The 55,865-nt window shown below is 46.2% G+C and carries 64 protein-coding genes and 1 pseudogene (2 of these 65 cut by a window edge); 56 read left to right on the top strand and 9 right to left on the bottom strand.

The annotated features are described in order from the left end of the window. The 4 genes from rsgA to spoVM form a co-directional block, all read left to right on the top strand. On the top strand, positions 1-905 hold the 3' portion of the coding sequence (gene rsgA, locus HQN88_RS01180) for a ribosome small subunit-dependent GTPase A (RefSeq protein ID WP_173108443.1). Its footprint begins 28 nt before the window's first position; 905 of the gene's 933 nt are visible here — the last part of the coding sequence; its start codon lies beyond the left edge, outside the window; its stop codon occupies positions 903-905. Positions 906-910: 5 nt separating this feature from the next. Then, complete coding sequence (gene rpe / locus HQN88_RS01175) at positions 911-1,561, top strand: ribulose-phosphate 3-epimerase (RefSeq protein WP_056612343.1); 651 nt, start codon at positions 911-913, stop codon at positions 1,559-1,561. A gap of 16 nt (positions 1,562-1,577) precedes the next feature. Further along, positions 1,578-1,823 (top strand): hypothetical protein, encoded by a 246-nt coding sequence (locus tag HQN88_RS01170; RefSeq protein WP_173108442.1) that lies wholly within the window; start codon positions 1,578-1,580, stop codon positions 1,821-1,823. Between the two features lie 294 nt (positions 1,824-2,117). After that, on the top strand, positions 2,118-2,198 hold the full coding sequence (spoVM, locus tag HQN88_RS01165) for a stage V sporulation protein SpoVM (RefSeq protein WP_036634233.1): 81 nt from the start codon (positions 2,118-2,120) through the stop codon (positions 2,196-2,198). A gap of 104 nt (positions 2,199-2,302) precedes the next feature. Here the strand turns inward: spoVM and rpmB are convergent, their stop codons facing one another. Beyond that, positions 2,303-2,491: a 50S ribosomal protein L28 gene (gene rpmB, locus HQN88_RS01160; protein WP_029197753.1), complete on the bottom strand. Its 189-nt coding sequence runs from the start codon at positions 2,489-2,491 to the stop codon at positions 2,303-2,305. Between the two features lie 249 nt (positions 2,492-2,740). Between rpmB and HQN88_RS01155 the strand changes: the two genes are divergently transcribed. From HQN88_RS01155 to HQN88_RS01125, 7 genes are all read left to right on the top strand, one after another. After that, entirely contained in the window at positions 2,741-3,100 is a 360-nt protein-coding gene (locus HQN88_RS01155; RefSeq protein ID WP_057313255.1) for an Asp23/Gls24 family envelope stress response protein, read from the top strand. A 29-nt stretch (positions 3,101-3,129) separates the two neighbouring features. Then, a complete protein-coding gene (locus HQN88_RS01150) occupies positions 3,130-4,872 on the top strand; it encodes a DAK2 domain-containing protein (protein WP_173108441.1) in 1,743 nt (580 codons plus the stop codon). A 45-nt stretch (positions 4,873-4,917) separates the two neighbouring features. Then, the gene (locus tag HQN88_RS01145) at positions 4,918-5,778 is read left to right on the top strand and encodes a DegV family protein (RefSeq protein ID WP_173108440.1); all 861 of its coding nucleotides are present in this window, start codon (positions 4,918-4,920) and stop codon (positions 5,776-5,778) included. Positions 5,779-5,780: 2 nt separating this feature from the next. After that, positions 5,781-7,826 carry an ATP-dependent DNA helicase RecG gene (gene recG, locus HQN88_RS01140; protein ID WP_173108439.1) on the top strand — a complete coding sequence of 682 codons (2,046 nt, stop codon included), beginning with the start codon at positions 5,781-5,783 and terminating at the stop codon, positions 7,824-7,826. Positions 7,827-7,919: 93 nt separating this feature from the next. Further along, entirely contained in the window at positions 7,920-8,186 is a 267-nt protein-coding gene (locus tag HQN88_RS01135; protein ID WP_274320055.1) for a DUF1294 domain-containing protein, read from the top strand. 569 nt (positions 8,187-8,755) lie between these two features. Then, on the top strand, positions 8,756-9,043 hold the full coding sequence (locus HQN88_RS01130) for a stage VI sporulation protein F (protein WP_171635563.1): 288 nt from the start codon (positions 8,756-8,758) through the stop codon (positions 9,041-9,043). A gap of 363 nt (positions 9,044-9,406) precedes the next feature. Beyond that, positions 9,407-10,684: a collagen-like protein gene (locus HQN88_RS01125; protein ID WP_216855626.1), complete on the top strand. Its 1,278-nt coding sequence runs from the start codon at positions 9,407-9,409 to the stop codon at positions 10,682-10,684. An 817-nt stretch (positions 10,685-11,501) separates the two neighbouring features. On the opposite strand, the gene HQN88_RS01120 is transcribed toward HQN88_RS01125, so the two are convergent. Both HQN88_RS01120 and HQN88_RS01115 read right to left on the bottom strand, forming a co-directional pair. Beyond that, a complete protein-coding gene (locus HQN88_RS01120; protein ID WP_173108438.1) occupies positions 11,502-11,840 on the bottom strand; it encodes a DUF3992 domain-containing protein in 339 nt (112 codons plus the stop codon). A gap of 30 nt (positions 11,841-11,870) precedes the next feature. After that, positions 11,871-12,245 (bottom strand): DUF3992 domain-containing protein, encoded by a 375-nt coding sequence (locus tag HQN88_RS01115; RefSeq protein ID WP_173108437.1) that lies wholly within the window; start codon positions 12,243-12,245, stop codon positions 11,871-11,873. 240 nt (positions 12,246-12,485) lie between these two features. On the opposite strand from HQN88_RS01115, the gene HQN88_RS01110 reads away from it, so the two are divergent. The 8 genes from HQN88_RS01110 to HQN88_RS01075 all read left to right on the top strand — a co-directional run bounded on the left by HQN88_RS01110 (position 12,486) and on the right by HQN88_RS01075 (position 18,868). After that, entirely contained in the window at positions 12,486-12,857 is a 372-nt protein-coding gene (locus tag HQN88_RS01110; protein ID WP_063795520.1) for a YhjD family protein, read from the top strand. Beyond that, a complete protein-coding gene (locus HQN88_RS01105) occupies positions 12,854-14,131 on the top strand; it encodes a DNA polymerase IV (RefSeq protein WP_173108436.1) in 1,278 nt (425 codons plus the stop codon). Before HQN88_RS01110 ends, HQN88_RS01105 begins: the two co-directional genes overlap by 4 nt. Continuing rightward, a complete protein-coding gene (locus tag HQN88_RS01100; protein ID WP_216855589.1) occupies positions 14,128-14,652 on the top strand; it encodes a YhjD family protein in 525 nt (174 codons plus the stop codon). The genes HQN88_RS01105 and HQN88_RS01100 overlap by 4 nt, the downstream gene beginning before the upstream one ends. Before the next feature lie 146 nt (positions 14,653-14,798). After that, on the top strand, positions 14,799-15,479 hold the full coding sequence (locus HQN88_RS01095) for an SOS response-associated peptidase (RefSeq protein ID WP_173108435.1): 681 nt from the start codon (positions 14,799-14,801) through the stop codon (positions 15,477-15,479). A 38-nt stretch (positions 15,480-15,517) separates the two neighbouring features. Beyond that, entirely contained in the window at positions 15,518-16,681 is a 1,164-nt protein-coding gene (locus tag HQN88_RS01090) for a metallophosphoesterase (protein WP_173108434.1), read from the top strand. 5 nt (positions 16,682-16,686) lie between these two features. Further along, a complete protein-coding gene (locus HQN88_RS01085; protein ID WP_173108433.1) occupies positions 16,687-17,229 on the top strand; it encodes a hypothetical protein in 543 nt (180 codons plus the stop codon). Positions 17,230-17,269: 40 nt separating this feature from the next. After that, positions 17,270-18,271, top strand: coding sequence for a CobW family GTP-binding protein (locus tag HQN88_RS01080; protein ID WP_173108432.1), 1,002 nt, complete (start codon positions 17,270-17,272; stop codon positions 18,269-18,271). Between the two features lie 138 nt (positions 18,272-18,409). After that, the gene (locus HQN88_RS01075) at positions 18,410-18,868 is read left to right on the top strand and encodes a Fur family transcriptional regulator (protein WP_173108431.1); all 459 of its coding nucleotides are present in this window, start codon (positions 18,410-18,412) and stop codon (positions 18,866-18,868) included. 74 nt (positions 18,869-18,942) lie between these two features. On the opposite strand, the gene HQN88_RS01070 is transcribed toward HQN88_RS01075, so the two are convergent. Further along, the gene (locus HQN88_RS01070; protein ID WP_173108430.1) at positions 18,943-19,992 is read right to left on the bottom strand and encodes a polysaccharide deacetylase family protein; all 1,050 of its coding nucleotides are present in this window, start codon (positions 19,990-19,992) and stop codon (positions 18,943-18,945) included. Between the two features lie 114 nt (positions 19,993-20,106). Then, positions 20,107-20,604, bottom strand: a complete 498-nt coding sequence (locus HQN88_RS01065) for a GNAT family N-acetyltransferase (RefSeq protein WP_173108429.1) — start codon at positions 20,602-20,604, stop codon at positions 20,107-20,109. 153 nt (positions 20,605-20,757) lie between these two features. Here HQN88_RS01065 and HQN88_RS01060 point away from each other — a divergent pair, with 153 nt between their 5' ends. Further along, entirely contained in the window at positions 20,758-21,042 is a 285-nt protein-coding gene (locus HQN88_RS01060; protein ID WP_173108428.1) for a hypothetical protein, read from the top strand. 82 nt (positions 21,043-21,124) lie between these two features. Here the strand turns inward: HQN88_RS01060 and HQN88_RS01055 are convergent, their stop codons facing one another. Then, the gene (locus HQN88_RS01055) at positions 21,125-21,295 is read right to left on the bottom strand and encodes a hypothetical protein (RefSeq protein ID WP_157257142.1); all 171 of its coding nucleotides are present in this window, start codon (positions 21,293-21,295) and stop codon (positions 21,125-21,127) included. A 170-nt stretch (positions 21,296-21,465) separates the two neighbouring features. Here HQN88_RS01055 and HQN88_RS01050 point away from each other — a divergent pair, with 170 nt between their 5' ends. Together HQN88_RS01050 and HQN88_RS01045 are read left to right on the top strand one after the other, a co-directional pair. Next, entirely contained in the window at positions 21,466-22,215 is a 750-nt protein-coding gene (locus HQN88_RS01050) for a hypothetical protein (protein ID WP_173108427.1), read from the top strand. 18 nt (positions 22,216-22,233) lie between these two features. Beyond that, entirely contained in the window at positions 22,234-23,715 is a 1,482-nt protein-coding gene (locus tag HQN88_RS01045) for a copper amine oxidase N-terminal domain-containing protein (RefSeq protein ID WP_173108426.1), read from the top strand. A gap of 256 nt (positions 23,716-23,971) precedes the next feature. Here HQN88_RS01045 and HQN88_RS01040 read toward each other — a convergent pair whose 3' ends face one another. Continuing rightward, entirely contained in the window at positions 23,972-24,145 is a 174-nt protein-coding gene (locus tag HQN88_RS01040) for a hypothetical protein (RefSeq protein ID WP_173108425.1), read from the bottom strand. Positions 24,146-24,263: 118 nt separating this feature from the next. On the opposite strand from HQN88_RS01040, the gene HQN88_RS38565 reads away from it, so the two are divergent. The 5 genes and pseudogenes from HQN88_RS38565 (at position 24,264) to coaD (ending at position 27,194) form a co-directional block, all read left to right on the top strand. Continuing rightward, positions 24,264-24,389 carry a phage terminase small subunit-related protein gene (locus HQN88_RS38565; protein WP_420794195.1) on the top strand — a complete coding sequence of 42 codons (126 nt, stop codon included), beginning with the start codon at positions 24,264-24,266 and terminating at the stop codon, positions 24,387-24,389. Between the two features lie 20 nt (positions 24,390-24,409). Continuing rightward, positions 24,410-24,571, top strand: coding sequence for a hypothetical protein (locus tag HQN88_RS01035; protein WP_173108424.1), 162 nt, complete (start codon positions 24,410-24,412; stop codon positions 24,569-24,571). 463 nt (positions 24,572-25,034) lie between these two features. Further along, on the top strand, positions 25,035-25,226 hold the full coding sequence (locus HQN88_RS01030; protein ID WP_173108423.1) for a hypothetical protein: 192 nt from the start codon (positions 25,035-25,037) through the stop codon (positions 25,224-25,226). A gap of 865 nt (positions 25,227-26,091) precedes the next feature. Next, a pseudogene (rsmD, locus tag HQN88_RS01025) lies at positions 26,092-26,676 on the top strand (16S rRNA (guanine(966)-N(2))-methyltransferase RsmD); the annotation flags it as partial. A 5-nt stretch (positions 26,677-26,681) separates the two neighbouring features. Then, entirely contained in the window at positions 26,682-27,194 is a 513-nt protein-coding gene (coaD, locus tag HQN88_RS01020) for a pantetheine-phosphate adenylyltransferase (protein ID WP_376769541.1), read from the top strand. 36 nt (positions 27,195-27,230) lie between these two features. Here coaD and HQN88_RS01015 read toward each other — a convergent pair whose 3' ends face one another. Then, complete coding sequence (locus tag HQN88_RS01015; protein ID WP_173108421.1) at positions 27,231-28,502, bottom strand: nucleoside recognition domain-containing protein; 1,272 nt, start codon at positions 28,500-28,502, stop codon at positions 27,231-27,233. 123 nt (positions 28,503-28,625) lie between these two features. Between HQN88_RS01015 and HQN88_RS01010 the strand changes: the two genes are divergently transcribed. The 26 genes from HQN88_RS01010 to HQN88_RS00885 all read left to right on the top strand — a co-directional run bounded on the left by HQN88_RS01010 (position 28,626) and on the right by HQN88_RS00885 (position 51,356). After that, a complete protein-coding gene (locus HQN88_RS01010) occupies positions 28,626-29,747 on the top strand; it encodes a SepM family pheromone-processing serine protease (protein WP_173108420.1) in 1,122 nt (373 codons plus the stop codon). 88 nt (positions 29,748-29,835) lie between these two features. Next, positions 29,836-30,345 (top strand): YceD family protein, encoded by a 510-nt coding sequence (locus tag HQN88_RS01005; RefSeq protein WP_173108419.1) that lies wholly within the window; start codon positions 29,836-29,838, stop codon positions 30,343-30,345. A 37-nt stretch (positions 30,346-30,382) separates the two neighbouring features. Continuing rightward, complete coding sequence (gene rpmF / locus HQN88_RS01000) at positions 30,383-30,556, top strand: 50S ribosomal protein L32 (RefSeq protein WP_056624823.1); 174 nt, start codon at positions 30,383-30,385, stop codon at positions 30,554-30,556. Positions 30,557-30,677: 121 nt separating this feature from the next. Continuing rightward, positions 30,678-31,289, top strand: coding sequence for a transcription factor FapR (fapR, locus tag HQN88_RS00995; RefSeq protein WP_057315735.1), 612 nt, complete (start codon positions 30,678-30,680; stop codon positions 31,287-31,289). Then, a complete protein-coding gene (plsX, locus tag HQN88_RS00990; protein ID WP_173108418.1) occupies positions 31,273-32,277 on the top strand; it encodes a phosphate acyltransferase PlsX in 1,005 nt (334 codons plus the stop codon). The genes fapR and plsX overlap by 17 nt, the downstream gene beginning before the upstream one ends. Then, a complete protein-coding gene (locus HQN88_RS00985; protein WP_216855588.1) occupies positions 32,274-33,260 on the top strand; it encodes a beta-ketoacyl-ACP synthase III in 987 nt (328 codons plus the stop codon). The genes plsX and HQN88_RS00985 overlap by 4 nt, the downstream gene beginning before the upstream one ends. A gap of 70 nt (positions 33,261-33,330) precedes the next feature. Continuing rightward, positions 33,331-34,281, top strand: coding sequence for an ACP S-malonyltransferase (gene fabD, locus HQN88_RS00980; protein WP_173108417.1), 951 nt, complete (start codon positions 33,331-33,333; stop codon positions 34,279-34,281). Beyond that, complete coding sequence (gene fabG / locus HQN88_RS00975) at positions 34,268-35,008, top strand: 3-oxoacyl-[acyl-carrier-protein] reductase (protein WP_056625525.1); 741 nt, start codon at positions 34,268-34,270, stop codon at positions 35,006-35,008. Before fabD ends, fabG begins: the two co-directional genes overlap by 14 nt. 85 nt (positions 35,009-35,093) lie before the next feature. Then, on the top strand, positions 35,094-35,327 hold the full coding sequence (acpP, locus tag HQN88_RS00970; RefSeq protein ID WP_028558238.1) for an acyl carrier protein: 234 nt from the start codon (positions 35,094-35,096) through the stop codon (positions 35,325-35,327). A gap of 91 nt (positions 35,328-35,418) precedes the next feature. Further along, on the top strand, positions 35,419-36,654 hold the full coding sequence (fabF, locus tag HQN88_RS00965; protein ID WP_173108416.1) for a beta-ketoacyl-ACP synthase II: 1,236 nt from the start codon (positions 35,419-35,421) through the stop codon (positions 36,652-36,654). A 60-nt stretch (positions 36,655-36,714) separates the two neighbouring features. After that, complete coding sequence (gene rnc, locus HQN88_RS00960) at positions 36,715-37,416, top strand: ribonuclease III (protein ID WP_173108415.1); 702 nt, start codon at positions 36,715-36,717, stop codon at positions 37,414-37,416. 94 nt (positions 37,417-37,510) lie between these two features. Then, a complete protein-coding gene (gene smc / locus HQN88_RS00955) occupies positions 37,511-41,086 on the top strand; it encodes a chromosome segregation protein SMC (RefSeq protein ID WP_173108414.1) in 3,576 nt (1,191 codons plus the stop codon). Positions 41,087-41,118: 32 nt separating this feature from the next. After that, positions 41,119-42,108 carry a signal recognition particle-docking protein FtsY gene (gene ftsY / locus HQN88_RS00950; protein WP_057315728.1) on the top strand — a complete coding sequence of 330 codons (990 nt, stop codon included), beginning with the start codon at positions 41,119-41,121 and terminating at the stop codon, positions 42,106-42,108. An 81-nt stretch (positions 42,109-42,189) separates the two neighbouring features. Next, the gene (locus HQN88_RS00945; protein WP_173108413.1) at positions 42,190-42,540 is read left to right on the top strand and encodes a putative DNA-binding protein; all 351 of its coding nucleotides are present in this window, start codon (positions 42,190-42,192) and stop codon (positions 42,538-42,540) included. Between the two features lie 30 nt (positions 42,541-42,570). After that, a complete protein-coding gene (gene ffh, locus HQN88_RS00940) occupies positions 42,571-43,929 on the top strand; it encodes a signal recognition particle protein (RefSeq protein ID WP_171635759.1) in 1,359 nt (452 codons plus the stop codon). Positions 43,930-43,971: 42 nt separating this feature from the next. Further along, on the top strand, positions 43,972-44,244 hold the full coding sequence (gene rpsP, locus HQN88_RS00935; protein WP_028558245.1) for a 30S ribosomal protein S16: 273 nt from the start codon (positions 43,972-43,974) through the stop codon (positions 44,242-44,244). Between the two features lie 26 nt (positions 44,245-44,270). After that, the gene (locus HQN88_RS00930; RefSeq protein WP_028558246.1) at positions 44,271-44,501 is read left to right on the top strand and encodes a KH domain-containing protein; all 231 of its coding nucleotides are present in this window, start codon (positions 44,271-44,273) and stop codon (positions 44,499-44,501) included. 82 nt (positions 44,502-44,583) lie between these two features. Continuing rightward, entirely contained in the window at positions 44,584-45,099 is a 516-nt protein-coding gene (gene rimM / locus HQN88_RS00925) for a ribosome maturation factor RimM (protein ID WP_173108412.1), read from the top strand. Beyond that, on the top strand, positions 45,096-45,860 hold the full coding sequence (trmD, locus tag HQN88_RS00920) for a tRNA (guanosine(37)-N1)-methyltransferase TrmD (RefSeq protein WP_173108411.1): 765 nt from the start codon (positions 45,096-45,098) through the stop codon (positions 45,858-45,860). The genes rimM and trmD overlap by 4 nt, the downstream gene beginning before the upstream one ends. Positions 45,861-46,023: 163 nt before the next feature. Beyond that, positions 46,024-46,365 carry a 50S ribosomal protein L19 gene (gene rplS / locus HQN88_RS00915; protein ID WP_028558249.1) on the top strand — a complete coding sequence of 114 codons (342 nt, stop codon included), beginning with the start codon at positions 46,024-46,026 and terminating at the stop codon, positions 46,363-46,365. 101 nt (positions 46,366-46,466) lie between these two features. Beyond that, the gene (gene lepB, locus HQN88_RS00910; protein WP_056624856.1) at positions 46,467-47,078 is read left to right on the top strand and encodes a signal peptidase I; all 612 of its coding nucleotides are present in this window, start codon (positions 46,467-46,469) and stop codon (positions 47,076-47,078) included. Positions 47,079-47,089: 11 nt separating this feature from the next. Continuing rightward, positions 47,090-47,953: a ribosome biogenesis GTPase YlqF gene (gene ylqF, locus HQN88_RS00905; protein ID WP_056624869.1), complete on the top strand. Its 864-nt coding sequence runs from the start codon at positions 47,090-47,092 to the stop codon at positions 47,951-47,953. A gap of 142 nt (positions 47,954-48,095) precedes the next feature. Continuing rightward, the gene (locus tag HQN88_RS00900) at positions 48,096-48,743 is read left to right on the top strand and encodes a ribonuclease HII (protein ID WP_173108410.1); all 648 of its coding nucleotides are present in this window, start codon (positions 48,096-48,098) and stop codon (positions 48,741-48,743) included. Between the two features lie 74 nt (positions 48,744-48,817). Then, a complete protein-coding gene (locus tag HQN88_RS00895; RefSeq protein WP_173108409.1) occupies positions 48,818-50,665 on the top strand; it encodes a hypothetical protein in 1,848 nt (615 codons plus the stop codon). After that, positions 50,662-50,979: an EscU/YscU/HrcU family type III secretion system export apparatus switch protein gene (locus HQN88_RS00890; protein WP_173108408.1), complete on the top strand. Its 318-nt coding sequence runs from the start codon at positions 50,662-50,664 to the stop codon at positions 50,977-50,979. The genes HQN88_RS00895 and HQN88_RS00890 overlap by 4 nt, the downstream gene beginning before the upstream one ends. Continuing rightward, positions 50,979-51,356: a YraN family protein gene (locus HQN88_RS00885; RefSeq protein ID WP_173108407.1), complete on the top strand. Its 378-nt coding sequence runs from the start codon at positions 50,979-50,981 to the stop codon at positions 51,354-51,356. The genes HQN88_RS00890 and HQN88_RS00885 overlap by 1 nt, the downstream gene beginning before the upstream one ends. Before the next feature lie 68 nt (positions 51,357-51,424). Here HQN88_RS00885 and HQN88_RS00880 read toward each other — a convergent pair whose 3' ends face one another. Then, a complete protein-coding gene (locus HQN88_RS00880) occupies positions 51,425-52,996 on the bottom strand; it encodes a YifB family Mg chelatase-like AAA ATPase (protein ID WP_173108406.1) in 1,572 nt (523 codons plus the stop codon). A 194-nt stretch (positions 52,997-53,190) separates the two neighbouring features. Between HQN88_RS00880 and HQN88_RS00875 the strand changes: the two genes are divergently transcribed. From HQN88_RS00875 to sucD, 3 genes are all read left to right on the top strand, one after another. Beyond that, a complete protein-coding gene (locus tag HQN88_RS00875) occupies positions 53,191-53,448 on the top strand; it encodes a hypothetical protein (RefSeq protein WP_173108405.1) in 258 nt (85 codons plus the stop codon). Positions 53,449-53,730: 282 nt separating this feature from the next. After that, positions 53,731-54,891 carry an ADP-forming succinate--CoA ligase subunit beta gene (sucC, locus tag HQN88_RS00870; RefSeq protein ID WP_173108404.1) on the top strand — a complete coding sequence of 387 codons (1,161 nt, stop codon included), beginning with the start codon at positions 53,731-53,733 and terminating at the stop codon, positions 54,889-54,891. A gap of 47 nt (positions 54,892-54,938) precedes the next feature. Beyond that, a protein-coding gene (gene sucD, locus HQN88_RS00865) for a succinate--CoA ligase subunit alpha (protein WP_173108403.1) crosses the window boundary here: on the top strand, positions 54,939-55,865 show its 5' portion. Its footprint extends 6 nt past the window's final position; the window shows 927 of its 933 coding nt (coding positions 1-927); its start codon is at positions 54,939-54,941; its stop codon lies off the right edge, out of view.

The following is a 55,865-nucleotide window of genomic DNA, read 5'->3' as shown; positions in this document are numbered from 1 at the left end:
TTAGCGGTTATTATTATGTATTGCCTGAAGGAGCTGCTCTTCTGGAAGGTAATACGGTGACCTGTCGTGGAAGAGGCGTGTTCAAAAATAGAAACATAACGCCGCTTGTTGGAGATCGTGTCGTGTACGAAGCCACTGAGAACGGGGAGGGAACCGTTACGGAAATCCTTCCTCGCTCCTCGGAGCTTATTCGTCCGCCGATCGCGAATGTGAACGTGGTTGTGCTCGTTTTTTCGGTGACAGAGCCTGTTCTGAATACGCAGCTATTGGACAAGTTTCTCGTGCATATCGAAAATACGGGGATTGATGTGCTGTTATGCTTCACCAAAAGCGATTTGCTAACGGAGACGGATGACAATGCCTCTCATGCCAAAGAAATGACGTCCACCGAATTTAAACGGATTACGACCCTTTATGAGGGTATTGGTTATCCCTTCGTTACGACGAGTTCTAGGTTAGAAGAGGGCGTAGAGGCGATTCTACAGCATTTGGATGGCAAAGTGAGTGTGTTTGCTGGGCAATCCGGTGTTGGGAAGTCCTCTTTATTGAATAAAATGATTAGCGGTCTTGATCTGGAAACGAATGCGATCTCTCAACGATTAGGAAGAGGAAAGCATACGACTCGTCATGTGGAGCTGCTGCCTCTTGCTAATGGAGGCCTTGTGGCCGATACACCGGGCTTCAGCCAACTGGACTTTATGGAAGTTGATGCGGAAGGCCTGAGCAGTTGTTTCAGAGAGTTCGCGGCTGTTGCTGAGGGCTGTCGTTTCAGAGGTTGCTTGCATCTGCATGAACCGGACTGTAAAGTGCGGGACGGCGTTGCCAGTGGGACGATCGCGGCTTCTCGTTATGATCATTACTTGTTATTTTTAACTGAAATCAAGGATCGGAAGAGGAGGTATTAGGCGTAATGGTATATGTAGCACCTTCTATTTTATCTGCCGATTTTGCCAAGCTTGGTGATGAGATTAAGGCAGTGGAGCAGGGCGGAGCAGACTGGATTCATGTCGACGTTATGGATGGACATTTTGTGCCCAATATTACAATTGGTCCCTTAGTTGTTGACGCGATTCGACCAGTCACCAAACTGCCGTTGGATGTTCATTTGATGATCGAAAAGCCGGATCGGTATATTCCTGATTTTGTAAAGGCTGGTGCGGACCTGATTTCTGTGCACGTTGAAGCCTGTACGCATCTGCACCGGACGCTCGACCTAATTAAACAAAGCGGTATTAAAGCTGGCGTTGTGTTGAATCCTGCTACACCAATTTCGCTGATTGAGCATGTGCTTGACGAGCACTTGGATCTCGTGCTTATAATGACGGTGAATCCAGGCTTTGGTGGGCAGGCGTTCATCCCTGGGATGCTGACTAAAATTCGCGCGCTGCGTGAGCAGGCGAATGCGAAGGGTCTCACGGGGCTTCACATCGAAGTAGACGGCGGTATCAATGAGATAACAGCTCGTCAGGTCATAGAGGCGGGGGCTGATGTCTTAGTAGCCGGCAATGCCGTATTCGGGCAACAGGACCGTGCTGAGGCCATTAGACGAATACGCGGCTAAAAGGGGACGAAAGACAATGAGATTTCTCTGGTTAGGGATGTACAGTCTGCTTTGCGCGGTATTATTGACGTGTTTCTCACACATAGACGATTTTGTGAAGTACATTTTCTCGCTAGGCGCTCTTTACGTAGGGATGCGATTCTTCCGTCGATTCGAGCAAATTAGCTTCCGCGTATGGTTTATCGTCATCTCGGTATTCTTCTATTTCATTTTCAGTTTAATTGTTGCATTGTACAATGAGGTTGGCATAACGGCTCCATAGCTGCATACATATAGTTACAAGAGTGATGCGCTCTTGTAGCTTTTTTTGCTTTCTGGAAGCAACTGAATTGTGGGAGGAAGTAAAAATAGAAGGCACTTTTTCTACGCTCTGGGCATACACTGTTGTAATGATGTTTAGGAGCAGTCATGCACGTTGTGAAGCGTTTGCTCAAGAAGGTCAGTGAAATTGGCGTTAGAACAAGCAGAAGCTTGTGGATTAGGCGGCTGACGGGCCGCGAAGTGAATGCTTGAACGAGGTCAGTGAACTGACGATAATTCTAAGGAGGGGTAGAGAATGAAATTCTACACAATCAAACTGCCGAGATTTTTGGGAGGATTCGTGAAAGCTGTACTTAATACGTTTAGCAAAAACTAAGGTTTGCCCATACTTACGTCATTCTCCCCAGGAATGCAAAAAAAGCACCGATTAAGGTGCTTTTTGTCATTCACATAAGTAAGTTAAGTATCCGTAGCTACGAATTAAACGCGAGCCACTTTTCCGGATTTCAACGCACGAGTACTTACGTAAACCCGTTTCGGTTTACCATCAACGAGGATGCGAACCTTTTGAACGTTAACTCCCCAAGTACGCTTGTTTTTATTGTTAGCGTGGGACACGTGATTTCCTGAACTAGGACTTTTACCTGTAATGAAACATTTGCGGGACATGTTTGACACCTCCTTCGGCAGTATACAAAGAAGCCTGGGTGGCAAGCCTAAGCTTGACATGACAGTATTCCTCAAATTTTTACTTGTGATACGTGAACGTAACCAGCAAAAACACACTTAAACATAATAGCATAGCAAAAGGAGCCTAGTCAACGAATTACGTGCATTTTTGCCGTTTATTTATGAAGTATGTTATAGTACAATGAAGATTAGTCTTGGTATAGCGAAACTTGAAGGAGTTGTTACATAATGCCGATTGAACTCACAACCGAGTATGGAAAAGTGTATATTACCAATGAAGTGATTTCAACTCTGGCCGGATCTGCTGCATTAGATTGCTATGGACTTGTAGGCATGGCAACAAGAAAGCAATTGAAGGATGGTATAGCTGAGCTGCTAGGTCGAGACAATTTGAGCCGTGGTGTCGAAGTTCGTAAAGAGAACGGCCGACTTGAAATTGATCTTTATATTATTGTCAGCTATGGAACCAAAATATCCGTAGTGGCAGGTAATGTTCAAACGAAAGTCAAATATATTTTAAATGAAGTTGTAGGGCTGCAAGTTGACGACGTGAACATCTTTGTTCAAGGCGTGCGAGTGGCCAAATAAAAGCCCGATAACCAGGAAGGGGAATCACTTTGAGTAAGCGCTTTATTTCAATAAATGGAAATGACTTCACTGCCATGGTCTTGGCGGGTGCGGATAACCTTCGCAGGAATGTAGATAAGGTTAATGGATTGAACGTATTCCCTGTACCCGATGGAGATACTGGCACCAACATGAATTTAACACTCACAGCAGGCTGTGAGGAACTGAAGAAGAAGCCATCTTCTCATATTGGGAAAGCAGCTGATGCATTGTCCAAAGGGTTACTGATGGGTGCAAGAGGCAATTCCGGTGTGATTTTGTCCCAATTGTTCCGCGGATTCGCGAAACATGTGCATGATTTAGAAAGTGTGAATGGCCAACAATTCGCTGCTGCCTTGCAGCAAGGTGTAGAAACAGCGTATAAGGCTGTTGTGAAACCGGTTGAGGGCACGATTTTAACGGTATCCAAGGAAGCCGCTAGACATGCCGTGCAATTCCGTCGCAGCAGTGATGTATTGGATCTGATGAACGAGGTTTTGGGCAGAGCCAAGGAAGCACTGGCCAAAACACCAGATCAACTTGCGATTCTGAAACAGGTCGGCGTTGTTGATGCGGGAGGCCAAGGTCTTGTCTGTGTCTACGAAGGCTTCGTTACGTCTTTAAACGGCGGATTGGTACAAGTCGATGAGGACTTTGCTACGATGGATACGAATCTAGGTGAGGTATCTCTTCTACCTGGCATGAATTTGGCCAAAGAAGTACATGCTCATATGCCAGCACAAGCCCATCTAGCTACGGAAGATATTGAGTTCGGCTATTGTACGGAATTTATGTTGACGATTGCTCCAGGCAAGGTCAAGGGCTTTACGTTTGATGAAGGCGTATTCCGTGAGCAGCTTAGCAAACTGGGAGATTCGCTCCTTGTTGTTGCGGATGAAGAGCTCGTGAAGGTGCATATTCATGCGGAATACCCTGGCGAGGTTATGAATCAAGCGATGAATTACGGTGCACTCAGCCGGATCAAAATTGAAAATATGCGTGATCAGCATTCACATATATTAGAAGACGTGACACATGGGTTTGAGGCTCCTGTCGTGAGTCCTGCTGCAGTTGCAGTACTCACAGCGCCAAATAAGCCGTATGGCTTCGTGGCAGTTGCATTAGGTGACGGAATCACAGACATTTTATCAAGTGTGGGCGTGGATGTCGTACTGTCTGGCGGACAAACGATGAACCCGAGTACGGAGGATATCGTGAACGCTGTGAACAGTATTGATGCGGACACGATTTATGTGCTTCCAAACAACTCCAATATTATTTTGGCCGCTCAGCAAGCGGTGGAGCTAGTTGATAATAAAACACTTATCGTCATCCCATCGAAATCCATTCCGCAAGGACTAGCAGCTATTCTGGCTTTTCAGGAGAAGGCGGATGCACAGACGAATACGGATGCGATGAATGAATCATTGCGACGTGTGAAGTCGGGTCAAGTGACGTATGCCGTGCGTGATACGAATATGGATGGGATAGATATTAAACAGGGGCATTTCATCGGTATTCAAGATGGCCGGATTGTCTCTTCGCAGCCAAGTCTGATGGACGCGTGCAAGAAGCTGCTGGAGGAAATGATCGATGAAGGCAGCGAAATTGTAACGATTCTGACGGGCGAAGATGCGACGGAGGAAGGAACGGGCGAACTGGAAGCTTTTATTCAGGCGATGTATCCGGATATGGAAATTGAGCTTCATCCTGGTGGACAACCCTTATATGCTTACCTATTCTCTGTTGAATAAGATCGTACAAGCAGGTAGTGTAAATTCGTGATTGGAGTGAGCCCTGTGACAAATATTCGTATTGTAACGGATAGCACGGCCGATATTCCATTGGCTGTCAGAGAAGCGTTGAACATCGAAATGGTGCCGCTCAAAATTAATTTTGGCGAAGATCAGTATCTAGATACGGTGACGCTTCAGTCGGAGGACTTCTATCGCAAGCTGACGGCATCTGCGCATTTCCCGACAACATCAACGCCGTCGCCTGGTGAGTTTCTTGAAGTCTATCAGAGCTTGTTAGATGAGCCTGATACAGAGGTTATCTCTATTCATTTGTCTTCTGTGTTGAGTGGAACGTACAGAACGGCTGAGTTGGCTTCTACGCTCCTAGAGGGCGATCAGCTCGGCAAGGTTCACGTCGTCGATTCTTGCTCTGCTTCGTATGGTATTGGCGCACTCGTTGTGGCTGCTGCTGAAGCTGTTCAGGCAGGCAAGAGCGTCGATGAAGTTGTAGCGCTAGTTCAGACCATGAGAGCGAACTTTTATATATATTTCCTTGTCGATACGTTAGAGTTTCTTCAAAAGGGTGGTCGAATTGGCAAGGCGTCAGCGCTTTTTGGTTCTTTATTGAACATTAAGCCAATTCTTTCGTTAGACAGCGCAGGTGAAGTGAGCGTCGTTGATAAGGTTCGTGGTAACAAAAAGGCGATTGCACGCATTCTTGAACTGTTAGCGGCGGATCTGTCGGACAAGACGATTCGCTCGCTGCATATTGCTCACGCTAATAATTTGGAAGGTGCGGAGCAGCTGCGGGAGGCCATCGTGCAGCGGTTTGCTGTGGAGCACGTGGATTATATCACCCTAGGCCCTGTGATTGGCGCACATGCTGGACCAGGTACTATTGCAGCCTTCGTGAGTACGGTGTAAAGATGGATTTAAATCAATGTCAAGTACGTGAAGTCCATGGAGTTGGCGCTCAAAAAGCACTTGAGCTAAACGCCATGGGCGTTTTTACGGTTATGGATTTGCTGGAATATATTCCGTTCCGGTATGAGGATTATACGGTTCGCGATCTAGCCAGTGTGAAGGATGGTGACCGCGTCACCGTAAAGGGCTATATCATCGGGGAGCCGGTTTTACAACGCTACAGCGGTAAATCTCGCCTATCGTGCAAGGTGATGGTCGATGATTTCTTGCTGACGGCGGTGTGGTTTAACCGCCATTTCCTGAAGGATCGCTTGCGGCCGCAGCAGGAGATTCTCCTAACTGGGAAGTGGGACGCCAAGCGGCGGCAAATGAGTGTGTCCGATTCGGAATTTCCCGGACAAGGAGATTCGAATAGCGGCACAATCCAGCCGGTCTATTCGGTTGCGGGCTCGATTACGCAGAAATGGATGCGTAAAGTGATCGGGCAGGCGCTGACGCAGTACAGCGCCTTGATCAGTGAAGTGCTGCCGGAAGTCATTACCGGCAGGTACGGGTTTATGCCGCGCAGCAAGGCGCTGGCTGTCATCCACACGCCGAGCGGCGTTGAGGAAGGCCAACAGGCGCGCAGGCGCATGGTGTATGAGGAGCTGTTTCTCTTCCAGCTCAAGCTCCAGGCTTACCGGGCCGTGACGCGCAGCCGCACGGATGGGTTGAAGCAGGCGGTCGACCTGCCTGCTGTACGCGCCTTCGTGCGCGCGCTGCCCTTCCAGCTGACGGAGTCGCAGAAGAAGGTCGTTGGCGAGCTCCTGCACGATATGCAGGAGCCCTACGCGATGAACCGACTGCTGCAAGGCGATGTCGGTGCGGGTAAGACGATCGTCGCGGCTATCGGGCTGTACGCGACGGTGAAGGCTGGCTACCAAGGCGCGCTGATGGTGCCGACGGAAATTCTCGCTGAGCAGCACAATCGCTCGCTCAGCACGTTGTTCGAGCCGTATGGGCTGCAGGTCGCTTTGCTGACCGGAAGCTCCACAGAGCGCCAGCGACGCGATCTGCTGGCCTCTTTGCAGATGGGTTTGATCCACGTGCTGGTTGGGACCCATGCGCTGATTCAAGAGGATGTGTATTTCCGTCAGTTAGGTCTAGTTGTGACGGACGAGCAGCATCGCTTTGGGGTGAACCAGCGCAGCATCCTGCGGCGCAAAGGGATGAATCCAGACGTGCTGACGATGACGGCGACGCCGATCCCGCGCACGCTCGCCATTACGGCGTTCGGAGACATGGACGTTTCGACGCTGCGCGAGCTGCCGAAGGGACGTAAGCCGATCAAGACGTATGCGGTTCAGCATGCGATGCTGGAGCGTGTGCTCGGCTTTATTCAGCGCGAGGTGGCCGCAGGACGGCAAGCTTATGTGATTTGTCCGCTCATCGAGGAGTCGGACAAGCTGGACGTGCAGAATGCAATCGACGTCCATATTCAGTTGCAGCAGCATTTTCCGCAGATGCGGATCGGATTGCTGCACGGGCGTATGAGCGCGCAGGAGAAGGAAGCGATCATGCGCGCCTTCAAGGAAGGCAACGTGGAGGCGCTCGTGTCGACCACGGTGATCGAGGTGGGCGTGGACGTGCCGAACGCCACGCTGATGGTGATCTACGACGCCGACCGCTTCGGCCTGTCGCAGCTGCATCAGCTGCGCGGCCGGGTCGGGCGGGGCGAGCATCAGTCCTTCTGTGTGCTCATCGCAGACCCGAAGACGGAGGTCGGCAAGGAGCGCATGAAGGCGATGACGGAGACTACCGACGGCTTCGAGATAGCCCGGCGCGATCTCGAGCTGCGCGGGCCGGGGGATTTTTTCGGCACCAAGCAGAGCGGGCTGCCGGAGTTCCGCATCGCCGATATGATGGCGGATTTCGAAATCATGGAGCAGGCGCGAGATGATGCAGCCGAGCTAGTCGGTGACTCGTCCTTCTGGACGGGGGCTTCGTTCATGCCGCTGAGGGCGTATTTGGAGCGGGCTCATATTTTTGATAGCGAAGTACTAGATTAAGTAGATAGTTTGGTGGGACAAGTTGACCCCTAGCGCGTTCCCTTTTAAGATAGGAGTAGCTGTACTATTTTAGGAGAACGAAGGTGTACGGTTGTGACTTATTTTCTTATTTATTTATTATTGATGAATATCATTACGTTTATTGAGATGGGACATGACAAAGGACAAGCCAAAAAAGGCGGACGCCGCGTCCCCGAAAAGCGCCTGTTTCTACTCGCTGCTCTCGGCGGTGGAATAGGCGGTTGGCTCGGCATGCGCATGTGGCGTCACAAAACGAAGCATACTTCGTTTGTTGTGGGTTTTCCGCTGCTCATTGCGTTAAATTGCATTTGCGTCATTTGTATTGCTTTGTATATGTAAGTGAAGGGGACGGCTGCCGGGAACGGTGGCTGTTTTTTTTGATGTTTGGTGGGGGAGATGACCCAGAACCGAGATCGCAGAACTGCTAGTCCCTGAACCTCCGGGAGTTTCAAGCCCCGAGCCCCGCTTGGCTGGCCGCGCACTCCCCTCTGAACAATTTAACGGGAAAAACTCCAGCTAATTTCTTGGGAATCTTCCATAATTTAAGATTAGATGGATATTATGTAGGTAAAATCAATGATTTTTGAAGTTCTTCGCATTTTCGATCAGAATACATACATGAAATCCAGTTAATGGTTATTTTTCGATAAATAGCTCGAATTTAACTGTACTTTTTCCATTTATATGACCACCGCCGCCATGCGTTGGCTCCTCCATGCACCCCAGAATCGGCACGCGCTGTGTATATAGAGGCGGAAAGCGACTCCGAGTACGGATCATTTTGCTGCCAAATGGTTTGTACCACTTCAATTTATCGTCATAGGTTTTTCTTATATGCATCTGGCGCAGTCAAGTTTGCCTACATCCACTCATAAGATAGGATCATGACGGGTATCGGAGGTGCGGGTATGAGTTATCAGCAATATGGCATCGATCCTGCGCTCGTGGAGCGTGTAAAGTTCAAGATGAAAAATCCTGAGGTAAAAGAACGCATCAAAATGCTGCTGCAAGGCGTCACGAAGGCAGATTTACAAAACACGGCAAAGGTTACACGATTAATCGGTCTTGCCGCGGGGATTTTTGGAGAGAAGCTAAGTGGGAACCAAACGCATCAGATTTTAACGTTTATCCTCGCGCAAAAAATTGATCCGAATAACACGTTTCACTTGATTCGATTATGGTCTATATTTCGATAGCGGCATGATGAAAACGGCACATGTAGAGCGTGAGATGCTCTACATGTGCCGTTTTGTCTGTACGGAGGGGAATAAGAAACCAATTGCGTAGCGGCGAGTGACACAACGTCTAGTTGTATCGGAATCGAGCGGCACACAGTTCATCTATAAGGGGAACTAGTCAGGTGCGAGGAAACCGCATGTAATGGAATAGCTGCGAAAGGCCTTGGGGTAACTCCTTAAGGTCCTTTTTCACATGGGTACATTTTTATGCAAGGGGAGACATGAGTACAAGCATATTAAGCTGCAATTCATTTACTAGTAATAGAGTCGTTTGAAGTAAGGAAGGTTCTCGTATGGTTTGGCTTAGGGAGGCTATGATTCGTGAACTATTGCGGTCCTGCAGATGAGGATGAATATCAAGTAAAATCACATAGACATTGTTCATGTTCAATTGTTTTAAGCTGCAGCGGGATTCCGTGCGTATGTCCAACCGGACCGACTGGAGCAACTGGAGCAACTGGTGCTACCGGTGCGACGGGAGTGGCTGGAGCGACGGGAGAAACCGGTGCAACTGGAGTAACTGGAGTAACTGGAGCAACTGGAGCGACTGGTGCGACTGGTGCGACTGGTGTAACTGGAGTAACCGGAGCAACTGGTGCGACTGGTGTAACTGGAGCAACTGGGGTGACTGGAGCAACTGGAGTGACCGGTGCGACTGGTGTAACTGGAGCAACTGGTGCCACTGGAGCAATTGGAGCGACTGGAGTAACTGGAGGAACTGGTGCTACTGGAGCGACTGGTGCGATTGGAGCAACTGGAGTAACTGGAGCGACGGGAGCAACTGGAGCAACTGGAGCAACTGGAGCGACTGGAGTGACTGGTGCAACTGGTGCAACTGGTGCGATTGGAGCAACTGGAGCGACTGGAGCGACTGGAGCGACTGGAGTGACTGGTGCAACTGGTGCGATTGGAGCAACTGGAGTGACAGGGGCAACTGGTGCGATTGGAGCAACTGGAGTGACCGGAGCAACTGGTGCCATTGGAGTAACTGGAGTGACCGGAGCGACTGGTGCGATTGGAGTTACTGGAGCGACAGGTGTAACTGGAGCAACTGGTGTAACTGGAGCGACTGGTGTAACTGGACCAACCGGTGCAACTGGTCCAATTGGACCGAATTTTGCGTCGACTGGATTTTCGGGATTCTTATCTACACTAACGATTGCAACAAGTACACAGCTTACGAATTGGTCGACGGCAAGTCCTTATTATGGACATGCGAACTTTAACGCAGTTACGGGCAACTTCACAGTACCTACAACAGGAAGGTATACGATACTGGCAACGATTAACTACTCCACGACTGCAGCTGTCACCTTGAGCCTAGGCGCCGGGGTCAATCCATTTTTTGCTGTGCAGCGAACATCGCCTTCCGCCGTCAATTTGGTGAGCGGATTTCTACCTATTTTGAATGTTAACGTAGCATTAGTCCTAACTTTGCGGGCGGTATTGGGAAACGGTGAAATTACATTGGCTGGGGACGTCTCTTTGTCGGCTGGCGATGTTATCGGCCTATTCTATAATGCGGCTGGATTAACGATTTCAATCAATATTGGCAGTGGTACGACTGGTGTTGTGTGGTCAATGCATCAGATTGCCTAGTCTAATATTGAAATAAATCACAAACAAGTATAACCATTGAGGGAGAACATTCATCTAATATAAGTATGCAAAGGAATCGACACATCGAAGGAAGGAGGAAAGACGGTGATCAAGAAGAAAAGCAGCACGAGGAAAAGGTTTATAGAGCTGACTATCGTTCACAAGACATCGTCTTCCTGCCTATTCTTGAACAAAGGGAGAGTCAGTAGGCCGAAACTGAAAAAGCGGTGTTATCATCGATCGATGACGAGGACCATACATCCCGTTCTCTCTAGTTCTCGCAGCCGATATCCAACCAAAAAGCCAAATCCGGAATGGAACCTAAACCCAAAACCTAATCTTAAGCAAAAGCTTATATATAATCCAAGGGTTAAGCCTTGCCCATCGCCTAAGCACCATCACTGCCATCCTTTACATCCGCCAGCCCCGCTGACAACGATCAATAAAGAGTGCTGTGGCAATATACTTCTTCAAGGCAATCAGCCTGGATTTCGGATATGGATGTGGAGTCCAAGATTGAAGTGGCCCAGATTAGTGTATATTCCAGCTCGAGTAGCACCCAAGCGATAGAGGTTGATATTGAAACCGATGCCGATAACAGACGGTTGAGCGTTCCTCCCGGTAGTACCATAAATTTTATCGGCCAATGTGTCAAAGCAGTTGACATTTCTACACTGAGTGATGAGATGAGTTATGTAGAAGGCAAATATGTCATCTCCACTACACTCCAAATCCAATCCGAACAAACATGCTGCGATCATGAATAAGGTGGCTTCTCACGTTTAAGTGAAAAACCACCTCAAGTGTAGCGTGCTTCTTACATACTGTATCGCACGGTTATGCAAAATTCCCCGGTTGCCGCTGCTATTGACGTAATAGTAATCGTATCGAAGCGCCCAACAGTAAACGAGGAGCTGCCTCCTGGCGGCACCGAGATAGCGGTTATAACGGGAGCTGCCGAACGAAGAAAAGCTACCGTAATAGCAGCTGTCCCAGTGTCATTCTTGACATATCCAGTACCGCTAATCAGCGTTGCCATATTATCGGTGTAAACAGTGGTTGCAACTGTTGGAAGTATCAGCCAATCCGTACATACTTTATCCTGCACGTAGGTTTTTTCTGAACAACAGCAAAGAGCGGAGTTACAAGAGCACATGATGAGTACCTCCTTTGTTGTCAAATTAAATTATTGAATCGCATAACGGGTTGTGATGCAGAATTCGCCCTGATATAAACCTGAGTCTCCGCCATCCAGTGTTAACTGTATAGTGGCGAAGCGTTGGTAAGTAAAAGCCACACTAGTTCCCGGTGAAATGGTAATGGCAGCCGTTAAGATGGAAGTCCCCGCACTGTTCAATACATCCATCGTAATGTCAGCAGGTCCGGAATCGAATTTCACATATCCCGTGCCGACAAGGTTCTGATTAATATTATTCGTGTAAACGACAATGTCTACATCTGCGGCGAGTACTGTGCCAGTCCATGGTGCACATACTTTATCCTGTACGAAATTTTTCTCTGAGCAGCAAGTTAATGCAGTCGCCGAAATATCGCATGCCATAGTTAAGAAAACCTCCGTTTCTTTGTTTCTAAACTATTTAATGCAGGCAATTACCCGAACGCTTGGACATCTGCCTGAATGATTTCAATAAATAGGTAAAAATTAGGCGGAGTAATTGAAATTAACTGTAGTTCATCCTTTTATTGGTGAAAAAATATCCAAAAACCACTTGCATAACGAATACGTGTTCGGTATATAATATGGAAAAACGAATATATGTTCGCATATGGTGGTGAGAACATGAGTGGTTCATCAAGAGTAGAGACAGAAGAGGATGTTCAAATGATTAAGGAATACACACTGTTGCCGATTTTACTTGATATGCTAGCAAGAGATATGGAGGAGCTTAAGGTTTATAAAGATAAAATTGTTTATAATCATATTCTTTTCTATCTCAGAGAGGTTGAGATGGGGATTTATCCAGAATTACAGCAGTTGAAAAGTAAGATGAAGCAGCGAGAGATTAAGGTGATTCACACGGAAATGAATGCTTTAGGGATTCAAGTCGAATACAAAGTTCGAGGTTACATTCATCATTTCACGATGCTGCGTAGTTTGGTCAAGGCAGAGCTTATGACTATGCTGATGAATATGCGGGGGGAATTGCGATGAGTAAGGGGAACAAGGGTGGGGAACGAACGATCTTCTTGGCTGACTGTCAGAGCTTCTACGCAAGTGTAGAGAAGGCCGATCATCCAGGTCTAGATAATAAGCCGGTTGCCGTAGCAGGAGACCCTGCGTTAAGGTCAGGTATTATTTTAGCTGCCTGCCCTGTTGCCAAAGGATATGGTGTATCGACAGCCGAACGGTTGGGTGAAGCGTTGAAGAAGTGTCCTGACCTGATCGTCATGCGGCCGAGGATGCAGCATTATATTAATGTTTCGTTGCAAATAACCGAAATTTATCAGGAATTTACGGATCTCGTTGAAATTTTCAGCATTGATGAGCAGTTCTTAGATGTCACAGGGAGCCTGCCGTTCTTTGGAGATGCAGAGCAGGTAGCTCGAAGTCTGCAGTATAAGGTGCTCAAACAAACGGGTGTTAAGCTTCGAGTGGGGATTAGCTCCAATAAAATCCTAGCGAAAATTGCCACAGATATTTGGGCCAAAAAGAATGCGACCGGCATTTTCACATTGCTGCCATCCGCTATCGAGGAGCACTTGTGGAAGGAACCTGTCAGTAAAATGTTCGGTGTGGGTTCGCGGATGACGGCGCATTTTGCCAAGTTGGGCATGTATACGATCGGCGACGTGGCACGAACGCCACTGCCGCAACTGAAGCAGAAGTTTCGCGCGCGTTTCGGCAAGCAGTCCGACATTCACGCCGAGGTGATGTGGCGAACGGCAAACGGACTGGATGATAGTCCAGTCACGCCGGGCACGTTCGATACGCCTCCGAAGTCGATCGGCCATATGATGACGCTGCCGAGGGATTATGCGGAATCGTCTGAAGTGAATACGATCCTCATGGAGCTGACAGAGGAGGTGTGCCGGGATTGTCGGCGCAAAGGCTATATGGCTTCTATTGTGACGGTCAGCTGTATGTGCAGTCCCTTTGATGCGCCGACAGGTTTCTCGCGCCAGATGAAGATGCCGGACCCGACGAATCATACCGGCACTGTTTTTCAAGCTGTGAAGCAGCTTTTCTATAAATTCTGGGACACGATGCCCGTTCGTCGTGCTGGCGTGATGCTGAGTCAGTTCGTGGATGATGAAACGTACCAGCTCACCCTATTTGAAGATCAAGTGAAAGCACGTGAATTGGAGAAGGTAACGGATAGTATTAAGGATCGGTTCGGCAATGCGGCGATTGTTCGCGCATCCTCTTTGACGACAGCTGGCCAAGCGAAGGTTCGCTCGCTCAAAATCGGAGGTCATTATAAATGAGCAAAAAATTGCAGAATAACGGTTTGTGGGAGTCAAGCCGCATGATGCTGCCCCAGCACCGGGAAGCAGCTCAAAGCCAGCGTCATGACAAACCGGTTCCTACGAAGCGCCCGACAGCGGACGATATTAGTATTATACGAGAATCTGTGCTGCTGCCGCTCATGCACACGATTATTGTGCGAAGGGCGCGTGAAGTGGAGCGTTCCTCCGAGATGCTAAGGACACTCTATTCGAAGGTAGCCCAGGTGCTGGCCAAGAATATGCACGCCGATTTAGCCAAAGTGAAGCGTCATATGCTCGAGAATGACATGCACGTCGCGGAAGAGGAGAAGGACGATCAGATGATCCGTTACCGGTATCGGTGCCGTGAGCATGAAGATCGATTTACAATGACGAGGGACTATATGCGTGCGGAAATTGGTGCGCGAATCGGTCGATATGCGGACAGTCTGGTCACAACCATTTATGGGACGGATCCGCGTGTGAGTGTGTTAGAGAAGGAAACGAAGAAGAAATCGTGAATCTGCCTAAATATATCGCTAGCGCCCCTTCGTACAGCCTGAAGAAGAACAGTTCTTCGGGCTGTACGAATTGACGTAAGCCTATCTTTTTTCCATAATGGAGAAAGGGGAATGGGATAACGGTGTGAAGGAGAAGGATGTAACCAATGTGCGGACGCTACACGATCACTGTGACGTTAGAGGAATTGATGCTGCGTTATGATATGTACGATACTTTTATGCCGAGATATAGCCCTAAATATAATGTTGCGCCCGGACAGCAGGTGATGGCGATCGTCCATGACGGGCAGCGAAATAAGCTAGGTGAACTGCGCTGGGGACTGATTCCAGAATGGGCAAAAGATGAGAAAGTTGGCTATCAGATGCTCAATGCGCGCTCCGAAACCTTGGCGGACAAGCCTGCCTTCCGCAAGCCATTTGAACGTAAACGATGCCTTATCCCAGCAGATTCTTTCTATGACTGGAAAGGAACTGGCAAGCATAAGCAGCCAATGCGTATTATGCTGCGCAGCAAGGAACTGTTCAGTATGGCAGGGCTTTACGATACATGGACATCTCCCGAAGGTGTGCGTATCTCAACTTGTACGGTCATTACCACGGAGTCGAACGAGATGATGAAGGATATTCATGAGCGTATGCCGGTCATTTTGCCGCGGGAGAAGGAAGCTATCTGGTTAGATCGGAGTAGGAAGAATGTGGATGAACTTCGTGCACTTCTGCAGCCATATCCTTCGGAGCTTATGATGGCGTACCCCGTGTCTAGCCGAGTGGGGAATGTGCGTAATGATGATGAGGAATGTATAGAGCTAATAAGTCTTTTGCTTTAAAAGGTAGAGGGTAATAGAGAATAGGAGCGTCAAGAAACATGAAAAATGGTATGTTGCTCAGGGTCACAATTATACTTGCTATTGTAGCGGCGATCAACGGCTATATAGGCTGGCACTTAAAGGTTTTTTTATCGTATTTATTGGGTGATTCATTTCATCCCTGGTTGTATTGGCCGGTGTTTTGGATCGTTGCGTTCTCCTATGTCATCGGACGGTTTGGAACGAAGGTGCTGCCGCCAACGCTAACACGACTGCTTAATATCATGGGTTCCTATTGGTTGGCTCTCATCCAATTCGGTATTCTTCTTTTGCCGATCACGGATGTGGCGATTGGTGTGTTGTATGCAGCGTCGGTGTCATCAGCTAGCTATCTGCCAATACTGGGGTGGATCGTTATAGCCATTGTACTTATTCTCCTCCTAGCAGGCTCTTATCTGGCGCGAACCCCGGTTATCCGCAAATATGAGATTACGATTCCAAAGCAAGCGGGGGACTGGGAACAGCTTCGGGTCGCAGTCGCTTCGGATATTCATTTGGGTGCCGTCGTCGGCAACCGCCATTTGCGCAAGCTTGTCAAGCATGTGAAGGCGATGGAGCCTGATCTGATTCTGCTGCCTGGCGATGTCATTGATGATGATATTAAACCTTTTATTCGTTATCAAATGGGACAGACCATGCGAGAGTTGCAGGCTCCGTTAGGCGTATATGCTGTGCTTGGCAACCATGAATACTATGGCGGGCATATTCCAGCCTTCGTGGAACAAATGGAACAAATCGGCATTCGTGTGCTGATGGACGAAGTCATCCATGTCCAAGAACGCTTATTTATTGTGGGGCGTAAAGATAAATCAGCGGAACATGCCGCTGGGGGACGTAAATCGTTAGTCTCCTTGATGGAAGGACTAGATCTTGCGCAGCCCATTATTGTTATGGATCATCAGCCATATCAATTAGACGTAGCTGAAGCCGCGGGTGTTGATGTGAATTTGTCGGGTCATACACACCGTGGTCAAATTGCGCCGAACCATCTGTTCACTAGACGGATCTTTGAACTAGATTGGGGCTATTTACGCAAAGGGAATTTACATGCGCTGGTGTCCTCGGGCTTCGGTACATGGGGACCACCGATACGATTGGGAAGCCAAGCGGAAATTATTGAGCTGACGATCCATTTTACAAGTCATGATAGAAAAGAGGAGTAACACCTATGCAAGAGTTAGAGAAGAAACAAATTACATCTGTGGAGCTGGCGGCAGCGATGATGCAGTTTACGATGAAAAGCATAGAAAATAGTTGGGACACGTTGAAGCCTGCTATCATTGCCTATCTGCCACAACCTGTCTTAACGATGGCTAAAGAAGATGAACTGTTAAGAGAGATTTACATAGCGGCTTTGGCGCTGGAGATTTACTGTATTCCGCACGCATTTGAAGAAGAAACAGCACGCCTAGTCAGCCTGGGCATGGGCGAGGTCATGGCTTCAGACAACTTAGCGGAGCATCGTTTATCGGAGTCGATCGGACACCATTATCTCCCTAGATTAGAGGCAGTAGCCGAAACGGCACCTGAGGACTTGGCGCTTGAGCTGGTCCAAGAAGCAACGAAAATCCTTTACGAACGCATAGAGCTTCCGTTAAAGCCAACAGATCCAAGTACGAGTCTATTGTGGGCAAAGTTATTTCCTTTTTTAGCTGGCATCGTTGGGAAATGGCCCATCTTGGCTACCAAATTTGAAGTGAAGACCGAGTAGTAGTAGGCGTATCAGCCTTAAGACGGAGGGAGCAGCACGAATGGTAAACAAACGGGTTCATGTCTATGTGTTATCTGGATTTCTGGGGAGCGGTAAAACGACTTTACTTACCAAAGCTATCGATTATTTCACCGAAGCGGGCCGCAAGCCGGCTGTGATCATGAATGAAATAGGCGAAGTGAATTTGGATGGACAGTTAATTGCCAATGAAGTCCCCATGTCGGAACTGCTAGGTGGCTGCATTTGCTGTTCGAGTCGTGGTGATCTTGCCACAGCATTGAACGAATTAGTGACAGGAGAGCAGCCCGATATAATTTTCGTTGAATCCACGGGGATTGCGAATCCTATGGAAATTATTGATGAGATAACGGACGCTTCGCTCGTACTTCCGGTAGAGCTTTCAGCCATCATCACGGTCGTGGATGCCCCACAGCTGCTTGAATTAAATCGAACAAGTCGCGGAAAAACCTACCGGCTCATGCGGGATCAAATTCGTTGTGCGAACTTGCTTCTGCTTAATAAGACGGACTTGCTGCAGGAATCCGCACTTCAAGAAGTGCATGATCTCGTACGGGAATGGAATCCGTATGCGGATTTGCATTATACCGTGTTCAGTCAGATTGATATCAAGTTAATTGAAGACATTCATACAGAGGGTTCTGACGGGTTGCCTGTGGTGCAGGTAGAATCGAACGAAGAGGCCGTCTCGCATAGCCACGAGCATCATCATGAGCATGATCATCATCATTCGCATAACCATGTCATGGCGTATACCCATTTTTTTGAACGGGCTGTAGATAGTAATGCATTTGAACAATTCGTGAGCCAACTTCCTCAGGAAGTGTATCGTGCCAAAGGGATTCTCAGTTTCTCGGATACATCGAGTCGGTTCTTATTCCAGTATGCCTATAGGGAAATGGATTTTGTGAAAATAACGCCTAAAGGCGATGTGCCTGACGTAGCAGTCTTCATTGGGGAGAACTTTGCCAAGGATGTCATTCGCGCAGAATTGCTGAAATTAGAAGCGCAGTCCGATACCTAGCAGGCTAACTAGCCGAAATGGTAAGTCCTGAGTTCTGGGCCAAATCCGGTGGATACAAATTCCGTCATCGTTCTACACTTGACGCAAGTGGTCTATTTGCTGCACTATAATAGGAGAACATTTCAACACAGAGGGGTAATGCAAGTGAATACGCATACGGATACGATTGATGAGATGCTAAGAGCGATGTCGCAGAAGGGCTGGCGTATTACAGAGCAGCGCAGAAGCTTAGCGACCTTATTCGCAGAATCGGGCAGTTACTTATCGCCGAAGGACGTCTATGAGCATATGAAAATGAAATATCCAGGCGTAAGCTTCGATACGGTGTATCGTAATCTCCGATTGTTGAGCGAGATGGGTGTTCTGGAGCAATTTCATTTGGCGGATGGCTTGAAGTTCAAAGCGAGTTGTTTGTCCCATCATCATCATCACATGATTTGCGTCAACTGCGAGAAGACTGTGACGTTTGAGTTCTGTCCGATGAAGCTTGTGAAGGATTTGCCGGAGAGCTTTGAGATTCAAAGCCATCGGTTTGAAATATTTGGCTATTGTGCCGATTGTAAATCAGCTATGCCTACCGCTCAGGTTGGTGAGTAGTTGGCGTTATATGCGCATATGGAAAAAGCAGTCTGCTGGGCGAGAACCCGGTAAGGCTGCTTTTTGCATGTGTATTATTTGCTTTTGGTTACGTGTAGCAGCTCAGGAACTGTGACGAACGTATAACCAGCTGCCTTAAGTTTAGTAATTAACGGTCCAATTGCTTGCACGGTGCCTGATAGATCTTGACTGTCCGCACCTCCAGAATGCTGGAGGATAATGGACCCAGGCTTCGTTTGCTGCATGATATTGTGAAGGACCTGATCGGAATTCAGTGATTTCCAATCGAGGGAATCGACATTCCAGTTCACAATTAAGTAGTGATGATTCGCAATCCATTTGACCTGTTCTTCATTAATTGCGCCATAAGGGGGACGAATTAACCTAGGGGCGTAGCCAATGAGGTTCTGCAAAATGGTTTCTGTACTTTCAATCTGGTTTTGAAATTTATCCACAGAGAGCTTTGGTAGATTCTCATGGCTGTATGAGTGGTTGCCGATGACATGCCCTTCATTCGCAATTCGCTTGATGACGTCCGGATGCATGTTAGCCATAGCACCAAGTACGAAAAATGTTGCTTTCACTTGATTTGCTTTTAAGGCATCAAGTACTTTTGGCGTAAACCGTGTATCAGGTCCATCGTCAAAGGTTAATGCGACTTTTTTCTCTTGACTGGAGCCGCGGAGCTTGAATGTATCGGGGTATTTAACAACCAGCTGAGAGAGTGAAAGCTTTTTCTGAGAAATTCTTACTTGTCCCTGATTTTTTTGAACGGGCAAGGAAGGTCGCTTAGAGGCCTCAGGTGGTGCAACTGACCTTTTCGGGTTGATCTTAGGCTTCAAGTTGGGCGTCGACGTAGGACTTGGTGCTCGTGTTGGTGCTGTCGGCAACGCAGAAGCAGATGGCGTGCTCGCGGGTGGCAGCATGCTCAATCGCTTGGTGCCGGAAGCATCTGTAACGAACGGGGACTCCACTAAGTCCCTGCTAGCCTCCAGAGATGTCTGAGCGACATCAGGAGTTGAATGTTGGGTTGAGCTCTGATCTTGAAAAGGCTTCGTTAAAGGCGCACCGCAGCTAGTTACAAGCAGACAAACGATGCTAAACGACCAAAGCCGCTTGGTCATGACAATCCCCTCCGAGCATTATGACTATGCTCTAGGTTCTGTAAGGGGAGGCGAAATTATCCCGTGTAAATAACGGAAATAGATAGAGATGGGCCGCGTAACAAGGGGGAAGGACTACGAAATTATTTTTTGAAACGTAACAATATCTAAAAATTGCCCCCATTTGAAGCCAACCTCTCGATAGTGTGCACATTGTTGGTAGCCATTTCGGGTAAACATGTGGATGCTAGCTGAATTATCCGCACAAACAGTTGCAATTAAGGAATGGAAGTCGCGCTCCTTCGCGAACGCTTCAACATATTGAATAGAGGCAGATCCAATCCCTTTGCCAACGCATGTTGGATGCAGATAGATGGTCACTTCACCTGTTGTATCATAGGCTTGTTTTTTCTTATGGGGCATAACTTGAACATAACCTTGCAGCTTCTCATCTTGTAGAATGACAAACGTTTGATAGCGGGGATTGGTGTGGACAACACTTTCTGTGAACTCGGGTAATGCAACAGGTTCCGTATGGAAAGAATAAGTGGAATGCATAACGAAATAATTGTAAATATCCATCAAAAATGGAATATCCGGCGTCTCTAATGGCTTGAATGTCAGGGTAGACATGATGCGGCACCTCGCTGAGTTTAGAAGTTAATGTGCAATATAAGTTCAACGGGGTAAGCTAATCCCCTGCTTCGAAAGGACATTTTCAAATAGACATTCCGTCCTAATCCATGTATCTTAGATAGTATATCTACTAGAATTAGGGGGAGTCACATGTCGGGCAATACAAGTTATATTCTCGTGATCGTCATTGGTGTTATCGTACTCGCTGGCCTGACTTACATGAATCTTCGCAAAATAAGCAAGTCCACAGCCGATTTGACACAGCTTAAGAAAAGGACGCTTCTCTGGAGCGAAATCTCCCTTGCGTTGTTCGTTGTGCAACTGTTTTTCCGTGACCGTAACGGTGGATTCTTATTGTTCTTCGGTATACTTACCCTATTCACAGGGGCGCATTACTTAGGGGTCTTATATTATTCACGCAAAAGAAACCGATAAAAGTGAAGAGGCTCTCCACGTAGCCAGCTACGGAGGGGAGCCTCTATTTTATTGTTCCAAACTATACGCCAGCAGGGACGTTCTAGTCGTTCCAATTCGTTGGCTTCGTCTTTGTCGGCGTTTTCCATTTCTGATACCATTTCTTCTTTTGCTTCTGTCCCATTAATGTTCGTAACTGCAACATCACAAGTTTGGCGCGGTCTTCATCGGCATACTTGTCACGTAGATTCTCGAATACAGGCTGATCTTTCATGGCTGACCTTCTTTTCTGACTGTAGGATGGAATGTAAAATAAAGGGAATGTATGTTCTTGTTTTTGATTATAGCATAAAATGGAAGGAAGGATCAAGCCTAACAGAAGGAGAGCGAGCTGTAAATGTGGAATGTAAGTAGCAGTCAAACAAATTCCTAACGAGGTGCACAATGAAAAGGTTAATACTATCTTTACTAGTACTCTCTCTCCCGGTTGGCGTAGCGGGAGCTGCCACTTTAAATGGAGATTTCCAAGGAAATCCTATCGTACAAGTAACATCCGCTGGACAAAGTTTAAAAGTCGACGAACTACCCGCGATGATATATAAAGATCACACCGTTGTGCCCTTGTCCATGCTGCGACAACTTGGAGTTCTTGTGACATGGGATCCTACTACGTATAGTGTAAATGTGACACTGCCTCAATCTGCCTCAGCCAACCCAATAAATCCTGCCAAACAAGAGTCGGAGAACTTGATGAATGTCTACCAATGGCTGAAAGATACGGATACCGCCTTACTAACTTTCTCGAATCAACTTCAGCAGTATGCCAATCTAACGAATGGTAGTGAATTTGTGAGTCAATTAAATATGGATTTTGAGGACTTAATGAAACAATATAATGAATCCATCCAAATGGCACTAAAGCTTTTAGAAACAGTGAGTCATTCAGATGATCTTAAATCCATCATTAAGAGTGAGAGCGATGCATATAACAATGTTCAACAAACAAAGAGTTTACTCGTATTTAAACTTACTGGAAACACCGTGCCCGAATTTGAGAAACAATTTGGCATCAGCCTGTTAAACGCTACGCGAGCAGCACAAAAAAACTTGAACAACACGAATGCCATCATTCATGAACTGCAACGTAAAAATAACGAACTCTTACAAATTAAATCTTCTAATACTAGTACCTAGACAATAGGGGGAAGAAATGTGTTGTTTCGGGTATATGTGATATTCCTGCTGTTTGCCGTTATATTGCTTAATAGTTATCCTCTAACGAGTTATGCCAATGATGGGAAAAGCTCGGTCGGAGTAAAGATTCAATTGACCATAAACGATATTACGGCTTCAGTAAATGGGCAGAAAACGATGCTTTCAACACCGCCTGTGCTGTTAAATAATACGACAATGGTTCCTCTGCGTTTTATAGCAGATGCTTTAAAGGCAGATTTGACATGGAATACGGAGGACCAGTCCATCACGCTCAAGTATGCGGGTCACTCGATAAAACTGTCCATTGATAACAGAATTGTTCGTATAGATAATCAAAGTAAGACATTAGAGCAGCCGGCAGTCATAATGAATAATACCACACTAGTGCCATTGCGATTTATTGCAGAAAGCTTGAATCAGACCGTTGCTTTCAATGATGAAACGAAATCCATTATGATCACAACGCCTCGTCCGAGAGCGGCGGAAATTCGTGTCGACAACTTAATGACGGCTTCGAATATGGGATTCACGTATAATTTCTTTGTTGAACGGCCAAATGTTAATGTGATAAGTATGGCTTCCGATCATCATGATCTGATCTATATTTTAGAGCGAAATGCAGCTTCGGAGATGAGTTTTATCCTTCGTGTCTATAATGAAGCAACAGGTGAAATGAAAGTAATGTACAGCGGTTTCGATGAGAGCTTTAATTTTGACTATACGGACCCGAAGTTTGGATCGCAGCATATTAACGCCAGTATTCTCTCGCCGCGCAAACTTGTGTATGATGCTAAATTGGAAAAACTTTATTTAATGGCTACCAGTAGTTTTTCTTCTGATATCAGTGTATCTACCGTCATATATGAGATTGCACCCAATGTGCGAATGATGACATATACAATCGGGAAAACAACTTATCATCCAGGTAACTTTATGGTAACTCCGGATGGTCAGCATTTTTACTTTAGCGATAATCTTCATGATCACATATATGCAGGCGAATCGGGTAAGCAAGCAAACGTATTCATGTCTTTCACTCCTGATAAGGAAAATGTAAAGCTGGCAGCCGTTGCAAATGATGGCAAAATGTTTGTTCTAGATGTATCCAAGCAATCGATTTTTGAACTGCAGGAATCCGGGAAACTGAGGTTCGTAGCTCCGATAGACATAAAAGAAGAGATTTCAAGGGTATATGAGGATAACGGAACTTTCTATGTCGAAGGGCAACGACAGATTTGGGAAGTTAAGATAACGGGCGAAACCCAGCCTTATGTTGGTTTGAAAGATATTGCAGCTTATAACACCGGACTCTATCTTCCCAAAACTAATACGTACGACGCAAGTGCTTTTGCCAATATGGGGTTTTCGTTTGGAGGGATGCTGTCATTAAACGTTTTTGCGATTAACCAACAGGGAAATGTAGTGATGTATGATGGGGCGTATCATTTGCTGAGAAGGATCAATGTTTATAAGCAGTAGAGTGTATAAGTGTGGAAACGAATGCTACTGACGCGGCTTCTAGAGGGAAATATCAGATGATTTGCAAAAAAAGCCTATTCCTTTTCGGGATAGGTTTATTTGTGTTTCTTAGTCAAAGACCATCCCCAAGCAGATGAAATGAGAAATTCAGGATACATAGGGAAGATGGTCACCGGAGGTATGCCTAACCCTTTTACCATCCGAACAATGGAGTACGTTGAGATATAAGGCGAAGAAGACGATCCACATAAATATCTCACTTCGAGGAGTCTTGTTTTTTTACAGTAATGAGTACTGAGGTTCGATTTTCCTCTTCCATCTGCTGAATAATCTCGAGCAAATAAATGGCAGCACTATATTTTTCCTGATCAATGAATTCGCGGATGAGTTCAATAACGTCTTGCTTAGATACTAAATAGTATAGTTGCAAATGACCACATCCCTGAACAAGTACTTGCACAATATTTTATGCAAAGCATTCATTCAGGGTATGGGCATCGGCTGACTAAATTTATGCTGGACTCATTGTATTGGATGAATACGATGAAATGGAAGACGAGGAGAACGAAGCCGCTACAATATTAGCTCGCCAGCAAAGGCAAACTAAAGCTAAAGCTAAAGACATTGCAGCAGAGCTTGGCCTCGGTGAAACTCAGATACGAAAATGGAAGTGACAGGACAAATGGGGCAGGGTATGTGGATTTCCAGCCAGCAGTTAGGTCGCGCAACCGGGCCAATCAATCAGGCTAAGTTTAGTAGGGAGATGGACCTTATGTTGCGAGAGGAGCCAAATGATTCCATTATTTTGACCCGCAATCATCTTCAAGGGAAGAAAATTAATATTAAGGATGCGTAATTTAGCAATTTACCCATAGCTAGCACACATTGTTGCAGTAGATCATGATAGCGGTATAAGTAGTATTTTGACGCTGGGTAAAACGGTAAACATCCTAGTATTTAATGAAGTTATGGCAACGATGGCACTAAAGATAAATAGACAGTTAAAATCTTCATCTAAGTATGCTACAATGTCGGTATCAGAGCAAAATCCTTACTTTTCGCATGTGTAATGTTTGACGAGACCTATATGGATAACCTCAACTCCAAAGAGACTTTGTTGAAAAGTTCATTAAAGCTGTTAAATGGCCAATTGGTATTGTAAAAGACGATAAATGGAGGCGCTCACATTTAAGTGCTTATTTATTTGTAGCTCTTAAACCCTATGTATCCCAAACATAATTGAAATATTTTTTAATGTGTTCAGATAAAAAAGTTTGAAAGAATTTTTGTTAACATTGAGGGGTAAATTGGTGATATGAGTGGCGGATAAAGTTCTTTTAAAAGAAGCTTGGACAAAACAACCATTCGGAATTATTGGCTATGAAATATTGAATGAAGATCATTTATTCGTTGAATATGCTAATAAGTATGGATTTAGGGTGGCAGTTCGTGATTTAAAGATTGATCGGTCGGAATGGGATAGATTAATCAAGCTCATGAGAAGTAGATGAAGCAAATGAGCAAAAGTATTGGTTCAATCTTTGATGAGAGTGACTGTGATTCCGTTAGGTTCTTATAAAATCCAAATTTGATCCTCAAGCTGGTCGGTTCGTAGTCCCTTTATCCTGAGGCAATTTTCGTTTCGGTTGAAATCTACAATATTGAATAATAGAGCTATTTATTAGGATTCCTGAACTATCAGGAGTCCTTTTTCCGTTGCCCTGCCAGATAGCCTTAAACCGGGCATTTCATTTACCGGGTATAACCTGGAATCAAAGTGAGGGTGAATAAGTGGATTGGTTAAAAGAGTTATTGAAAGTACAAGGGCTTTCGGATACACAAATCGCTGCAATTGTTGGAGGGGCTGAAACGAATTATAAAGCGGATTCAGGGTAAGGTTTTTTCTCATCCATAGTGACGGAACAAAGACGTCCTGTTTACTTGCAGGATCTTTTTAGTATAGTTATTTAACCAAATATAGTAGGCTGTGTTAGGAATATATTTGTTGCATTATATTTTAATTTGAAAATTTTGGTCCCTAAAGCGTCCCCAAGATGAAATTGTACTATCTGTACTAAATGCAATTTCACCTTTGTTATAATCAAATAAACCCTTACGCAGTAAGAGTTCCACAAAACTGTCCTATAAAATAATAACGGCGACTGCTTGCGCAGCCGCCTCATGGGAGAGGAGAAACCGGATGAAGAGCTTATGGGGAAACGTAAGCCTTCTCCGCGGTTGTCTACGACATTCTCTGATGTCGATAGTTCAAGGATGACCGCTTTACGGTAAATTTATACATCGCAGTGATAAAATTTTTGTGTCAGATTAGTGCTTGTGGTACGATAGCAAAAGAATGAACCAGCATGGAAGGGAAAAGCACAGATGAGAGTGATTTCAGGCACGGCCAAAGGCAGGTCGTTAAAGGCTGTACCCGGTACAAGTACACGACCAACAACTGATAAAGTGAAAGAAGCGATCTTCAGTATGATCGGACCTTATTTCGATGGAGGGCAGGTACTCGATCTGTTCGCCGGCACGGGCGGGCTAGGGATTGAAGCGCTAAGCCGTGGGATGGATAAGGCGGTATTTATTGATATCGAGAAGAAGAGTATCGACACCATAGGGCACAATGTTGAAGTCGCCAAAGTGAAGGATCAAGTGGAGATTTACCGGACAGATGCGGCGAGAGCGTTGAAGGTATTGGCGAAGCGGTCGGAGAAGTTCCAACTTGTATTTCTGGATCCACCTTACCGAATGAAAGGGATCGCAGAGCTGATGATGACGATGGAGGAACAAGCCATTGTGGAACCGGACGCCACGATTGTGGTTGAACACGATGCTAAGGATGTATTATTAGAAACGATAGGCGGCTTCAAACAGCTACGCAGAGCAGACTATGGAGATACGGCTGTTACCATATTTAAACGCGACAACGCGTCCATAGGACTCAGTAATTGAAGGAGATGAACAGCATGATGAGGCAAGAACACGGTATTACAGTTGCGGTATATCCAGGTAGCTTTGACCCGGTTACCTACGGTCATCTTGATATTATACATAGAGCAGCAAAAGTATTTGATAAACTAATTGTAGCGGTGCTGAACAATACATCCAAAAATGCGTTGTTCACCTTAGAAGAGCGCATGGAACTGCTTCGCAAAGTAACCGCGGATCTTCCCAATGTGGAGATTGATGGTTTTCGGGATCTAATGGTCAATTATATGAAACAACGTAATGTCAGACTGATCGTTCGTGGACTTCGGGCTGTATCTGATTTTGAATACGAATTGCAAATGGCATCGACCAATCATAAGCTGAACCCAGACGTGGAAACGTTCTTTATGACATCGAAACCGCAGTTTTCGTATTTGAGTTCAAGCATCGTGAAAGAGATTGCCAAATTCCATGGACCTGTCGAGGATTTAGTACCAGCAGAAGTGGAAGAGGAACTACGCAAAAAATTCCCTCAGACCTAGAAGCTAGATCGAAAGGGATTTCAAGTTGCGATTTGGTTAATTCACTACTTTCCGCTGAAACAAGCGTAGACCAACCGAAACGAGCAGCATAAGGGAGAAAATAAAAAGGAATTGCATCAGCATTGGTCCCCATAGGCCCCATGCCGTTTCGCCGTTCAAGGGGAAGGGTAGCACGGTAGCTGAGTTGCTCGCTAAGTCTAATCGAAGAAAGCTTGGCTCTGTGTCTAACAAGAGCAACTGCAAGGGTTTCCAGAGCAGAATTGTAGTAAATAGGGCAAGTACGGCATGCAGTGCTCGCGACTGTAAAAAAAACGTATATCTAGCATCGGTTTTCTGATGGAAGCCAGCAACCTGTGCGTGGGCGGACAAACCTCCCCAACCGAGGAATGCACTGAGCAGTGCCATTTGCGGCAGAAGTGAGAGATCTTTGGATTGGCTAAAAGCATAGGCACCAAGGTGAATTTCCATTAATCCTTTGATCCATTGCGGTGTTGTGTCCGTGAAAATACCCATGAAGCTAAGCAGAAATTGCGTGACGGGGCGTAAAATATCGGTAAAATGAGTAATCGAGATGACGTTGATGAGCACGGAAAATATCATCATGTATCCGCCAATCAACATTAGCGTTTGTACAGCCGAGGTTACGGCATCACCGAGAAGCTTGCCGAAAGTACGCCCATCTTCCCAATAAGCCTGACGCATGGCCATAAGGGCAGATCTACCAATAGATATGGTTTCTTTCGGTTTCGTTACTAGTGTTTTGGCTTCAGGTGAAGTGATGACTTGCTTGCTATGACGCATCAAGAATCCGGTTGCGAAAGCAGAAGAGTAATGAATAATCGCAAGTAAGATGCCTAGTTTGGCATTATGAAGGAATCCAATCCCGATAACCATAATTAGGAATAAAGGACTACATAAATGCGACAGGGCCGTTAATCGTTCTGTTTCCGTACGTGTAAGAAGGTTTTTTTCGCGCAGCGATGCAGTAATTCTAGCTCCTGCTGGAAATCCTACAACAAAGCCTGATGCCAATGCCCAACCACTAACGCCGGGAAGGCGGAAAATGACGCGCATTAGCGGTTCTAGAAGCACGCCTGTACCTTGAATGACGCCGAAACCAATCAGGAGCTCGGTCATAATAAGGAAAGGCATTAAGGCGGGAAAGACGAGCTTCCACCAAATGGTCAGCCCTTCGAGAGATGACTGAAAAGCTTTGTCGGGAAATAGAATGACAGATATAACAACTAATCCAGCCAAAGCTCCGAGCACCAATGTGGTGAATTTGGCATGGAATCTTACATTAGGCATAGCATCACCTCGTCCATCGAACATGCTTCATTGTACGCAAGTAGATAAGCGATTAGACCAAGCTTTCACCCGAGAATAGGTAGGCCAAACAACAAGTGAAAGCAACAGGAAAGGGGAACCTGTATGGATAAGGAAGAAGAGAGCACGATACACACGTGGTCGAATGACTCATATCGATATCCGAGAAGCTCGGCGACGAGACGATACCTAGTTTCCGCGCTCGTAGGGATTATCATTGTATATTTGCTGTTTTTTGTGCGGTTGCCTTTTTTTGTTTTTATGCCGGGCACTGCCGAAGAAATCAAGCCGATGGTGTCGATTGCCAAAAGCACGGGCCCAGAAAAAGGTAATCTCATGTTAACTACCGTGCGGGTAGCTGATGCCAATGTCGTGAACTATTTGGTAGGACTCGTACATCCGTATGAAGAAATCCAACCGAAAACGTCTGTTCTCAAACAAGGAGAGTCCGAGCAAGAGTATTCACAGCGTCAGGAATACGTCATGTTAACTTCACAGGCTAGCGCGATTCAAGCGGCTTATACGGAGGCCAAAGTCCCTTTTCATATTGATCATGAGGGTGTGATGGTCCTTCAGACGGTCCCAGGGTTGTCGGGTGAGAAGGTGCTTAAACCAGGTGATGTACTATTGAAGGCTGGGGACAAAGAGGTGAAAGTAGCGCAGGATCTACTAGACTCTCTCGCAGGTAAAAAAGCAGGAGACACTATCTCCATTACGTATGCTAGGAAAAAGGCTGAAATGCAAACGACATTGACGCTGGGGGCTCTGCCTCTCCAAGAAGGTGAGAAGGAGCCGCGGGCAGGGATTGGTGTCGTTCCAGCAGGAATGCAATCGGTTAAAGCCGATCTGGAAGATCAGCAGGTGACAATTAAGGCTGGTGATATTGGAGGGCCGTCAGCTGGCCTCATGTTCTCATTGGAGATATTCAATCAGCTTGTACCTGAGGATATTACGAAGGGGTATCGCATTGCAGGAACGGGAACTATTGAAGCAGATGGCACCGTAGGACCGATTGGCGGTATTCAACATAAGATTATTGCGGCGGATCGGGAAAAGGCGGAAATTTTCTTTGCACCCAAAAATATGACCTACAAAGACGGGACGAAGATCGAGAATTATGCCGATGCGGTTAAAAGAGCGAAGCAAATCAATACGAAGATGAAAATTGTCGAAATTGGCACGATGGAAGATGCCTTAAAATATCTAGCAGCTTTGCCTCCGAAGTAAGTCATATCTAGCACAAGTCATATATTTTTAAATTGACAAAAGGTATGCATAATGGATATAATAATCTTTGTTTGTTTGGGGTGATATCATGCAAATTCGTTTTAGAGAACTATCTCTGCAAGGGCAGTCGGTACCTATGAGTGAAGTTATGAATTTGACGGAACCTTTCGAGGGTCGTCAAGACATTCTTAATCATGGACCTGTTCATGCGAATCTTCATGCAAAGTATGAAGAAGGAGTAGTTAAAGTTAACGGTACGTTAACGCTAGACTTGGAGTTAAGCTGTTCCCGATGCTTAACGCACACGAACCAAACAATTAAGCTTCCTTTCAAGGAAGTTTTCATGCAAAAGCCGGAAGAAGAAGATCCAGAGCTGGACGAGGATATTCATCTGGTGGTTGGGGATAAAGTAGATTTGGAGCCTTACGTTGTAGAGAATGTAGTGGTTGGTTTACCGTACATACCACTTTGTGACGAAGCGTGCAAAGGTCTGTGTCCCGTGTGCGGAGAAAATCGCAATGAACGTGATTGCGGCTGTAAGCAGGATAAGATTGATCCTAGACTTGCAGGTCTCGCGGACTTTTTTAACAAAGAATAAGGCAACGCCGAAATTCGTATAAGGAGGTGTTTTGAAGATGGCAGTACCTCAAAGAAGAACGTCCAAAACTCGTCGCGACAAGCGCCGTACTCACTTTAAATTGGAAGTTCCAGGCATGGTGAAATGTGAACAATGTGCAGAACTGAAGCTAGCACACCACGTGTGCAAGTCTTGCGGAACTTACAAAAGCAGAGAGATCGTAAAAGCATAAGATTAGACATAGTACTTCATCCTAGGTGAGGTGCTATTTTTTTTGCTTTCTTTTTGGTCCTAAATTTAATATACTACAGTTTAGTATCTGGTAATAAGATGAGATCTCACGAGATAAGGTGGTGCTTACCATCGAACGCCTTCCTAAACGACAAAGGCAGCAGCAGTTGTTGCAGTCCATTGAAGCGAACCCATTTATGACGGATGAGGAATTGATGCGAACGTTTGGGGTTAGTATCCAAACTGTCCGCTTGGATCGATTAGAGCTCGGTATTCCTGAATTACGGGAACGTATGAAGCATATGGCCGTCAAAACGTATGATCCTGTACGTTCACTTCCAATTGATGAAGTTATTGGAGAAGTCATTGACTTGCAATTGGATCAGAGCGGTATTTCGATTTTTGAAATTAAAGAAGACCATATTTTTTCCAGAACCAAAATTGCCAGAGGACATCACATTTTCTCACAAGCCAACTCGTTGGCTGTTGCTGTCATCGACGATCCAATTGCATTAACAGCTTCGGCTGATATTCGATTTGTTCGCTCAGTAAAGCTGGGAGAGAAGTGTGTCGCCAAAGCTTATGTGCGATCTGTTTCCAAAGGAAAAGCACGTGTGGAGGTGTTCACTTATGTGGGCGAAGAGACGGTGTTTCGAGGCAACTTTGTCATCTTTCATTCGAAGAAAGAGCAACATCTAGATAGGGAGGACAAGCTCCATGCGGATCGCGATTGATGCAATGGGCGGAGATCATGCGCCTAAGATCGTAGTTGAGGGTGCTCTCGCAGCGGCGAAAGAGTGGAAGGATGTACATATCATTCTAGTCGGGAACAGCGCGGCGATAGAAGCTCACCTCACAGAGAGGCCGGATAACCTAACGATTCGTCATGCGGAAGAAGTCATCGAAGCCGAGGATGAACCGGTTAAAGCGGTTCGTCGGAAGAAAGACGCTTCCATGGTTGTGGCAGGAAGATTAGTGCGTGAGAAAGAAGCAGAAGCTATGATTTCTGCAGGCAATACCGGAGCATTAATGACGACTGGATTGCTTGTTGTAGGAAGAATTCCTGGTATCGAACGTCCAGCATTAGCACCAATGATTCCGACGATGGACGGTCATGGTGTACTTGCTTTGGATTTAGGAGCGAATATGGATGCAACCCCAGAGCAATTGATCCAATATGCGATTATGGGCAGCATTTATCGTTCCAAAGTACATGGTATTGATAAACCTCGCGTAGGATTGTTGAATGTAGGGACGGAATCGACCAAAGGGAATGAATTAACCAAAGCAGCATATCCTTTACTGGAGCAAGCTCCGATTTATTTTGTGGGTAATGTGGAATCCTCGCAGGTGCTGCGCGCGCAGTGTGACGTCATTGTTTGCGATGGATTTGCTGGAAATATTATGTTGAAAACATTGGAGGGCGCTGCGTCCACCATTTTCTCTGCTTTAAAGCAGGAATTTACGAAATCCATATTCACCAAACTTGCAGCAGCGGTGTTGAAGCCAGGGTTGACGCAATTCCGCAAGAAGCTGGACTCTAATGAACATGGAGCTGCACCGTTTCTAGGCATTGATGGACTAGTCCTCAAAAGTCATGGTTCATCTGATGCAAATGCCATTAAGAATGCCGTACGTCAAGCAAGAATTGCCTTACAAAATGATTTGGTTGGCACCATATCTGCCGAAATTAGCCGCGGGAAGCGAGATATAACAACATGAACTTAATACCGGTTGGGGTACTCGGAACGGGTAAATATGTACCAGAACGCATTTTAACGAATCAAGAGCTAGAGACTATGGTGGAAACGAATGATGAGTGGATCGTATCCCGAACAGGCATTCGTGAAAGAAGAATAGCAGCAGAAGGACAAGCTACATCTGATCTCTGCTTTGAAGCTTCCCAAGTAGCGCTGTCCAATGCAGGGATTACTGCAAATCAACTGGATTTGATCATCGTAGCAACGATAACACCGGACATGTCATTCCCATCAACAGCGTGTATTCTTCAAGAGAAACTGGGAGCGAAGAAAGCAGCGGCGTTCGACTTATCAGCAGCTTGTTCAGGTTTCGTCTATGGACTAGCGAATGCAGCAAATTTCATCGCTACAGGTACATATAAATATGCGCTTGTTATTGGCGCGGATTGCTTGTCAAAAATTACCGATTACACGGACCGTAATACCTGTATTTTATTTGGAGATGGAGCGGGTGCAGTTGTTATTGGTGAAGTGCCGGAAGAAAGAGGCTTCAAATCCTTCGAATTAGGTGCGGATGGTACCGGAGGACCTCTTCTGAAAATTGAGGGTGGCGGTTCCCGTAATCCTGCTTCACAGAACTCGCTTGACCAACGTTTGCATTACATCTACATGGCGGGTGCTGAGGTGTTCAAGTTTGCAGTTCGCATTATGGGGAATGCTGCGGATGAAGCTCTTCGCAAAGCGGGTTGGGAGAAAACTGATATTGATCTGCTTGTCCCTCACCAAGCCAACATGAGAATTATTCAATCCTCACTGAATCGCTTGGAATTATCGGAAGACAAATGTATGATTAACTTGGACAAGTACGGTAATATGTCAGCTGCTTCCATTCCAGTTGCCTTAGCAGAAGCTTCCGAACAAGGCAGATTAAACGAAGGTGATCGACTTATCTTAGTTGGATTTGGCGGCGGACTCACTTGGGGTGCGACAGCTTTAGTCTGGTAAGTAGCTAGATGAACTTATTTTAATGTGAAAAAATGACTGAATATATCGTGGAAGGGGATCCTTTTCTCGTATGGGTAAAATAGCATTTGTATTTCCGGGCCAAGGCTCTCAATCCGTTGGTATGGGAGCTGACCTATATGGCGCGTTGCCAGCTGCCAAGGACTATTTCGACCGCGCGAATGAAGCGCTAGGTTTTTCTTTGTCTGACCTGATCTTCCAAGGTCCAGAGGACCAACTGAAGATCACGTACCACACGCAGCCAGCGCTGCTCACGACAAGCATCGCTTGTCTGGAGGCGTTCAAGGCTGCTGGCATCACGCCGGACTATGTCGCAGGACATAGTCTGGGCGAGTACAGCGCGCTCGTCGCAGCCGGCGTGCTCGCGTTCGAAGACGCGGTCCGCACGGTGCGGGCCCGCGGCGAGTTCATGGAGCAGGCCGTCCCAGGCGGCCTGGGCGCCATGGCAGCCGTGCTGGGAGCCGAGCGCGGAGCGCTGACGGAGCTTTGCACGGCAATCACAAGCAGCGGCTCCGTCGTGGAGCTCGCCAATGTGAACTGCCCGGGACAGATTGTCGTCTCGGGCAGTAAGGAAGGCGTTGCAGCGGTTGTTGAGCGCTGCAAGGAAGCTGGCGCGAAGCGTGCCATCCCGCTTGAAGTGAGCGGGCCGTTTCACTCATCCCTCATGAAGCCAGCCTCGGAGCGCCTCGCAGAGGTGCTCGCGTCCATCGAGATGAAGGATGCAGCCGTACCCGTTGTAGCCAACGTAACGGCTCGTCCTGTGACCCAGCCGAGCGATATTCGCGGCTTGCTGGTAGAACAGGTGTATTCCCCTGTATTATGGGAAGACACAATCTCGTACCTGATCGGCGAAGGCGTCGATACGTTCATTGAGCTTGGCTCAGGAACTGTGCTTGCAGGCCTGATCAAAAAGGTCGACAAAACGGTGAAAACCGTGTCGATCGGCAGCCTCGAAGCGTTGGACAAGTACAAGCAGGAGGTGCTGGGTCATGTTAACGGGTAAAGTGGCGCTAGTCACAGGAGCTTCACGTGGCATTGGACGGGCAATTGCTTTGCATTTGGCCGAGCATGGAGCCGATGTAGTGGTCAACTACGCAGGTAGTGAAGCTGCTGCTGGTGAGGTTGTAGCTGCGATTGAAGCGATGGGCCGCAAAGCGATTAAATTGCGTGCAGACGTAAGCAGCTATCAAGAATCAGACGATCTAGTGAAGCAAACGCTAGAAGTTTTTGGTAAAATTGATATTCTCGTGAATAATGCGGGGATAACAAGAGACAATTTAATCATGCGAATGAAAGAAGAAGAATTCGATCAAGTGATCGCTACCAACCTCAAAGGCGTGTTCAACTGTGTCAAAGCTGTTACACGTCCGATGATGAAGCAGCGTTTCGGTCGAATTATCAATATATCTTCTGTAGTTGGTGTGCTCGGTAACCCGGGTCAAGCCAACTATGTAGCAGCAAAAGCAGGTGTAATCGGACTAACGAAAGCTACAGCGAGAGAGCTATCCTCGCGTGGCATTACTGTGAACGCCGTTGCGCCAGGCTTTATTGAAACCGATATGACAGACAAATTGTCTGCTGAGATGCGTGAACACATGCTTAAGCAAATCCCGCTGGAACGCCTTGGGCAACCAGAGGAAATTGCGAAGGTAGTTCGCTTCTTAGCTTCTGACGATGCCTCTTACATGACAGGGCAAACGCTCCATGTAGACGGCGGAATGTACATGTAAGTTTCTCCAAAATGAGAATCTCAAAATTGTCTACTGGCAATCTGTCAAAGATTCTCGTATAATACCAAATGAGGAGGTGAACCGGATGTCCGACGTATTGGATCGTGTTAAACGAATTGTAGTCGATCGTCTAGGGGTTGATGAAGCTGAAGTCACCCTCGAAGCATCTTTCAAAGAAGACCTAGGTGCTGATTCTCTCGATGTAGTTGAATTAGTAATGGAATTAGAAGATGAGTTCGATTTAGAAATTTCAGATGAAGATGCTGAGAAGATTACGACAGTAGGAGAAGTTACGAATTACATAAAATCTCATACGTAATAGTCTACAGAGTCCCGTTTCTAATAAAGACGGGACTTCTCTCCATTCTCACTAATAAAAAATATGAATGACTACATAGAAGGTGGTACAAATGAACAGAGTTGTAATTACAGGTATGGGCGTAGTTACTGCCCTTGGTCAAGATTTAGAAACATTCTGGGGAAACCTTTCTTCAGGTAAATCTGGAGTAGGTTTGATTGAGAATTTTGATGTAAGCGAATACCCAACACAGATAGCGGCTGAGATCAAAGATTTCAATATTGAGAACTATGTGGATCGCAAGGAATCTCGCCGGATGGACCGTTTCGTTCAATTCGCAGTTGCTGGGGCTTTAAATGCGCTCAAGGATGCGAATTTGAATGTGAAAGAAGACACGGATCCGGAGCGCGTAGGCGTTTCAGTTGGATCAGGCATCGGCGGTTTGAATACATGGGAAGAGCAACATCGCATTTTGTTAGAAAAGGGTCCTAAACGTGTTTCTCCTTTCTTTATCCCGATGATGATTGCGAACATGGCATCTGGTCATGTGTCGATGGTCACGGGTGCGAAAGGGCCGAACTCCACAGCTGTAACGGCTTGTGCAACAGGTACGCACTCCATTGGTGACTCTTTCAAAATGATTCAACGCGGAGACGCAGACGTGATGATTTGCGGTGGTGCTGAAGCGACGATTACGCCGATTGGCGTAGCAGGATTCTGCGCACTGCGTGCGATGTCAACGCGTAATGAAGAGCCGCATTTGGCAAGTCGTCCTTTTGATACAGGTCGTGATGGCTTTGTAATGGGTGAAGGCGCTGGCGTACTCATTCTGGAGTCACTCGAGCATGCTCAGAAACGTGGCGCACGCATCTATGCAGAAGTTATCGGCTACGGCATGAGCGGTGACGCTTATCACATGACAGATCCGGATCCAGATGGTGCTGCACGTTGTATGGTAAAAGCGATCAAGGACGCAGGGATTACGCCTGATGAGATTTCTTACATCAACGCTCACGGTACTTCGACACCTGTAGGAGATAAGTCTGAGACGATTGCCATCAAGAAAGCGCTAGGCGAGCATGCCTACAAGGTTGCAGTGAGCTCGACGAAATCCATGACAGGTCATTTGCTTGGCGCTGCTGGTGGAGTGGAAGCTGTTATTTGTGGACTAACAATCGCGAATAGCCTTATTGCCCCAACAATCAACTTAGACAATCAAGATCCAGAGTGTGACTTGGATTATGTGCCTAATAAAGCGCGTGAGGCGAACGTAGCTATTGCGATGTCGAACTCCTTCGGTTTCGGCGGTCATAATGCAACGATTATCATGAAAAAATTTCAAGCATAATTACCATGCCTGCGACGAAAGATAACGGAATATCATTTTCTCCGGGTGGTGAAGTGCGACGTGAACCGTGAAATTAAAGATTTACAGAAGCAGTTAGGTGTTTCCTTTCGCAAAATGGAGCTGTTGAAGCAAGCTTTCACACACTCTTCCTATGTGAATGAACATCGAATTGCTGGACATAAAGATAATGAACGGCTTGAGTTTCTTGGAGATGCCGTACTCGAATTAACAGTTTCGGAATTTTTATATGAATCTTATCCTGGGCGTTCAGAAGGTGAATTAACGAAGCTGAGAGCATCCATTGTCTGCGAGCCATCGCTCGTGACATTTGCCGAAGATTTGGATTTTGGATCTTTTGTCTTACTTGGCAAAGGGGAAGAGTTGACGGGAGGACGCTCTCGGCCAGCATTATTGGCAGATGTGTTTGAATCCTTTGTTGGCGCTTTATATTTAGACCAAGGGTTGGACACGGTAAAGGCGTTTCTACAGAAGCATGTTTTCGCCAAAATCTCCAGTGAGGGCAAGCTGCTTGTGATTGACTACAAGACACAATTACAAGAGCATACCCAACATCATAATATGGGTTCCTTGGAATACCGGATTGTGAATGAACGTGGGCCTGCTCACGAACGAGAGTTCGTTGCAGAAGTGCATATGGATGGCGGGCTTTTGGGAACCGGTGCAGGTCGTTCTAAGAAAGAGGCGGAACAGCAGGCTGCTGCTGGAGCACTGTCCAAATTAAACGTAACCGTACTACGATAGTGGCATATCCAGAAGAGGCGGCAGCTGCTGCCTTTTTTGTTTTTCTCTCTTATTTTGATAGGCGATATGTTACAATACTTTTTGAGGTGAGACCATGTTTTTGAAACGGATCGAATTAGCCGGATTTAAATCATTCGCGGATCGGACGGAACTCGAATTTGTACGAGGGATAACCGCGGTTGTAGGTCCTAACGGGAGTGGGAAGAGTAACATCTCGGACGGGATCCGTTGGGTGTTAGGAGAACAGAGCGCCAAGTCTTTGCGTGGCGGTAAAATGGAAGATGTCATTTTCGCTGGCAGCGATGCACGTCGTGCAGTGAATTATGGGGAAGTCTCGCTCACATTGGATAATTCTTCGCAATCGCTTCCGCTCGACTTTAATGAAGTGACGGTGACACGTAGAGTACATCGTAATGGCGATAGTGAATATTTGATCAATAAACAGCCTTGTCGCTTGAAGGATATCACGGAGCTGTTCATGGACACCGGTATCGGGAAAGAAGCGTATTCCATTATTGGACAAGGGCGAATAGAAGAAATTTTGAGTACGAAATCGGAAGATCGTCGAGGCATCTTTGAAGAAGCTTCGGGGATTGTTAAATATAAATCACGTAAGCGCGAAGCAGAGAAGAAATTAAACGATACCGAGCAGAATTTGCTACGGATTCATGATTTAGTTTCAGAGCTCGAGGATCAAGTTGAACCACTTCGTGATCAGGCGGAGAAAGCGATTCGTTTCAAAGAATTGAAGGAAACACTCAAGAGCAGCGAGATCTCGATGTATGTTCATCAGATCGATCAGATCTATGTGGCTTGGAATGACGCTACGAAGCTTGCGGAGAAGTTGACGAAAGAGCAGACAGAGCTGTCTACAATTGTAAATCAACATGATGCACATTTGGAAAAACATCGTTGGGAAACACGTAGATTGGAAGAAGAATTAGAAACGCTGCAAGAAAGTCTGTTAGGACTGAGTGAAGAATTTGAGAAGTGTGAGGGTCACGGTGAGGTTCTCAAAGAACGGAAGAAGAACTATGTGACGAATCATCAGCAGCTAAGCACTACAATCGCGATGCAAGAGCAGCGCAAATTAGATAAAGAAGCAGATTTGAGCGAGCAGCGTGATAAAATCATCCATATTGGTGCGCAGTTGTTCGAATTTCAAGCCAAACTGACTGCTGAGGAGCAGCGCTTACAAGGGGTAAGCGGAGGCATTAGTTCATCACCTGAAGATCAATTGAAGGGTGAATTGTTGGAAACGCTCAATCGTATGGCACAGTCTCGCAATGAGATTCGCTATGCCGAGCAGCAAATTGAAAGCATTGGGCGCCGATTGGACAGACTTGATGAGGAACGTCAGAAGTGGGCGGATCAGCGTGAGAGTATAACACGACGCAAGCAGGAGCTTTCAGCTAAACTACAAGAAACAGTAAGGGACATTGAGAAAGCAAGGCAGGACTACGTCCAATTTACCCAAGCGCTAAAGAGTAAGCAAGGGTTGCTGGATGAAGCGCAGACGATGGTGCGGAAATGGGAGCAAAAACTGGATGCGTTAATTTCTCGCCGCGACACCATGAAAGAAATGGCCAATGATTATGATGGCTTCCAGCAAGGTGTTAAGGAAGTACTTAGAGCGAAAACTCGCAAAGATTTGCGCGGTATTCGAGGCGCGGTGGCTGAACTTGTCAAAGTGCCCGCTTCTGTGGAAGTGGCCATTGAAACAGCACTAGGTGGTGCGCTGCAAAATATTATCGTAGAGACAGAAGCAGATGGTCGTGAGGCAATTGCCTTCTTAAAGCGTCGTCAAATGGGACGAGCTACTTTCTTGCCGATGAATGTCATTCGCGGACGCTCAATATCTGATCATGAGAGTCAGACGTTGAAAGCTTCGAAGGGCTTTGTTGGGATCGCGGTTGATCTCGTTTCTTTCGATTCGACGTATACGAATATATTCTCCAGTTTATTAGGGAATGTCGTCGTAGCTGAGAGCTTAGAAGATGCCAACCATATCGCTGCCAAAGCGCAGTACCGCTACCGTGTCGTGACGCTCGAAGGAGATGTTGTTAATCCAGGTGGTTCCATGACGGGCGGAAGCTTACAGAAGAAATCAACGAATTTGTTGGGGCGTCAACGTCAAATCGAAGAACTGGATGCGGAGATCGCAACATCCGAGGGACAGCTTAGTGGTCTGCGAAGTCAATCCAGTACATTGAAGCGAGAAATTACCGATGAAATGCTGAAGGTCGAACAGCTGCGACAATTGGGTGAACAGCAGCGCATTACGGAGCAGCAAATTCGCGCGGAATTGAATCCGCTGGAATCCGAAAGCCGCACAGTAGAGGAACAGCTGACATTGGATAGTCAAGACAGAAACGCGCTAATGGGTGAACGAACTGATTTTGGCCGTAAAAAAATCGAAAGCGAAGCAACCCTCGCACAGCTTCAAGAAGAGGAAGCTTCTCTGGGGCAAGCGATTCGTGATGCCGAGAGCTCGCGTAAAGCAAGTGAATCAGAAAAAGAAGAGCTGCAAAGCCAATTGACGGATTTGAAGGTAAAAGTGGCATCGACTTCACAAGAGAAGCAATCCCTTCAAGATCAACAAAGGCGTTTACAGCAGGATCTTAGTGAAGTGGAACGTGAGATTGAAGTCAATCGCAACTTGTTGACGCAACTGGACAGTGACATGGCAACACTCGAACAGGAAACAGTGCAGCAAATCGAGTTGTTAAATGACTTGAAGCTTAGGAAGCAGCAATGCTCCGAAAGTATAGATTTCAAACGTGCAGAACGTGCAGACTGGTTGCAGAAGCTCGAACATGGTGAAAATGAGACACGTACCCAGCGTATCCAGCTGAAGCAAGTGGAAGAAAATCTCCATCAAACCGAGGTTCGCGTGACGCGTCTTGATGTGGAGCTGGAGAACCTGCTCAAAAAGCTTGCGGAAGAATATGAGCTTAGCTACGAACTGGCGAAAATGCGTTACCCCATACCTGAGGATATTCAGGGTACACAAAGTAAAGTACGCGAGTTGAAAAGGGAAATTGCATCGCTAGGTGATGTAAATCTTGGTGCGATTGAAGAATACGCGCGTGTATCTGAACGCTTCGAGTTCTTGAGTTCGCAGAAAGATGACTTGATCGAAGCGAAAACAACCTTGTACCAAGTCATTCGTGAGATGGATCAAGAAATGTCCAAACGTTTTAAAACGACGTTCGATGCGATTCGGTCCCATTTTGGTGTTGTCTTTGCGAAACTATTCGGTGGTGGTCGCGCAGATTTAATTCTGTCTGAGCCTGAGAACATGCTCGACACGGGTATTGAAATTGTGGCACAACCGCCAGGCAAAAAGCTGCAAAACCTGCAATTACTATCCGGTGGCGAACGTGCATTGACTGCGATTGCGCTCTTGTTCTCCATTATTCGCGTTAAACCAGTACCATTCTGCGTACTGGATGAAGTAGAAGCCGCGTTAGACGAGGCTAACGTATCTCGTTTTGCGGAGTATTTACGTGAGTTTTCGGAAATGACGCAATTTATCGTTGTTACACACCGTAAAGGAACAATGGAAGAAGCCGATGTGTTGTATGGTGTCACCATGCAAGAAGGCGGCGTTTCGAAGCTCGTATCGGTTCGATTAGAAGACGAGGAAGCTACGATGACGGCGTCATAAGTATAGAAATAGGGGATATATTAGGAGGAACTATGAGTTTTTTTAAACGATTGAAAGAAAGTATTTCAGGTAAAGCTGAGGCGGTAACCAATAAGTTCAAGGAAGGTTTAACGAAAACGCGTGATGCTTTCGTGAACCGTGTAGATGATTTATTTAGCCGACGCAAGAAAATAGATGAAGATTTTTATGAAGAACTGGAAGAAATTCTAATTGGCGCAGATGTTGGCGTGAATACGGTTCTGAAATTAATTGATGAACTTCGTGCTGAGGTTAAAAAGCGCAAAATTGAAGATCCAGCAGAGCTGCAACCGATCCTTTCGGAAAAACTGATTGAGTTGCTAAAAGGGGATGCGGATGCTGGACTTAACATCAATCCTAATGGCTTGACGGTTATCCTATTCGTTGGTGTTAACGGTGTAGGTAAGACGACGACGATTGGCAAAATGGCTCACATGTTCAAATCTCAAGGGAAGAAAGTTCTGATGGCCGCTGGTGACACGTTCCGTGCCGGTGCCATTGAGCAGCTTGAGACTTGGGGAGAGCGCGTTGGTGTTGATGTCATTAAGCAACAATCTGGCGCAGATCCTGCCGCGGTTATGTATGATGCCGTACAAGCAGCCAAAACACGCGGAGTAGATATCCTTTTGTGTGATACAGCGGGACGTTTGCAAAATAAGGTGAACTTGATGGAGGAGCTTAACAAGATCTATCGTGTAATCCAACGCGAAGTACCGGATGCTCCCCACGAAGTTATTCTTGTTCTGGATGCTACGACGGGTCAAAATGCCTTAAGCCAAGCTAAGCTATTCGGTGATAAAACAGGTCTGACAGGCTTAGTTTTGTCCAAATTGGATGGAACGGCGAAGGGTGGAATCGTTGTGGCGATTCGTCAAGAACTCTCGCTGCCGGTTAAATTTGTGGGACTTGGTGAGAAAATGGATGATCTCCAAGCGTTCGATTCTGAGCAGTTTGTGCATGCGCTTTTTGGTAAATGGATAGGTGAAAATACTGACAAGGTATAATGCTTGACAATCATCTTGGAATTCAGTATGATAGGTTCTGTTGTGCTGGTGTCAAGTGTGCAACCTTTACGGAGGTAGATTATGACTGTCGATCCTATGTTGGAGAAAACGAATCGCATTAACCTGCTGTTTGATTTCTATGAAGCATTGTTGACCGATAAACAGCGAACATTTCTTGAACTGTACTTCCATGATGATTACTCCCTCGGGGAGATTGCTGAGAACTTCACGATCAGTCGCCAAGCGGTCTATGAGCATATCAAACGTGCGGAATTGACACTGCAGGAATATGAGAGTAAGTTAAAGCTGTTACATAAGCACGAACAACGCATGAAGCTGCGTCAAGATTTAGATGTTGGTTTGAGTGATTGTGACCCAGCGCTAAAGAGGAAAGTGACAGAGCTTTTTGATACAATAGTAGGGATGGATTGAAACCTTAGTTAGAAGCAGGAGGTGAAGCGCATGGCATTTGAAGGATTAGCAAACCGATTGCAGAATGTGTTCGGCAAGCTGAGAAGCAAAGGTAAGCTGACGGAAGAAGATGTAGGCGAAGCGCTTCGCGAGGTAAGATTGGCACTGCTTGAAGCGGACGTTAACTTTAAAGTTGTGAAAGATTTTATCGCGAAGGTGAAAGAGCAAGCGATCGGACAAGAAGTTCTGAAATCTTTTACGCCGGGCATGGTGGTTATCGATATCGTGAACAAAGAGCTTACGGCCCTTATGGGTGGTACACAAAGTAAGCTAGCGCGTTCAAATCGACCGCCGACGGTTATTATGATGGCTGGTTTGCAAGGGGCTGGTAAAACAACGACCTCAGGTAAATTGGCTAAAATGTTGTTGAAACAGAATCACAGACCGCTTCTTGTTGCGTGTGACATTTATCGTCCCGCAGCGATTAAGCAGTTGGAAGTACTGGGTGAACAACTGAAGGTTCCGGTTTTCTCATTAGGTGATAAAGTGAACCCTGTCGAGATTGCCAAAGCGGGTCTTCAACATGCGAAGGATAACGGTAATGACTATGTGATTATCGATACCGCAGGACGCTTGCACATTGATGAAAACCTCATGGACGAGCTCAAGAATGTACGTGAAGCTACGAGCCCAGATGAGATTTTGCTAGTTGTCGATGCGATGACAGGGCAAGATGCAGTCAATGTTGCAGAAAGCTTCCATCAACAGCTTGAATTATCCGGTGTTGTGTTAACCAAACTAGATGGAGATACACGCGGTGGTGCTGCGTTATCCGTCAAAGCGGTAACAGGTTGTCCGATCAAGTTCGTAGCTAGCGGCGAGAAAATGGATGCTTTAGAACCATTTTATCCTGACCGTATGGCATCAAGAATTCTCGGTATGGGCGATATGCTCTCCTTAATTGAGAAGGCGCAAGCTGGTATCGATATGGATAAGGCGAAAGAGATGGAGCGCAAAATGCGCAACGCCGAATTTACCTTCGAGGACTTCATTGAGCAGATGGAGCAAGTGAAGAAGATGGGGCCACTTGACCAAATTCTTGATATGCTGCCTGGTGCGAACAAGATTAAAGGCATGAAAGATATGAAGGTTGACGAGAAGCAAATGGCTCGCGTTGAAGCTATTGTGAAGTCGATGACAACCGAAGAGAAACGTAAGCCTGAGCTATTGAATGCAAATCGCCGCAAGCGGATTGCAGCAGGTAGCGGGAATACGGTGCAGGAAGTCAATCGTTTCATCAAGCAGTTCGATGATATGCGTAAAATGATGAAGCAATTCTCGGGTATGATGGGACCGAAAGGTGCCAAAGGCATGAAAAAATTAGGCAAGGGATTCAAATTTCCCTTTTAAATAATAATAGTGTGTTTATTCTAAGTAGGAGGTGATTTTTCAATGGCAGTACGTATTCGTCTTAAACGTGTAGGCGCTCATAAAGCTCCTTTCTACCGTGTCGTGGTTTCGGATTCCCGTTCCCCGCGTGATGGTCGTTTTATCGAAGAAATCGGTACTTATAATCCAATTGCTGAACCAGCAGCTGTGGTTCTTGATGAGGAAAAAGCGCTTAAATGGCTTCAAACTGGCGCTCAACCGTCCGATACAGTTCGCAGCCTGTTCTCAAAAGCAGGTTTGATGACTAAGTTTCACGAGCTGAAATTACAGAAGTAATCTGTTATCTTTCGGAGGGTGGGTTCATGAAGGATCTTATCACCGTTATTGCTAAGGCTCTTGTCGATCATCCGGAAGAGGTACGTGTCGCTGTGGTGGAGAAAGAGGACAAGATCGAGTACAGGCTTTCTGTTCATCCCGACGATGTCGGTAAAGTGATTGGCAAGCAAGGCAAGATTGCGAAATCGCTCCGTACGGTTGTCACGTCGGCAGCTGTGAAAGAAACGAAGCGGGTAGCCGTTGAAATCGTTTCATAAGAAATGAGGTTAGGATTCAATTCCTAGCCTTTTTTCGCATATGAAAAGAAGGTAATTTAATGTGGAGGTTGGGCAAGCGCATATGACGGAGAAATTAGTGACGGTTGGTAAAGTCGTAAATAGCCACGGGATTCGTGGGGAGTTAAAAATCGTGCCTGAAACAGATTTTCCAGAACGGTTCGATGTGGGAAATTCATTAATCATTGTAGACTCTCAAAATAAGCAAACGCCGGTGACGGTGAAAACGTCCCGCTTACATAAAAACGTATTTATTGTGTTGTTCAGTCAGTTTACGAATATTAATGATGTTGAGAAATATAAAGGCTCCCTGCTTAAGATTGAGGCTAAGGATCAAAAGCCGCTGGAAGAGGGAGAGTATTATTATCACGAAATTATCGGCTGTAAAGTCGTTACAGAAGATGAGCAGGAGCTAGGACAGATCTCTGAAATACTGACGCCAGGAGCTAATGATGTGTGGGTGGTGGCTTTACCTAAAGGCAAGCAGCTATTACTTCCCGTAATTGATGATGTCATTCTTAAAGTGGATATTCCGAACAAAACAATTCGGATTCATCTAATGGAAGGGTTATTGGAATGAGAGTTGATGTCTTAACTTTATTCCCAGAAATGTTTGATGGCGTGTTCTCTTCTAGTATCCTGGGGAAAGCGCGAGATAAAGGAATCGTTTCCCTGAGTACGGTTAATTTTCGGGATTATTCCACGAACAAGCATAATACCGTTGATGATTACCCTTATGGTGGCGGCGGGGGCATGGTGCTAAAGCCAGAACCGATTTTTGGTGCCGTCGAAGATTTGCCAACGCATCAAACAGCAGAAGGAGTAGCGGTAAAGCCGCGGGTCATCCTGTTATGCCCACAAGGAGAAACCTTCACTCAGAAGAAAGCGGAAGAGCTAGCTGGCGAAGAGCATCTTGTGTTTATTTGCGGGCACTACGAGGGGTACGATGAACGGATTAGACAGTACCTGGTGACGGACGAGCTATCTGTTGGTGATTATGTACTGACCGGCGGTGAAATACCCGCTATGGTCATTATAGACAGTGTAGTGAGACTTCTACCTGGGGTTCTTGGGAATGAGATGTCCGCGGTGACGGATTCTTTCTCAACTGGACTTCTGGAGTATCCTCATTATACGCGCCCTGCTAAGTTCAGAGATTGGGAAGTTCCTGAGATGCTTTTATCGGGACATCATGCGAATGTGAAAAAATGGCGGAACAAAGAGTCCCTTATCCGAACTCTAGAACGCCGGCCAGATTTACTTGAGGGCAGAGTATTGTCCAAAGAGGAAAAACTATGGGTGGCGGAATGGAAAAAGCAAAAGCAAGAACAAAATAGTTGAGTTCTCGGAATCTTCTCTATTGAATTAATCTTGGGACTATGATATTATATATTCTGTTGTGATTTTTTCAACAGTTCGAGTCTGGTGGTCCTCTACGCATAACAACTTAGATTTTACTAACTATTAGCGGAATGAACACCTGTGTGGAAGGAGGGAGTCAACTATGAATCTTATTCAAGAGATTACGAAAGAGCAACTCCGTACGGATATTCCTAATTTCCGTCCAGGAGACACACTTAAAGTACACGTAAAAGTTATCGAGGGTACACGTGAGCGTATTCAGCTGTTCGAAGGTGTTGTTATTAAACGCCACGGCGGTGGAATCAGCGAAACGTTTACTGTTCGTAAAATTTCTTACGGTGTGGGTGTGGAAAGAACTTTCCCATTCCATTCTCCGAAGATTGACAAGATTGAAGTGGCTCGCCGTGGTAAAGTTCGTCGTGCGAAACTTTATTATCTGCGTGGTCTTCGTGGTAAAGCAGCAAGAATTAAAGAAATTCGATAGTAAAATGGGGGGCTTGTTCAGTCAAGTCTCCTTTTCATTTTTTCTGTACATAATAGGACATAATAGAGATCATACCAAAACTGGAAGAGAGGCCGTCAGTGATGGAACATAACGATCAAATGCAACCCAATCAGCCGATCAGTGCTACTCCAGCAAAGACCGTGCAAACAAAAAGTGAAACGTGGGAATGGATTAAAGCGTTAGTAATCGCAGGTGTGCTTGTTATTATTATTCGTTGGTTCCTCTTCTCCCCATTTATTGTTGATGGAGATTCGATGCATCCGAATTTCTTTACGGGAGAGCGATTGATCGTCAATAAAATTGTGTACGATATTCGTGATCCAAAGCGAGGCGAAGTCATCGTTTTCCACGCACCTGAAGGCAAAGATTATATTAAGCGTGTCATCGCCCTACCTGGAGAAACCGTGAAGGTAGTTGGGGACAAGGTGTACATTAACGGTGAAGAACTGGCACAACCTTTTATTCAAGCTGCCATTGATCAAGCGGTTAAAGAAGGCCATCCTTACAATACATTACTGGATTTCCCGGAAACGAAAGTGCCGGAAGGCGAGATTTTTGCCATGGGTGACAATCGTCCGAATTCCAAAGATAGCCGTACGAAAAGTGTTGGCTTTGTGCCTTACAATAAAATCGTAGGCCGTGCAGAAGTGATTTTCTGGCCGGTGAAGAAAATTAGTTTCATACATTTTTGAGGTGAAGAGAAATGACCATTCAATGGTTTCCCGGTCACATGACCAAGGCTCGCAGACAGATCGAGGAAAAGCTTAAACTGATTGACGTCGTGATTGAGCTCTTGGATGCCCGAATACCGCTTTCCAGCCGGAACCCGATGGTTGATGAGATTTTAAAAGGCAAGCCGCGTCTCGTATTGCTCAACAAGAACGATCTGGCCGATCCGCAAGTGACGGCAGAATGGGTGAAATATTTTGCGGATCAAGGCTTACCTGCCTTGCCAATTGACGCTGCGAACGGAACGCATGTCAAGGAGATCTTGCCGCGTGTCAAACAACTATGGGCTCATAAAATTGAGACGATGCTGCGTAAAGGGATTAATCCCCGAGCGATCAGAGCGCTCATTGTTGGGATTCCGAATGTTGGTAAGTCTACACTTATTAATCAGTTGGCAGGTAAGAAGATTGCTGCGACTGGTGATAAACCAGGTGTGACCAAAGGTCAGCAATGGATTAAGGTTGGCACCGAGATGGATCTGCTTGATACGCCAGGGATCTTGTGGCCTAAGTTTGAAGACCAGATGGTTGGCATGCGTTTGGCTGCAACTGGGGCTATTAAGGAAGAGCTTCTGCATTTAGATGACGTAGCCCTGTTTACCATTAAATATATGGTTCAGCATTATGGAGCCGGTATCCAAGAGCGCTTTGGTGTTCAGGAACTGCCGGAAGATATGGATAACATTCAAGAAATGGTGAAGGTCATGGAGGCGATTGGGCGTAAGCGCGGCGCTATTGTAAGCGGGGGTAAAGTCGATTTGGACAAAGCTTCCCTCATTATTATTCGTGATCTGAGAGCAGGGAAAATGGGGCGTATTTCATTGGAACGACCATTTTAATGATAATGAAAGAATCAGGAAGAACCTAGGGCTGAGCCTTGGGTTTTTCTTTTTGTGCGGAGATTAAGATGAAAAAAATGGGTGTGGCTTGACGTCGCGACGATCCTTTATAATGATGTGAATGGGAAAGGGGCATACGCACGTGCTAGAACATGAGAAAGACATATGGCAGCAAGGTTTCACGGCAATAGCAGGTATTGATGAGGTTGGTCGCGGGTGTCTATTTGGAGATGTTGTGGCTGCTGCGGTTATTCTTCCGATGGGACATGTGCTTGAAGGAGTAAATGATTCCAAGAAGCTTTCAGAGAAGAAGCGCGAACTGTTGTTCGATCAGATAATGAATGAGGCGATATCGATTGGTATCGGTATTGTCAATGTGGAAGATATAGAAGCAATAAATATTAAACAAGCATCAAGACTAGCCATGAAGCAAGCCGTAGAGAAACTGGATCAAGTACCGGATTATTTGCTAGTTGATGCTGAAAATGTGGACATAGATTTACCTCAATCCGCCATTATTCATGGGGATGCGTTAAGTCAATCCATTGCGGCTGCTTCCATCATCGCCAAAGTGACGAGAGATCGTATGTGCGCGGAATGGGACGAGCTTTATCCAGCATATGGAATTGCGGTACATAAAGGTTATGCGACAAAGCACCATCGAGAGATGCTCTTGAGATACGGGCCGACGCCGTTACATAGGAAATTATTTATTCGTAAAATTATGGCGCAGCTTGAAGCGCAAGAGAACGAAGTGCAAAACGAACAGCTATTATTTGACCTCATTTAAATATTAAGATGTAACGAAAACGGCATCAGACGCCGATATTATACATACGTGTAATCAGATTTGAGGTGAGCTGTATGAATATTAGTGGATTAATTCGCAACTTAGTCGGGGATTTAACTGCGGCTGATTCGAAGACGCTCGAATTAAAGGTAGGGCAAATTGTCAAAGGTGTAGTGCTTCAACTTCTGAGTGATCAAGAAGCGCTAGTGAATATAGGTGGCACGCAAGTTCGCGCAAAGCTGGAAACCCCTCTGAAGCAGGGGGATGTTACCATGCTTCAGGTGCAGCCAGAATCTAAGGGCGGTCAAATTATTTTGAAGCCGCTTGTTGCATCCGACGTGCTGATCGCGGATGACTCGCTGGGTGAGCTTCTAAAGGCTTTTGAGATAAAGGATACAGCTGGAAATCGTCAAATGGTACAGCAGATACAGCAAGAAGGCGTTCCCGTGTCCAAGGAGAATGTGAAAGCATTTGAGAATGTGATGCGTGAAATGCCACAGGGTGCGAATAAAGAAGAATGGTTGCAAGCGGCTGTACTTGCCTCGAAGAGGGGGCTGCCGCTTACGCCTGCGACAGTAGATGCGGTAAAGCAAGTGACGACTGGCCCGCCGGCGGGCCAGGTGTTAGAGAAGCTCGAGCAGCAGGCGAACGCGCTGCTTGAGCAAGACCCGACACACCCTGCGGCGGATACCGCCAAGCAGGTTGTGTCGCTGCTCAAGGAGCTGCGGGCTACCGCCGCAGCTGTAAGACCAGCGGAGCCGGCTGCGCCAGCCTCCGCTGCGGACGAGCCTGCGGCTGCGCCGCCGCAGGCTGCGTCATCAGTACCAGCTGCTTCGCAGGCTGGTGGCACGACCGCGGCTGCGCCGCGGGGCAGCGAGCCCCCGGCTGCTGCCCATGCAGCCCCGCCCGCCGCACCAGCAGCGGGCGAAGCGCCTCCCGCGCCGCCAGCTCCTGGCGCGGCGACGATGGCCGCCTCGGCGAAGCCAGCGGCCAGCACTGTCCAAGCTCATGCGCACGGCGCTGAGCATGTGGAGCAGGGCGAACCGCTGCAAGCGGGTTCGCCAGCGCCTGTGCAAGCACCGCCTGCGAAGCAGGAGGGCGGGCCTGCCCCTAAAGAGGCGCAAGTTAATGCGCCTCAAGATACGCCCAAGGCTGATCCAGAAACAAACTGGATCAGCAAGATGCTCAAAGCCGTTGGCGTTGAGCATGAGTCGCATGTTGCCGCCAAGTTGGACGAGCGCGGCAATGCAGTGCCAGTGCGCCAACAAGCGACGGATGACTCCTTTTCGCTAAATAGCAGCACTAACACTTCTGGCGATCAACAAAGCGATATCGCGAAGCCAGCCACGGAAACGCTGAAAAGCCTATTACTTCAACTTACAGCATCTGATGATACACCTGCATCACTGAAAGAAGCGGCACAACAAGCGGTCAGTCAAATTACGGGTCAGCAGCTTATGCTAACGAATGATAAGAACGCCATGTTTACTCAAATGACTATGTTTGTGCCTTTTCTGGACAACACAGGTCAGCAAACAGCAACTATTCATATTCAATCTCGAAAGGGAAGCCGTGGCGAGGTAGATGCTAGTAACTGTCGTCTACTGTTTGATCTTCAAATGAAGGTAATGGGTAATACATTACTCGATGTTCAAGTAGTGAATAAAATTGTTTCGTTGAATATTCACAATGATCATCCGGCGCTAGCTGGTTTGATGGAGTCATCCAAAGATGAGATTGCAGCTGCCATGAATAGTGTGGGTTATCAGTTTATTTCGTTAAAATGTTCGCCATATCCCAAGCCACCTGAAATTCAAGAAGGTAAGGAAGAGGCAACTAAAATAGGTTCTTTAGATGGTCGTGTAGATTTAAGCGAGCTTTACCGTCCTAGGACGTATAAAGGGGTTGATGTTCGCGCATGAGTCACCCCAAAAAAATGCCCGAAGAATCACAGCTTAACCCGATCAAGAAAGCAGTAGCGTTACGCTATTCACCGGAAGCGCAGAAAGCCCCAACCCTTATTGCCAAAGGGAAAGGGCATGTGGCTGAAGCCATCTTGCAAAAAGCGAAGGAAAGTGGCATTCCAATTCAAGAGGATAAATCGTTAGTTGAAGTGTTATCCAAACTTGATTTAGATCAAGAAATACCGCCAGAGCTGTATCAATTAGTAGCCGAAGTGTTAAGTTTTATTTATCGATCCGATCAGCGGATGAAACCTTCGAGAGGCCAAGATTGATGAACAAATTGGGAAAAGATGATCGAAAAATGTTGGGTAGACATGGCGAAGAACTGGCGTTCGGTTATCTCCAAGAGCAGGAATATCAGATTATTGAGCGGAATTGGCGCTGTCGTTCTGGTGAGATCGATATTATTGCAGAGAAATCGAATAAGCTCATTTTTATTGAGGTGCGAACAAGACGTCCATCTAAACGATTCGGTACGGCCAAAGAATCCGTGGACTACCGCAAGCAAGCGAAGGTTCGTGAAATTGCACAATTTTATATGCACCGGTTTCATAAATATGAGCAATCCATTCAATTCGATGTCATCGCAGTTGAAATGTCGGAAAGTAACACAGATCCAAAAATCATCCATATACAAGAAGCCTTTTGATTATCAGTTATCCAACTGCTAACTCAAAGGGCTTTTCTCATTAAACGTAACTCTATATATCAATTAGACTAGATGACAATTTCATCGATGCGTTGGTTTTTATCCAAATTCCGATATTGGATGGCCTCAGCGAGATGAGCGGGCAGAATGTGATCACAACCATCTAGATCCGAAATCGTGAGAGCAAGCCGCAGAATCCGATCATGTGCGCGTGCACTTAAGCCCAATGCGTCAAATGATGTCCGCAATAACTGATCACATTCAGGTGTTAATTGACAAATTTCCCGCATTAATCTTCCGCTCAATTCATTATTATGCTGAATATCTGTTCCGGCATAACGCTGCTGCTGTCGCATATGAGCTTGCATGACTCTCGCTCGCATTTCTCCAGACGACAAATTAGAAGCGTTGTCTTTGAGTTGGGCATAGCTGGGTTTTGGAACTTCAACATGGAGATCAATGCGATCGAGAAGTGGACCTGAAATTTTGGAGCGATAATGAACGATCCTAGCTGGACTGCAGATGCAAGCATTCGCTTCTGTTTCAGCACCATAATAGCCACACGGACAAGGGTTCATTGCTGCGGCTAGTATAAAGTGGGAAGGGAATGTGTAGACGGCTCTTGCTCTGGCGATCATGACGTAGCGATCTTCGAGGGGCTGCCTGAGTACCTCGAGTGCATTGCGTGTAAACTCAGGAAGCTCGTCTAAGAAGAGGATACCACGATGCGAAAGACTCACTTCTCCTGGTTTGGGAATGGTTCCACCACCGACGAGACCAGCAGCTGAGATGGAGTGGTGTGGGGCGCGGAACGATCTTGCACGCATCAGTGTAGAACGGTCTGTCAACTTGCCAGAAGCGCTGTAAATCTTCGTAACTTCAAGTGCTTCTCGGTCTGTTAACGGTGGAAGTATAGAGGGCAAACGCTTGATAAGCATCGTTTTCCCGGTGCCTGGTGGACCAAGGAGGAGCAAATTGTGCATGCCTGCGGCAGCAATCATCATGGCACGCTTTACCTGATGCTGGCCATTAACGTCAGCATAATCTTCAACATAACCAGAGGGGCTGATAACAGTGTTAGAAAGTTCGGTGGATTCACGCACTGCTGTTCGATAAATAAATTCGGAGTGAGAACATGTGTTCCATTTCTTGAAATCGGATAGATTCGCAATAACACAAACCTCGACACCTTCAATTAAGGCAGCTTCTTGCGCGTTCGCAGTTGAAAGACAAACTCGCTTAATCCCTGTCATCTTGGCTGCATGGACCATGGACAGGACACCAGGAATAGGTCGAAGAGAGCCATCTAGCGCTAGTTCTCCTAAAAATAAGGTAGAAGCGGAACCTTCAACATGGACTTGGCCTGTGGTAATGAGAATGCCAACGGCAATTGCAAGATCGAAAGACGAACCTTCTTTGCGCAAGTCAGCAGGAGCGAGATTTACCGTAATTCGGTCCATAGGGAAGGTGAAACCACAATTTTTAATCGATGAACGAACGCGTTCCACGGATTCACGAATCGCTGAATCGGGAAGCCCAACTAAGTTAATCTGAGGTAAGCCGCTCGAAATATCGACCTCTACTTCAATCGTGCGTCCTTCTATACCTTGTAAACAAGCACTCATCACTTTGCCATACATAAAAAACACCTTCTTCTCCATGAAATTCACAGTCGCAAGAACTGAGTTTCGAATTGGATAAAAGGTGCTTCCTCATTGATCCGATTAATTTCTTTTATTATAATCGCAATTGGTAAAATTACGCAAATAATGTCGAGGAACTTTCACGGTTTAAAAATGTGCGACATGCACATACTGGAAGATGAGGTGATGATATGCAGGAAAAACCATATTTTTGTCCCAATTGTCGTTCAAACCGCATTAAATTTAATGTAATCACGAGCTATTCGCAGTCTTTTTTAAAGGATGCACTTTCCGGGAATATTACCGAGTTCCATGACCCTGGCGTCATTCCTGAGCCTGAACCAACGATTCAGTGCTTAATTTGTAACTTTTCAGGAAATGAAATGCGTTTTATCAAGCAAGCAGAACGCGAACCTCGGGTAAACTCACAACCAACTTCGTTTTATTAGCCTAGTTGAAGCATGACGTATTTTTCATTATTATGGAAAATACGTTTTTTTATTGTGTAGTGATAGCTAAAGTTTTTCAGTGTGAAAGGAAAATTTGAATGACTTCATGAAAAAAATAAAGAAACTGTCGAAAATAATGTGATACAATGGTTAGGGCTTGCGAAGAAGTGTGATACTAATTCCGGTAGCAAGATCGTTTCTCGTGCACAACGTCAATTGGAAATTACACTTTTCCCTGTATAGCACGTATAGAAAGTCCATACTGATAGGAGGATTTAGGAAATGAATATCCATGAGTATCAAGGCAAAGAAGTCCTGAGACAGTACGGAGTCAGCGTTCCTAACGGAAAGGTTGCATTTACTGTTGATGAGGCAGTTGAAGCAGCAAAAGAACTTGGAACATCCGTTGTCGTTGTTAAGGCACAAATTCATGCCGGTGGTCGCGGTAAAGCAGGCGGCGTTAAGGTAGCCAAAAGCCTCGATGAAGTTCGTACATATGCTAGCGAAATTCTAGGTAAAGTACTTGTCACTCACCAAACGGGTCCAGAAGGTAAAGAAGTTAAACGCCTTTTGATCGAAGAGGGCTGTGACATTAAGAAAGAATACTACGTAGGTGTTGTTGTTGACCGTGCAACAGGCAGCGTTGTTTTGATGGCTTCTGAAGAAGGCGGTACGGAGATTGAGGAAGTAGCTGAGCATTCTCCAGAGAAAATTTTCAAAGAAGTTGTTGACCCAGCAATCGGTCTTCAATCCTTCCAAGCTCGTAGACTTGCTTACGCAATCAACATTCCGAATGAGCTTGTAAACAAAGCAGTTAAGTTCATGCTTGCTCTTTACAAAGCTTTCGTTGAGAAAGACGCTTCCATTGCAGAAATCAACCCATTGGTTGTTACTGGTTCTGGCGACGTTATGGCACTTGATGCGAAATTAAACTTTGATTCTAACGCTCTTTTCCGTCATAAAGACATCGTTGATCTTCGTGACCTTGAAGAAGAAGATGCGAAAGAAATTGAAGCTTCCAAATATGACCTTAGCTACATCGCACTTGATGGCAACATCGGTTGTATGGTTAACGGCGCTGGTCTTGCTATGGCCACTATGGACATTATCAAGCACTACGGCGGAGACCCTGCTAACTTCCTAGACGTAGGGGGCGGTGCTACGAAAGAGAAAGTTACTGAAGCTTTCAAAATCATCCTTTCCGACGAGCAAGTTAAAGGGATTTTCGTTAATATTTTCGGTGGTATCATGCGTTGTGACGTTATCGCTGAGGGTGTTATTGCTGCGGCTAGAGAGTTAGGACTTTCCCGCCCGCTTGTTGTACGTCTTGAAGGTACTAACGTTGAGCTTGGTAAAAAGCTTCTTAACGAATCCGGCTTGAACATTGTTGCTGCTGATTCCATGGCGGATGGCGCACAAAAAATCGTTGCACTTGTTAAATAAAAACCTGAGCGGTTTGAAAAATAGATAAGGGATGTGAACAATCGATCATGAGTATTTTGGTCAATAAACATACAAAAGTCATTACTCAAGGGATTACCGGCGCTACGGGTTTGTTTCATACCAAAGGCGGTCTGGACTACGGCACGCAAATGGTGGGTGGCGTAACTCCTGGTAAAGGCGGCACTACTGTTGATATCACGTTAGAAAATGGCGAGCTTGTTAAGCTGCCTGTTTTCAACACGGTTGTTGAGGCGAAAAAAGTAACTGGTGCAACAGCATCCGTTATCTATGTACCTCCTGCATTTGCTGCAGAATCCATCATCGAAGCGATTGAAGCTGAGCTTGAATTGGTTATCTGTATCACGGAAGGTATTCCTGTTCTTGATATGGTACGCGTAAAGCGTTACCTAGAAGGTAAGAACACAGTTCTTATCGGACCAAACTGCCCAGGTGTTATCACACCAGGCGAGTGCAAAATTGGTATTATGCCAGGATACATCCATACTCCAGGTCACGTAGGCGTTGTTTCGCGTTCTGGAACATTGACTTATGAGGCTGTTCATCAGTTGACAACTCGCGGAATTGGACAATCCTCCGCAGTTGGTATCGGTGGAGATCCAGTTAAAGGATCCGAGTTTATCGACATCCTTAAACGTTTTAACGAAGATCCAGATACGTACGCAGTTATCATGATTGGTGAAATCGGCGGAACGGCTGAAGAAGAAGCAGCAGAGTGGGTTGCGGCAAACATGACGAAACCAGTTGTTGGCTTCATCGGCGGTAAAACAGCGCCTCCAGGAAAACGTATGGGCCATGCTGGTGCCATTATTTCCGGTGGTAAAGGTACGGCAGCAGAGAAAGTTGCAACGATGGAAAGATGCGGTATTCGCGTAGCGGCTACACCATCCGAAATGGGTTCAACACTTGTTAGCGTACTGGAAGAAAAAGGTATGCTTGATAAAGTTATCACTGTA

This window comes from Paenibacillus qinlingensis (assembly GCF_013204845.1).
In the GTDB taxonomy this organism is placed as follows: Bacteria; Bacillota; Bacilli; order Paenibacillales; family NBRC-103111; genus Paenibacillus_E; species Paenibacillus_E qinlingensis.
Note: the sequence above shows the minus strand (reverse complement) of the source record. Positions and strands in the feature narration are given on the sequence as shown.

Bases quoted from the DNA above. Each gene is read 5' to 3' on its own strand.
- rpe (WP_056612343.1), top strand. From the start codon at position 911: ATGGTATATGTAGCACCTTCTATTTTATCTGCCGATTTTGCCAAGCTT.
- HQN88_RS01170 (WP_173108442.1), top strand. From the start codon at position 1,578: ATGAGATTTCTCTGGTTAGGGATGTACAGTCTGCTTTGCGCGGTATTA.
- spoVM (WP_036634233.1), top strand. From the start codon at position 2,118: ATGAAATTCTACACAATCAAACTGCCGAGATTTTTGGGAGGATTCGTG.
- rpmB (WP_029197753.1), bottom strand. From the start codon at position 2,491: ATGTCCCGCAAATGTTTCATTACAGGTAAAAGTCCTAGTTCAGGAAAT.
- HQN88_RS01155 (WP_057313255.1), top strand. From the start codon at position 2,741: ATGCCGATTGAACTCACAACCGAGTATGGAAAAGTGTATATTACCAAT.
- recG (WP_173108439.1), top strand. From the start codon at position 5,781: ATGGATTTAAATCAATGTCAAGTACGTGAAGTCCATGGAGTTGGCGCT.
- HQN88_RS01130 (WP_171635563.1), top strand. From the start codon at position 8,756: ATGAGTTATCAGCAATATGGCATCGATCCTGCGCTCGTGGAGCGTGTA.
- HQN88_RS01120 (WP_173108438.1), bottom strand. From the start codon at position 11,840: ATGTGCTCTTGTAACTCCGCTCTTTGCTGTTGTTCAGAAAAAACCTAC.
- HQN88_RS01115 (WP_173108437.1), bottom strand. From the start codon at position 12,245: ATGGCATGCGATATTTCGGCGACTGCATTAACTTGCTGCTCAGAGAAA.
- HQN88_RS01110 (WP_063795520.1), top strand. From the start codon at position 12,486: ATGAGTGGTTCATCAAGAGTAGAGACAGAAGAGGATGTTCAAATGATT.
- HQN88_RS01105 (WP_173108436.1), top strand. From the start codon at position 12,854: ATGAGTAAGGGGAACAAGGGTGGGGAACGAACGATCTTCTTGGCTGAC.
- HQN88_RS01100 (WP_216855589.1), top strand. From the start codon at position 14,128: ATGAGCAAAAAATTGCAGAATAACGGTTTGTGGGAGTCAAGCCGCATG.
- HQN88_RS01095 (WP_173108435.1), top strand. From the start codon at position 14,799: ATGTGCGGACGCTACACGATCACTGTGACGTTAGAGGAATTGATGCTG.
- HQN88_RS01090 (WP_173108434.1), top strand. From the start codon at position 15,518: ATGAAAAATGGTATGTTGCTCAGGGTCACAATTATACTTGCTATTGTA.
- HQN88_RS01085 (WP_173108433.1), top strand. From the start codon at position 16,687: ATGCAAGAGTTAGAGAAGAAACAAATTACATCTGTGGAGCTGGCGGCA.
- HQN88_RS01080 (WP_173108432.1), top strand. From the start codon at position 17,270: ATGGTAAACAAACGGGTTCATGTCTATGTGTTATCTGGATTTCTGGGG.
- HQN88_RS01075 (WP_173108431.1), top strand. From the start codon at position 18,410: ATGCAAGTGAATACGCATACGGATACGATTGATGAGATGCTAAGAGCG.
- HQN88_RS01070 (WP_173108430.1), bottom strand. From the start codon at position 19,992: ATGACCAAGCGGCTTTGGTCGTTTAGCATCGTTTGTCTGCTTGTAACT.
- HQN88_RS01065 (WP_173108429.1), bottom strand. From the start codon at position 20,604: ATGTCTACCCTGACATTCAAGCCATTAGAGACGCCGGATATTCCATTT.
- HQN88_RS01060 (WP_173108428.1), top strand. From the start codon at position 20,758: ATGTCGGGCAATACAAGTTATATTCTCGTGATCGTCATTGGTGTTATC.
- HQN88_RS01055 (WP_157257142.1), bottom strand. From the start codon at position 21,295: ATGAAAGATCAGCCTGTATTCGAGAATCTACGTGACAAGTATGCCGAT.
- HQN88_RS01050 (WP_173108427.1), top strand. From the start codon at position 21,466: ATGAAAAGGTTAATACTATCTTTACTAGTACTCTCTCTCCCGGTTGGC.
- HQN88_RS38565 (WP_420794195.1), top strand. From the start codon at position 24,264: ATGGAAGACGAGGAGAACGAAGCCGCTACAATATTAGCTCGCCAGCAA.
- HQN88_RS01035 (WP_173108424.1), top strand. From the start codon at position 24,410: ATGTGGATTTCCAGCCAGCAGTTAGGTCGCGCAACCGGGCCAATCAAT.
- coaD (WP_376769541.1), top strand. From the start codon at position 26,682: ATGAACAGCATGATGAGGCAAGAACACGGTATTACAGTTGCGGTATAT.
- HQN88_RS01015 (WP_173108421.1), bottom strand. From the start codon at position 28,502: ATGCCTAATGTAAGATTCCATGCCAAATTCACCACATTGGTGCTCGGA.
- HQN88_RS01010 (WP_173108420.1), top strand. From the start codon at position 28,626: ATGGATAAGGAAGAAGAGAGCACGATACACACGTGGTCGAATGACTCA.
- HQN88_RS01005 (WP_173108419.1), top strand. From the start codon at position 29,836: ATGCAAATTCGTTTTAGAGAACTATCTCTGCAAGGGCAGTCGGTACCT.
- rpmF (WP_056624823.1), top strand. From the start codon at position 30,383: ATGGCAGTACCTCAAAGAAGAACGTCCAAAACTCGTCGCGACAAGCGC.
- plsX (WP_173108418.1), top strand. From the start codon at position 31,273: ATGCGGATCGCGATTGATGCAATGGGCGGAGATCATGCGCCTAAGATC.
- HQN88_RS00985 (WP_216855588.1), top strand. From the start codon at position 32,274: ATGAACTTAATACCGGTTGGGGTACTCGGAACGGGTAAATATGTACCA.
- fabD (WP_173108417.1), top strand. From the start codon at position 33,331: ATGGGTAAAATAGCATTTGTATTTCCGGGCCAAGGCTCTCAATCCGTT.
- fabG (WP_056625525.1), top strand. From the start codon at position 34,268: ATGTTAACGGGTAAAGTGGCGCTAGTCACAGGAGCTTCACGTGGCATT.
- acpP (WP_028558238.1), top strand. From the start codon at position 35,094: ATGTCCGACGTATTGGATCGTGTTAAACGAATTGTAGTCGATCGTCTA.
- fabF (WP_173108416.1), top strand. From the start codon at position 35,419: ATGAACAGAGTTGTAATTACAGGTATGGGCGTAGTTACTGCCCTTGGT.
- smc (WP_173108414.1), top strand. From the start codon at position 37,511: ATGTTTTTGAAACGGATCGAATTAGCCGGATTTAAATCATTCGCGGAT.
- ftsY (WP_057315728.1), top strand. From the start codon at position 41,119: ATGAGTTTTTTTAAACGATTGAAAGAAAGTATTTCAGGTAAAGCTGAG.
- HQN88_RS00945 (WP_173108413.1), top strand. From the start codon at position 42,190: ATGACTGTCGATCCTATGTTGGAGAAAACGAATCGCATTAACCTGCTG.
- ffh (WP_171635759.1), top strand. From the start codon at position 42,571: ATGGCATTTGAAGGATTAGCAAACCGATTGCAGAATGTGTTCGGCAAG.
- rpsP (WP_028558245.1), top strand. From the start codon at position 43,972: ATGGCAGTACGTATTCGTCTTAAACGTGTAGGCGCTCATAAAGCTCCT.
- HQN88_RS00930 (WP_028558246.1), top strand. From the start codon at position 44,271: ATGAAGGATCTTATCACCGTTATTGCTAAGGCTCTTGTCGATCATCCG.
- rimM (WP_173108412.1), top strand. From the start codon at position 44,584: ATGACGGAGAAATTAGTGACGGTTGGTAAAGTCGTAAATAGCCACGGG.
- trmD (WP_173108411.1), top strand. From the start codon at position 45,096: ATGAGAGTTGATGTCTTAACTTTATTCCCAGAAATGTTTGATGGCGTG.
- rplS (WP_028558249.1), top strand. From the start codon at position 46,024: ATGAATCTTATTCAAGAGATTACGAAAGAGCAACTCCGTACGGATATT.
- lepB (WP_056624856.1), top strand. From the start codon at position 46,467: ATGGAACATAACGATCAAATGCAACCCAATCAGCCGATCAGTGCTACT.
- ylqF (WP_056624869.1), top strand. From the start codon at position 47,090: ATGACCATTCAATGGTTTCCCGGTCACATGACCAAGGCTCGCAGACAG.
- HQN88_RS00895 (WP_173108409.1), top strand. From the start codon at position 48,818: ATGAATATTAGTGGATTAATTCGCAACTTAGTCGGGGATTTAACTGCG.
- HQN88_RS00890 (WP_173108408.1), top strand. From the start codon at position 50,662: ATGAGTCACCCCAAAAAAATGCCCGAAGAATCACAGCTTAACCCGATC.
- HQN88_RS00885 (WP_173108407.1), top strand. From the start codon at position 50,979: ATGAACAAATTGGGAAAAGATGATCGAAAAATGTTGGGTAGACATGGC.
- HQN88_RS00880 (WP_173108406.1), bottom strand. From the start codon at position 52,996: ATGTATGGCAAAGTGATGAGTGCTTGTTTACAAGGTATAGAAGGACGC.
- HQN88_RS00875 (WP_173108405.1), top strand. From the start codon at position 53,191: ATGCAGGAAAAACCATATTTTTGTCCCAATTGTCGTTCAAACCGCATT.
- sucC (WP_173108404.1), top strand. From the start codon at position 53,731: ATGAATATCCATGAGTATCAAGGCAAAGAAGTCCTGAGACAGTACGGA.